This window comes from Tritonibacter sp. SIMBA_163, from assembly GCF_046535935.1.
Classification (GTDB): Bacteria; Pseudomonadota; Alphaproteobacteria; order Rhodobacterales; family Rhodobacteraceae; genus Epibacterium; species Epibacterium scottomollicae.
This window is the reverse complement of sequence record NZ_JAWJBP010000004.1, coordinates 1-53,983: the sequence shown is the minus strand read 5'-3', so window position 1 is coordinate 53,983 and position 53,983 is coordinate 1. Positions and strand designations below refer to the sequence as shown.

Genomic DNA, 53,983 nt, shown 5'->3' with positions numbered 1-53,983 from the left:
TAGAAGTCCTATCCGAAAGAGTGGTTAACGCTCGAAAGGCGACCCTCAAAATGCTGCAGTGCAAAAAAATGCGTGCACCAAGCGCGATCGCTCGGTACAACATCGCCAGCCCGCCTTCCCAAACGGCCTGCCGTGGCGGCAAAAGCCGGGAGTTCTCGGCTTCAATTTCGCATTTCGGCACGCCCACCTGCCGGAATTCAAGAAAAGGGGCGCAAGTGAGCGCAATCATGCCGCAGACACCCAGAGGACCAAATGGTCCGCGTGTCATACAGCCTTCACCACTTGCCCAACCCATAAAGACCTCGGGGGAAAGATGACTGAGTTCAACAAAATCCTGATTGCCAACCGTGGTGAGATCGCCATCCGTGTGATGCGCGCCGCCAACGAAATGGGCAAACGCACCGTCGCCGTCTATGCGGAGGAGGACAAACTGGGCCTGCACCGCTTCAAGGCGGATGAAGCCTATCGCATCGGCGAGGGCCTCGGCCCTGTCGCGGCCTATCTCTCCATCGACGAGATCATTCGCGTCGCCAAGGAATGCGGCGCGGATGCGATCCACCCGGGCTATGGCCTCTTGTCGGAAAACCCCGATTTCGTGGACGCCTGCGCACGCAATGGCATCACCTTCATCGGCCCCAAGGCCGAAACCATGCGCGCCTTGGGCGACAAGGCCAGCGCCCGTCGCGTGGCCGTAGAGGCCGGTGTGCCGGTCATTCCCGCCACCGAGGTGCTGGGCACCGACATGGACGCGATCCGCAAGGAAGCGGGTGAGGTCGGCTATCCCCTGATGCTGAAGGCCTCCTGGGGTGGCGGCGGACGCGGCATGCGTCCGATCCACTCCGAGGACGAGCTGGAAGAGAAGGTTCTGGAAGGTCGCCGCGAGGCCGAAGCCGCATTCGGCAATGGCGAGGGCTATCTGGAGAAAATGATCACCCGCGCCCGTCACGTCGAGGTGCAGATCCTCGGTGGCAAGCACGGTGAGATCTACCACCTGTTTGAGCGCGACTGCTCCGTGCAGCGCCGCAACCAGAAGGTCGTGGAACGCGCGCCCGCGCCCTATCTGACGGATGCGCAACGGACCGAGATCTGCGATCTGGGCCGCAAGATCTGCCAACATGTGAACTATGAATGCGCCGGCACCGTCGAATTCCTGATGGATATGGAGACGGAGAAGTTCTACTTTATCGAGGTGAACCCGCGGGTGCAGGTGGAACACACCGTCACCGAAGAAGTCACCGGCATCGACATCGTGCAAGCCCAGATCCTGATTGCCGAGGGCAAGACGCTTGCAGAGGCCACCGGCAAGGCCAGCCAGGACGAGATCACCCTCAACGGTCACGCGCTGCAGACACGCGTCACCACCGAGGATCCGCTCAACAACTTCATCCCCGACTATGGCCGCATCACCGCCTATCGCTCGGCGACAGGCATGGGCATCCGTCTGGATGGCGGCACCGCCTATGCGGGCGGGGTGATCACGCGGTACTATGACAGCCTGCTGACCAAGGTGACGGCCAAGGCGCCAACGCCGGAAAAAGCGATCGCCCGTATGGACCGCGCGCTGCGCGAATTCCGGGTGCGCGGTGTCAGCACCAACATCGCCTTTGTCGAGAACCTGCTGAAGCATCCGACCTTCCTGTCGAATGAATACACCACCAAGTTCATCGACGAGACGCCGGAGCTGTTCCACTTTGCCAAGCGCCGCGACCGCGGAACCAAGGTGCTGACCTATATCGCGGATATCTCCGTCAACGGTCACCCGGAAACCGAGGGCCGCGCCGCGCCGCACCCAGACCTGAAGGAGCCGCGCGCGCCCAAGGTCGACAAGGGCAACACCCCCTATGGTGCCCGCAACCTGCTGGAGCAGAAGGGCGCCAAGGCCGTCGCGGACTGGATGACGGCACAGCGGCAGTTGCTGCTCACGGACACCACCATGCGCGACGGCCACCAGTCCCTGCTGGCCACCCGCATGCGCAGCCATGACATGATCAAGGTGGCGCCTGCCTATGCGCAAAACCTCAGCCAGCTGTTCTCGGTCGAGTGCTGGGGCGGGGCCACGTTCGATGTGGCCTATCGCTTCTTGCAGGAATGCCCGTGGCAGCGTCTGCGCGACCTGCGCGAGGCGATGCCGAACCTGATGACGCAGATGCTGCTGCGCGCCTCCAACGGGGTGGGTTACACCAACTATCCTGACAATGTGGTGCAGTTCTTCGTGAAAGAAGCCGCCAAAGGTATCGACGTCTTCCGCGTCTTTGACAGCCTCAATTGGGTCGAGAACATGCGCGTCGCCATGGATGCGGTGGTGGAGAGCGGCAAGATCTGCGAAGGCACCATCTGTTATACCGGCGACATCCTTGATCCCGAGCGCGCCAAATACGACGTGAAATACTACGTCGGCATGGCCAAGGAGCTGGAAGCGGCGGGCGCCCATGTGCTGGGCCTGAAGGACATGGCGGGGCTGTTGAAACCGGCCTCTGCCAAGCTGCTCATCAAGGCGCTGAAGGAAGAGGTCGGCCTGCCGATCCACTTCCACACCCATGACACCTCCGGCATTGCAGGCGCGACCATTCTGGCTGCCGCCGACGCAGGCGTCGATGCGGTGGATGCGGCAATGGATGCCTTCTCTGGCGGCACCTCGCAGCCCTGTCTGGGGTCCATCGTGGAGGCGCTGAAGAACACCGACCGCGACACCGGTCTGGACATCGGCAACATCCGCGAAATCTCGGAATACTGGGAAAACGTGCGCGCGCAATATGCAGCGTTTGAGAGCGGCCTGATGGCGCCGGCCTCCGAGGTCTATCTGCATGAGATGCCCGGCGGCCAGTTCACCAACCTCAAGGCACAGGCGCGCAGCCTTGGCCTGGAGGAGCGCTGGCACGAGGTCGCCCAGACCTATGCCGATGTGAACCAGATGTTCGGTGACATCGTGAAAGTGACGCCTTCGTCCAAGGTGGTGGGTGACATGGCGCTGATGATGGTCTCTCAGGGCCTGACCCGCAGCCAGGTCGAAGACCCGAAATCCGACGTCTCCTTCCCCGACTCGGTGGTGGACATGATGCGCGGCAACCTCGGCCAACCTCCGGGCGGGTTCCCCGAAGGCATCGTCAAGAAGGTGCTGAAGGGCGAGGCCCCGAACACCGAACGCCCCGGCGCGCATCTGGAGCCGGTGGATATCGAAAGCACCCGCGCGGATCTGTCGAAGGAGCTGGAAGGCCTCACCGTCGATGACGAGGATCTCAATGGCTATCTGATGTATCCCAAGGTCTTCCTGGATTACATGGGCCGCCACCGCCAATACGGTCCGGTCCGTGCCCTGCCGACGCAGACCTTCTTTTACGGCATGGAGCCCGGCGACGAGATCACCGCCGAGATCGATCCGGGCAAGAAGCTGGAAATTCGCCTGCAGGCCATCGGCGAGACCGATGAACAGGGTGAAGTGAAGGTGTTCTTTGAACTGAACGGCCAGCCCCGCGTCATTCGCGTGCCGAACCGTCTGGTGAAGTCCTCAACCGCCGCCCGCCCCAAGGCCGAGGTTGGCAACGCGGATCACATCGGCGCGCCGATGCCGGGGGTTGTAGCCTCCATCGGGGTGCAACCAGGCCAGAAGGTGAAAGACGGCGACCTGTTGCTGACCATCGAGGCGATGAAGATGGAAACCGGCCTGCATGCCGAGCGCGACGCGGTGGTGAAGGCCGTGCACGTCCAGCCCGGTGGCCAGATCGACGCCAAGGACCTACTGGTCGAGCTGGAGTAAGGCCGCGCGTCAGCGTTCAGACGCCAAACACAGATCCAGAATGCAAAGAGGGGCGGTCAGAGACCGCCCCTCTTCTTTTATGCCACGACGCATACCGATCCACACCGGATCGGTGCTGCGGTCGATCAGAACCGGTAGGAGGCACGCAACTGCACCTTGTCGGTGTCGAGTTCGCCCGCCGGAATATCGCTGAAGTCGCTCTTGGTGTACTCAAGACCGACGCTGAACCGCTCGCTGACGAGGTATTCCGCACCCACACCATAGGTGAACGCGTTCTCGGAAATATCGGCACCGCCCGAGGCGAGCGACAGATGCGACACGCCTGCGGTCACATATGGCATGAACCGTCCGAGATCCATGCCGGCGCGGGCACGCAGCGAGGTCATATCGCCGTCGCCGCCATTGTCGCCGCTGATGTCGTCATACATCAGCTCACCGCCGACCACATAGCGGCCGAAGTCGTGGTTATAACCGCCGTGAACACCAAAGGCGTCAAAATCTTCGGATGCAGAGGCGCCGCCCTGCGACAGGTCCGCTTCGCCCTGTCCGTATTGCAGACCGCCGTAGAAGCCGGTCCAATCGGTGTCCGGCGCAGCCGTGACCACAGGGGCCGGGGCGGCTGGTGCAGGCTCGACAACCGGCTCGTCCAGATTGCCAGCCACCGCTGCGGAGGCCGAGATCGACAGGGTAGATGCGAGGATGATGCGCTTCATGATGTTGTCTCCATTTATTGCAGCCTTTCGCTGTTTGGAGAACATGGGCTCCATGAATGTCACCACAACCTCTGTGCCCCAACTGCGTGCGAGCGACCATAAAGCCGGTAAAAAACTGCCGTTTTCCCAGCCTCCCCTCTGCATAATCCCGCCACTCGCGCGCGGCCCTGCAAATCTGCATGGAACCTTTTTGCTGCGGTCAAAATCCCGGCCCTTAAAGACGGGAGGCGGCGAAATAGTCCCTCCTCGCATTTTCTGCTTGCAGCCCCTGCCGAGATTTCTTAAATCCCGCTCACCGAATAGGTAAGCGGGCGTAGCTCAGGGGTAGAGCATAACCTTGCCAAGGTTAGGGTCGGGCGTTCGAATCGCCTCGCCCGCTCCATTCGGAACCGAAAAGGCCGCATCTTCGGATGCGGCCTTTCGCTTTTGTCGTCTGGCAGCATCCTGCGCTCAGCGCCAAGATCCAGAGCCTTGCCAACAAATTCACCCAATTCGCATTTTTCCCTTGCAGCCTACGGCAGGATTGCCTAAATCACGCCTCACCGAATGGTAGCGCGGGCGTAGCTCAGGGGTAGAGCATAACCTTGCCAAGGTTAGGGTCGGGCGTTCGAATCGCCTCGCCCGCTCCATTCGAAATCGAAAAGGCCGCATCTTCGGATGTGGCCTTTCGCTTTTCTGGCTCATCCCCCCATCCTCCGCCCCTGACGAGACACAGAAGTTTTTGCTGTGATGCGCAAATTTTCCACTTGCAGGCTCTGGCGGGATTGCCTAAACCCCGGCTCACCAAATGGCAGCGCGGGCGTAGCTCAGGGGTAGAGCATAACCTTGCCAAGGTTAGGGTCGGGCGTTCGAATCGCCTCGCCCGCTCCATTTGGAACCGAAAAGGCCGCATCATCAGATGCGGCTTTTCGCTTTTCAGAACAGGCGCTTGTGATTTTTGATCAAAATCCTTTGACTGACTCTCAAATGCGCGCCAATCCTTGTCCCAACCTGTGACAGCAAAGGATTGGCCAGATGGCGAGCGTGATCTACCCGACGACGAATTTCACCGCGACGGAGCAGCTCTGCATCACCCATGGTGAGGGGATCTACGTCTATGACGACAGCGGCAAGGAATACATCGAAGGGCTCGCGGGCCTGTGGTGTACCTCGCTGGGCTATTCCAACACCGAGGTGGTGGAGGCGATCACCGACCAGCTGAACCGCCTGCCCTTCCAGCACACATTCGGCGGCAAGACCCACGCGCCGGTGATGCAGCTGGCCGAGACGCTCAAGGCAATGGTGCCGGTGGAGGATGCCTATGTCTTCTTTGGCAACTCTGGCTCGGATGCAAATGACAGCCACTACAAGATGCTGCGCTATTACTTCAACGCCATCGGCAAGCCGGAAAAGCGCAAGATCATCACCCGCGAGCGCGGCTACCATGGAGTGACGGTGGCGGCGGGATCGCTGACCTCCCTGCCCGCCAACCTCGCCCATTTCGACGCCCCGCTGGAGGCGCTGTCGATCCTGCGCGCCGATGCGCCGCATTACTACACCGGCCGTCAGGGCAACGAGACCGAGGCGCAGTTTGTCGAACGCATCCTGCAGAATCTCGAAGACCAGATCCTCGCCGAAGACCCCGACACCATCGCCGCGATGATCGTGGAGCCGATCACCGGAGCCTCCGGCGTGATCGTCCCCCCCGAAGGCTACTACGAGGGGCTGCAGGCGCTCCTGCGCAAACATGACATCCTGATCTGGGCGGATGAGGTCATCTGTGGCTTTGGCCGCACAGGCGCGGATTTCGGCTGCACCACCATGGGGATCAAACCCGATCTGATGACCTTCGCCAAACAGCTGTCCTCGGCCTATTTCCCGATCTCCGCCTCCGTCATTCCCGGCTGGATGTATAAGGCGATGGTGGATCAAACCAATGAGGTCGGCGTCTTTGGCCACGGCTATACCTACTCCGGCCACCCCGCCGCCTGTGCCGCGGCCCTGAAAACGCTGGAAATCTACGAGCGCGACAAGATCTTTGACCATGCCGCCGAAGTGGGCGCCTATATGCAAGAGCAGCTGCGCGAGATCTTCACCGATCACCCGCTGGTGGGTGAGGTGCGCGGCAAAGGCCTGATCGCGGCGCTCGAACTGGTCTCCAACAAGACCACCGGCGCAACAATTGCTGGCGGCAAAGGCGGTGCTTTGGCAGTCAAAGCCTGCCAGGACGCAGGCCTGATCCTGCGCGCCGTGGCCGGAAACGCGCTGGCCTTCTGCCCGCCGCTGATCATCACCAAGGCGCAAGTCGACGAGATGATCAAACGCGCCAAGGCTGGTGTCGACACCGCCTATGAAACCTTAAGATCCGAAGGCCTCCTGGACAGCTGACCTAAAACAAAAGGCGCTCCAGAAACCGGGGCGCCTTTTCAACTTTTCACAAATATCTCGGAGCGCGAGGCAGAGCCTCGCATCGGGCTTTTCCCACAAGGAAAAGCGCAACCTGCGCGCCGCAAGGCGCTCCTTTTGGAAACCCTCAGAAGACCTTGAACGTCATTGTCGTCAGCGACCGCTCGATATTGGGGATCTGCAACAGGTGGTCATTGATATATTTACCCACATCCTCGCCCGAGGGGATGTAGAGCTTCATCAGCAGGTCATATTCCCCGCTGGTGGAATAAAGCTCCGAGTGGATCTCATGCAGCGCAATATCCTCGGCCACCTTATAGGTGGTGCCGGGTTTGCAGCGGATCTGGATAAAGACGCAGGTGGACATATCTCGCCTCAGCTTCTGTCAGGTCTGGTTGCCCGGCAACCTCGCACGCAGCGCGGCAAAGGGCAATCCCGGCAAACGCAGCCTCGCTGGCCAAGCATTTACTGCAACAGCTCTTGAGCCCTCACCACCGCACCCCCTATAAGCCATGGCAACAGATTGAGGATTTCTCCATGCGCACAGCCCAGGTTTCCCGCTCCACCGCCGAGACGGCGATCTCCGTTTCCGTCAACCTCGACGGCAGCGGCACATATGACAATCAGACCGGCGTTGGCTTTTTTGACCACATGCTGGACCAGCTGTCGCGCCACTCGCTGATCGACATGACCATCCGCGCCAAGGGCGACTACCATATCGACGATCACCACACCGTCGAGGACACCGGCATCGCGCTGGGTCAGACGCTGGTGCAGGCGCTTGGCGACAAAAAAGGCATCAACCGCTACGGCGAGTGCCACTTGCCGATGGATGACGCACAGGTGCGTGCCGCGCTGGATCTCTCGGCCCGGCCCTTCCTCGTGTGGAATGTGGATCTGCCGACCCAGAAGATCGGCAATTTCGACACCGAACTGGTGCGCGAGTTCTTTCAGGCGCTTGCGACTCATGGCGGCATCACGCTGCACATCGACCAGATCCACGGGGTGAACAGCCACCACATCGCCGAGGCCGCATTCAAGGCGGTGGCCCGTGCGCTTCGCACCGCGGTTGAGGTCGACCCGCGCAAAGCAGATGCGGTTCCCTCCACCAAAGGCGCGCTCTAAGCGCTCACAGTGTGTTTTCTGATGCGAAGGCCCGGCACAGCCCGGGCCTTTTCGGTTTGATTACTTGCGTTGGTGTACCGTTCACCCCGCAGGCACGGCGTCGTGCACCTCCCGGCGCAGCAGCCACTCTGCCGCCAAGAGATTTGGCACCCAGCAGATCCATGCGATCACAGGGTAACTGGCCTCAAACCCCACAGTCGTCATGCCGATGGGCAGATAAAGCCGCAATGTCACCGCTGCCAGCGTGAGGGCCGCAGAGCGGATCATCCAGGCCCTGTGCAGGGCAAACCTCCGTTGCAGGGCGGCGATCACCGCCATCGCCGTAGTTGCCAGCCAGACCACCGCCAGCAGCGCAAAACCAAGCCCAGCCACCACGCCTTCGGCAGTGTTATACGCCAGCCACAGGCTGGCAAACCCGGACATCAGAACGCATAGTGCATAGAGCCGCCCGCCCCATCGGTGCAGGCCCGGACGTCTGCCACGCAATCGGTGCGAAAACTGCACCGGCAACAGCCCCAAAGCCACTGGCGCCAGCCCGATATGCAGGTACAGCACCACCGGACGCGCCAGCAGGTGATGCACCATCGCCGGCATCACCAGTGAAATCTCCGCCACGAGGAACCGCAGCGATCCCAGCGCAATCAGAACAGACAGCACCCAGAGTGTGCCGAGCCCCCATGCGAGGCGGCGCCCGGTCCAGAAGTGACGTGTCATGCTTTGACTCCTTACGGTCAACTTGACACTGTAAAGTAATGATCAAACTTGACACCGTCAAGGTCCTCGTCGATCCTGCCTTCATGACGGCCTCATCCCCCTCTTCCCGCTCCCAGCCGAAAAACCTGCGCAACACCTTGGTGCGCGCCGGGATCGACCTCTTGGAAGAGGGCGGGATAGAGGCGCTGACCTTGCGCAAATGCGCTGCGCGGGCGGGTGTTTCCCATGCCGCTCCGGCGCATCATTTCGACGGGCTTGCGGGGCTGAAGGCGGCGATTGCGGCTGAAGGATTTCAGATCTTTTCCAACTACATGCGCGAGGCACGCGTGCAGGGTGACCAAAGCGCGCGCGGGCAACTCAAGTCGATTTGCCGGGGATATCTGCAGTTTGGCGTCGATCATGGCGGCATCCTGCGGGTGATCTTTGGCGACCGGGGGTTGGCGGGGCTGGTGCCCGGCGGCACGCGCGAAGACGCAGACGCCTATCAGATCCTGCGCGAGGTCTGCGCGCCCTTTGTTCCCGAGGGCACCTCTGCCCGGGTGATCGAGCTGCAGGTCTGGTCGCTGATCCATGGCTTCACCATGCTGAGCCTGGCGGGCGAATTCGGCGCGCCGGGTGGGCCGCTGGAGGACGGGCTGTTTGACCAGATCCTCGGCTTGTTGAATGCGCTGGGAACATCGGGCACCACGTGATCCCCTGCGCCTCTTGACCCTCGCGCGGTTTCCCGCCACTTCAGGGGCGCATGACAATGAGGACGTCTTCCTATGCTGACCGCCATCATCGACTATGAATCCGGTAACCTGCACTCCGCCGAAAAAGCGTTTCAGCGCATGGCGGCCGAGGTCGGCGCCGGCGAGGTGGTGGTGACGTCCGATGCCGACGTGGTGGCGCGCGCCGACCGGCTGGTGCTGCCGGGAGACGGTGCCTTTCCCGCCTGCGCGACGGAGCTGCGCGGCCACAAAGGCATTTATGACGCGATGGTCGAAGCCGTAGAGGTGAAGGGCCGCCCGTTTCTCGGGATCTGTGTCGGCATGCAGTTGATGGCCACGACGGGTCACGAATATTCCGAGACGCCGGGCCTGGGCTGGGTCGGCGGCGACGTGGTTAAGATCACGCCAGAGGACGCGCGCCTGAAGGTGCCGCATATGGGCTGGAACGATCTGGTGATCGACCACCCCCACCCGGTATTTGATGGCATCTCCACGGGCGATCACTGTTATTTCGTGCACAGCTATCATTTCCGCGTCGCCAATCCCGCTGAACGTCTGGCGCATGTCGATTATGCGGGCGATGTCACGGCGGTGATCGGGCGCGACACCATGCTCGGCATGCAGTTTCACCCGGAGAAGAGCCAGCATGTGGGCCTCAGGATGATCGGCAACTTCCTCACCTGGACCCCCTGACACCCCGCTCTGATCTGGACGCCTGCCGCCCGTAAGGGCGGCGCGCGCATGGGGCCCCTGGCCGCATGCGCGCCACCGGCAGGCCCGCGCGCCCGCCCCATCGAGGGGCGGGCGCGCGGCGTTTGGCCATCACGTCACACACAGACGTGGACCGCCACACGCCAGCCCCTGTTTTGCACAACGCGCCGCAGGAGGGCCAAACGCATCCCTCCCCTCAGGCGGCGCTATGCCTGAGGGAGACTGGCGCAACGCCGTAGGCCTTGCGAAAAGCGCGTGTGAACCCCTCAGGCGATTCATAGGCATAGCGCCTCGCCACCGCCTCCACCCGATCACCGCGGATCAAATCCTGCCGGGCGAGGGTCAACCGCCAGCGGCGCAGATACCCCATCGGGGTTTCTCCGACCTGGGCCGCGAACAATTCGGAAAATCGGGACACTGACAGCCCGGCTTCGGTTGCCAGATCCTGTGTCGTCCACAGGCGCCCCGGATGGTCGTGCATCGACACAATGGCCCGCGCGAGGCGCAGGTCCGACAGTCCGGCCAAAAGCCCAGGCTCCGCCGTGCCCGCCTCGATCAGATGGCGCAGCAGACGCACCATGAACGCCTGACCAAGACTGCTCAACACGGATTCTGCGCCGCATCTGTGGCACTCAACTTCCTGACGCATCAACGTCAGAAGCGCGGCGAGCTGCGGAGTCTGCGCCAATCTGACCTCCACCCGGGCGGGAAGCGCGGAAATCAGCGGATTATGTGACCCGGCCCATTCCACACGCAGCGCGAGGCACACACCGTCCCGCGGCGGGAGCAACGGTGCCTGTGCGCAGAACAGCACCGTCTCCGCCGCCCCTTCGGGTGATGCCAGCACCAGGAGATTCGCCTCAGACGGAGAGGCGATATTCACCCGCATACGAAATCGAGAGATGAGGCTGGAAAGCCGGTCCATGGCATCCTCTACAAGACTATTTGGCAAGACTTCGGCAAATGTGTCAGGTTTTTCGGAATTATCAAGCCTCAACTTCGGCGATATAGGTTTCAGCCTTTCGACGGCCTCCATCACCTCACTTACACATAGGACTGCCTCATGTTGATCCCCCGCCAGAAGACCCCTGCCCTGTCCCTGCCCCTGTTGGGCGGCGGTCACTTCGACCTCTCGACCGAAACCTCAGAGCGCGGCACCGTCATCTGTTTTTATCGCGGCCTGCACTGCCCGATCTGCGCCAATTACCTGAAAGAGTTCGAAAAGCGCGCGGCCGATTTTACCGAGCGTGGTGTCAACTGCATTGCCATCAGCTCTGACGGCGAAGAACGCACGCGGCTGATGGCGGAAAAGATCGAGGCCAAAAACCTGCGCTTTGCCTATGATCTACCGCTGAATGTGGCCAAGGACTGGGGGCTCTATATCTCCACTTCGCGTGGCATGACCTCCATCGGCCTGGAAGAGCCCGCCCTGTTCTCCGAGCCGGGCCTGTTCATGGTGTCACCGGAACAAACGCTCTACTATGGCTCGGTTCAGACGATGCCGTTTGTCCGGCCTCATTTCTCCGAACTGGTGTCGGCACTGGATTTTGCCATCGCCAACAACTACCCGGCGCGCGGCGAGTATACCGGCGCCGTTTGATCGCCCCCGCATCCGTCCTGCATCCTCGGTCCCCGACAGCCACGTGAGCAATGGACATAGGCATAGCAACAAGGCATACGGGCCTGACCACCTTCAACGGTCAGGCCCGTTTTACGTTGTACTTGCGCTTTGAAAAATTCAGCCACCGGGACGGGCAGCACCGCTATCTGGTGCTGAGCCTGACACAGACGCTATTCGGCGACTGGTGTGTGGTGCAGGCCTCAGGTCCGATCGGTCAGCCCGGCGGACAGGAGCGGCGCAACTATTGCAGCTCCCTGAATGAGGCCCAGGATCTCTTTGAGAATACGCGGGACCGGCAGGTGAAGCGGGGCTTCGTGCCGATCCCGGTGCAGATGGGGCTGTTCTGAATGCGCCACCCGAGGGGTCTTACTTCACCCGTGTCCAGGTCTGCTTGGAGCAGATCAACCCGCCCGCGACGCAGCCTCGCAGGCGCAGGCTGTCGCCGTTCAGATCCATTTTGCCGATGTAGATCTTGTTGTTAGACGGCCGCCAGACCTGCCCTTCATAAGCGCCGCCGCCCTGGGGCACCATGTCGATCACCAGCGTCTTGCCGAGATTGGGCGATTTATACTCGCCGCTGTCATTGAACGTCCGCGCAATCGTGCCGCAGACGGCGCTGCCGCAGGGGGTTATTGCCACATGCGCGTAGGATCCATCATCCGGCTGGGTCTTCCACGTCCCCTCCGCCGGATCAGCGGCAAGCGCGGCACCGGCCAGGCCAAGTGAAACCGCAAGGGTTGCAATCATCTGTTTCATGGTTGTGTCCTCCCTATTCTGGCAGAAGTCTGACCGACAGCGCCGCATTCAGGCAAGACTGACCTTGGGTCGCCCTATCCGGGTGCCGTCGCACGCCCGGCCCACGCAGGCGCGTTGCAATTCACCGTGAGCTTGGGCAAAAGGGCAGCCGACGCATTCAAGCATGACCAAAAGGGCGCAGCCGATGATCCTCTACCCTGCAATCGACCTCAAGGACGGCCAGGCCGTGCGGCTTCTGCACGGTGACATGGACAAGACCACCGTGTTCAACGACAACCCCGCCGCGCAGGCGCTGGAGTTCGTGGCGGCGGGCTGTGAATGGCTGCATCTGGTCGATCTGAACGGCGCCTTTGCAGGCGAACCTGTCAACGCCGCGCCGGTCGAAGAAATCCTGAAACAGACACAGGTGCCCGCACAGCTGGGCGGCGGCATCCGCGACATGGCCACCATCGAGCGTTGGCTGGACAAGGGGCTGGCGCGGGTGATCCTGGGCACCGTTGCGGTGGAAAACCCGGATCTGGTCCGCGAGGCGGCGCGCGCCTTCCCCGGCAAGGTTGCGGTCGGCATAGATGCCCGCAATGGCAAGGTCGCGACCAAAGGCTGGGCGGAGGAAACCGACGTTGAGGTCACCGATCTGGCACGGTCCTTTGAGGATGCAGGCGTTGCGGCCATCATCTACACCGACATCATGCGGGACGGGGCGATGAAAGGCCCCAACATCGATGCAACGGCAGCGCTGGCCAACGCGGTCTCGATCCCGGTGATCGCCTCGGGCGGGGTGTCATCGCTCGACGATCTGCGCGCGCTCAAGTCCTGTGGTGCGCCGTTGAACGGTGCCATCTCCGGTCGCGCGCTTTACGACGGCGCCATTGATCTTGCCGAGGCGCTGGCGGTTATGAAGGGCTGAGCCCCCTGCCACCACAATCGGCCCCGCGATTTCGTCTGAAAAGCTGTTGCCCTTGGCGTCTGCGCCGGGGCGCTTCTGCTCTTCAACTCGTGATCTGCGGCATCACGCCCTCTGGCTTGCGGCGCATTTAGCTGAGACGCTGCAACCAGAGGAGACCAACCTTATGTCAAAAATCGAAAAGCGCCCCCTGCCCCGTGCTTCCGCCCTGTGGCAGAGCGTGCAGCCTGAAGACTTTATCGATGGCTACGCTGTGCAGAGCAGCCTGTCAGCGCGAGACGCAGCCGATATTGGCCTGAGCATGCCCAAATGGGCTGGCACCCTGCTTGCCCTGCGCAATCGTATCGTGCGGCCCCTCGGCTTGAAGACCGAGGTCAGCAACACGGGTGAAGGGGCGATCTTTCCGATCACCCATGAGGACGCGCAGGAGCTGATCCTTGGCACCGACGACAGCCACCTGAATTTCCGCATTTGCGTGCGGCGCGAGGATGGGCGCATCCACATGGCCACATGGGTGCATCGCAACAATTGGATCGGACGGGTCTACCTGATGGTGGTGATGCCGTTTCATATCCTGATCGTGCGCGATGCCATGCGCCGGATCGCACGCGCGGGGACGTCGACCATGGCCTCTGCAAGCAACGGATAGAGACGCCGTCCGCGCCGTAAATCGCGGCACCCATCGAACCCTGTGTCATCGGGCACGATGGGCACTGCCCTCACTGCTCTATTGCGTCGCAGCGGTGGAGAGTTTCTGCAGCGCGCCGGTCATCACCGCGATGAACTCAGCGCTCGGTTTGATATCCAGACCCTTGAACATCATCACCGGATCCTCATAGGTAAGCCAGACCTTGCCCTCCGCATCCTCATAGGCCAGCGCCTTGAGCGGCAGGAACAGGCCCGCACGCATGTCAGCCTGCATCGCCGGGGTGCCGATCTTCGGATTGCCGAAAATCAGGATCTGCGAGTCGGGCAGCTCCGCACCAATGTCAGACGCGCCCTTGGCGTGATCCACACGGGCAAACACTGTCGCACCGGCCTCATCCAAAGCGGTCTCCAAGGCATTGATCGTCGCATCGACCGAATGGCGGCTCTCAACCTTAACAAGGCCTGCCAGAGCCGGCAGCGCCGTCATCACGCAGAGCGCGGCGGCGGTCAAAATGGTTTTCATCGAAATCTCCTGCTTCACGAGTATGGTTCAGATCGGCACAGATCTTGCCTCGCCCTGCCGGCACACACCAGCCACAAGGCCGTCAATCGCCAAAATCGGCAAGGACCAGCCCTGCGCGCCGCATTGCCCTCTTTTCCCGCTGCCCGTTCCGGTCCATAAGACCCGCATGCTGAAGACCCGTCTCATTCCCTGTCTCGATGTCGCCGATGGCCGTGTGGTCAAGGGCGTGAACTTTGTCGGCCTGCGCGATGCCGGTGATCCGGTGGAGGCTGCGCGCGCCTATGATGCCGCCGGCGCTGACGAGATCTGCTTTCTCGACATCCACGCCACCCATGAAAACCGCGGCACCATGTTCGACATGGTGCGCCGCACCGCCGAACAATGCTTCGTGCCGCTGACGGTGGGGGGCGGTGTGCGCACCAAGGACGACGTGCGCGCGCTGCTGCTGGCCGGGGCCGACAAGGTGTCGTTCAACTCTGCCGCCGTCGCCAACCCGGATGTGATCCGCGAGGCCGCCGACCAGTTCGGCAGCCAGTGCATCGTCTGCGCCATCGACGCCAAATCTGTCGCCCCCGGAAAATGGGAAATCTTCACCCATGGCGGACGCCGCGAAACCGGCATCGACGCGGTGGAGTTTGCCCGCCTTGTGACCGCCAAGGGCGCGGGCGAGATCCTGCTGACCTCAATGGATCGCGACGGCACCAAATCGGGTTTCAACCTCGAGATGACCCGCGCGATTTCCGATGCGGTGGATGTGCCGGTGATCGCCTCTGGCGGTGTCGGCACTCTGGATCACCTCGTTGACGGTGTGACCAAAGGGGGCGCCAGCGCGGTGCTGGCCGCGTCGATCTTCCATTTCGGCGAATATTCTGTGCAGGAAGCCAAGCAACACATGATCGCCAATGGCATCCCGATGAGGCTTCAATGACCCTGCTGCATGACCTCGAACAGACCATTCTCTCCCGCAAGGGCAGCGATCCAGACACCAGCTGGACCGCAAAACTCCTGTCCAAAGGGCCGGAGAAATGTGCGGAGAAATTCGGCGAAGAAGCCATCGAGGCCATCATCGAGGCGGTGAAGGACGACAAGACAGGGCTCGCCTCCGAAGGGGCCGATGTGCTCTATCATTTCCTGGTGATGCTGGCGGCGCGCGATGTGGCGCTGGACGACGTGCTGCAGGTGCTGGCCGACCGGCAGGGCCTGAGCGGCGTCGCCGAGAAGGCAGCCCGCCCCAGAACCTGAGCCGCGACCGCGCACCTCGATACATACCGCCCCGGGCACAATCCCGGGTCAAGGGCCGCTGAAGCGGCCGCGCGGCACGCGCGGTTCACCCTTGAGGCGGGCTTGTGCCCAGTAGAATTGCACAGGCGCTTCAGGGCAGACCTGCCACTGAAGCGCCTCCCCAGCACCTTCCTCCCCGTCTGTAACAGACCCGGTGCACCTGCCAGCGCGCGCTCACACCTGCGGCACAGACCCCGCGCCTTGCCGTCAGGCAAGGCGCCCGGCCCAACCGGCGCAGCGCATGTCTCATGCGCGCCCGACAGGCGGGAGCCCCACCTTGCTGCCGATGCGTCGGCGCTGCGACGGTACTGCCCACTGCTCTGCGCGAGACTTCAGAGTTTGGAGGAAATGATGCCGGTGGCAAAGCCGCCCTGGCGTAGCTCGCCGAACAGGCGCTGGTATTCGATCTTGGGGCAGCGGTTCTGGATCACCGTCACCCCCCGCGCCTCTGCCTGCGCTGCCGCCTCGGCATGCTCCACGCCGATCTGCATCCAGATGGTCTGCAGGTCCGCAAACACCGTCAAGGCCTCCTCCACGATGGCCGGCACCGCCTCGGGACGGCGGAAGATATCGACCATGTCGACCTCCCCTTCGATGTCCGACAGCGAGGCCTGAACGGTCTCGCCAAACAGCATCTTGCCCGCGTGACCTGGGTTCACCGGGATCACACGATAGCCCTTGAGCGACAGGTAGCGCGCCACATAGTAGCTGGGGCGGACCGGATTGAGAGACACGCCGACCACGGCAATCACCTTGGTGCGGGTCAGAATGTCCTTGAGAAGTGCATCGGTATACATGGGCTGACTTTGCGCAAGCCGCGCGCCCTATGCAAGCCCGAAGCCCGACCCTGCTGAAGCTGCATGAAAAAAGCGCCCGAAGAATCTTCGGGCGCGAGGTGTGGAACGAGGGACAGTGAAAAAGATCTGCGACGGTTCCAAGGCCGCAGTCTGCCATTCAAACTGGTGCTGTTGCGCCGAAATAAAAGAGGCAATCTCAATTTTGTGAATATGACACAGGCTTGATGACTGCAGATTATACGATTCAGGACGCCTGCAGGCCTCTAATCCGTATCCAACACGTCCGGCCAGGCCTGATGTGCGGTCTGGATCATGTGGGTCCGCTCCGCCATCCACAACGCTTCGACTCGCGGCGTGTGAAAGAGATACAGATGCCCATCGACAATTTCCCATGTCATCGGATTGCCGTCGAAGACCCGACCGCGCGCGATACCATAGGCGCAGTGCCCGCCGAACTTCGGCGCATAGGCGCGTGGGTTGGCCTCGAACCGGGATTGGTTATGCGCGGTGTGAAACAGCCAGACCGCACCTTTCCACATAAGCGCGTGATCCTGCGCTCCCTTTTTCGGCTGATCCGCTGTGTGAAACGAGACAGGATCATACCCGCCGATGGCGATCCCATCCTGCATCGAGATATAGATCGTATCCGCCTGCGCCCGCGACGCGAGAGAAAGGGCCAAGGCCGTCCCAACAAAGATCGCAAAACCGAACCCGGTGAGGGCGTGTTTCAGGCGCAGGTGCAGCAAGTCAGATCTCCGTCCAGATACCGGTCAGCGGCAGAATGCCCGCACCGGCGCGAGCAGAAAAGGTGCGAAACGGGAAATTGAACATCTCGTGACGAGAGTTGAGCACAAGTGCAGCCCGGAGGTCACAGACCATTTTGAATGCGTCAGTCAAAGATGTCCTCGATCACATCAAAGACCTTTTTCCACGACGATTTCTTTTTCTTCTTCTTTCGCTTTTTCATCAGCTTGGCGGTCGCAAGCTCTGCCGCCATCACCGTCCAATCGCCGGATTTCGACTTTTTGGACGACTTGGCCTTATGCGGTTTGGCGACCTTTGGCAGCTTTGCGCCCTTATGATCGGCCAGTGGACGTTGCTTCTGGGCGGAGAGCGGCGCGCCACAGGTGCCGCAGACCAGCGCGTGCAAGGTTTTGTCCGGCACAAAGGCCGACTGCACGCCGCAATAGCAACAGCTGATGATCTTTCCGCCGGGGACGCTTTTATGTGCGATGCCGGTTCTCCTTTGGGTTTATCCCTTCAGGGAGGCATATAGGGAGAGCGCCGCCGCATTTGAAACATTGAGCGAGCCAAAACCGCCAGCTGCGTCGATCTTGACCAGCTTGTCGACGGTTTCCTTGGTCTTTTGACGCAGGCCCGGCCCCTCAGCGCCCAGCACCAGGGCGATCGGGTCGGAGGTGCGGCCGGCAACCGCGTCTTCGATGGTTTCCTCGGCCTCACCATCGAGGCCCAGCACCAGATAGCCCATTTGCTGCAGCGCGACGATACTGTCGGAGAGGTTGCGCATGCGCAGGTAGGGCTGGCGTTCCAACGCGCCCGAGGCGGTTTTGGCCAGCGCGCCGGTCTCCGGTGCGGAATGATGGCGGGTGCCGATCACCGCCGAGGCGCCCAGCACTTCGGCCGAGCGCAAGATGGCGCCGACATTATGGGGATCGGTCACCCGGTCCAGGAGCAGCACCCGGGGGATTTCAGCACCGATGCAATTGTCCTCAAGCCCGCCCCAGTTCAGTGGCTTCACTTCCAGTGCTGCGCCCTGATGCACCGAGCCGGGATCGATCGGCACCGAGAATTTGCGCGGCTCGACCACTTCGGGTGTAATGCCGGAGGCGGCGATGGCCTCTTCCAGCTTATTCTGGGCGTTCAGGGTCACCACAAGCTGCAGCTTTTCACGTTTTGGGTTCAGCAGTGCGTCGCGCACGGCGTGCAGACCAAACAGCCAGACAGTTTCTGCCGAGGCGGCTTTCTTGGCCTTTTCCTTGTCCACCACCCATGCGGGTTTCTTGCTGGGTTTCTTGTTCATGGCTTGCTCCGGAAAACAAATTTCGAGGCGGCGGAAAAAAGTTGCGCTTTTCCGGTTGACGCCCGTTTGGTGCGCTAGTAATCACGCCTCCACGTTAGGTGCAACATGCTTCTAACAGTGGGCGACAGGCCGCAAGGTGTGGCAGGGGACTGTAACTCCCTCGCGGAGACGCACGCCTGGTTCGATTCCAGGGTCGCCCACCATTTCTCCTCTTTCAAACATGATATCAATGTGTTGCGAGGATGAATGGTGGCTCGCCGTTTGTACATTCGGCCCCAATTCTCGATCAGCACAGATGATATTCGCGCGCCCTACGGGCGGTGCGTTGCCCGTCCGCGGGCCCGGTTTTTTTTCGCGGCGGGGCGGTCGCCGGGGCGCTGCCCCGGACCCCGAGATATTTATAAAAAGATGAAGGCAATACCCCCTGACAGGCGGGTTCATAAGCTGGGCACTTCAGGCGGGTTCCGACACTGCCGCCTCGACCCAGGCGACCAGCGCGTCGAGGTCCGGTTCCGCTTCTATTGCCGTGCCTTCGGCAAAGCCTTCGAAGGCTGCGACATTCATCCGGTTGACGCCGGAGACGACAGGCAGCCCCATGGCCAGCGCTTCGCCGATGATGGGGCGCATACCGCGCCCGTCCGCCTCATGCTTGCCGAATTTATTGACGATCAGAACCTGCGGTGCAGGCGTGCTGTCAAGCGCCGCCGTCACCAGGCCGACAGCCCGCTCCAGCGCGTCCGGGTTGAGACGGCAGCCGCGCGCGCCCTCGCCCAGAGATTGCGAAATGCGGATGGTCTCGCCCTCCGGCAGGACACGCACATCCATGTCACAGAGTTTGTTGTCGTAGCATTCGGTGTTGGTTTGCACGATGCCGGCGGTGCGGATGCCCTTTTCCGCCAGCCGTTCCGCAAGTGCGGTCAGCAGGCGGTCGGTGGCGCCGCGTTCGGCGGTCATTACATAGGCAAGCTGCATGGGATCGTCCTTTGCATATCGTCTGCGCGACACGCAGGATAGCGCGGAAACGCCCGCCCCGCCAGTGGCCGTGGGGCGGGGCTGATGTCGCAGCCGCCCATCACAGCCCCCCCTAACGCGTGCCGTGACTTCCCGCAGCCATCGCGCGCAAACCCAGCCGGTCAAACAGCGCCTCGTCCGCGTCTTCCTCGGGGTTGTCGGCAGTCAGGAGCGTGTCGCCCATGAAGATCGAGTTGGCCCCGGCAAAGATGCACATCGCCTGCAGCTCATCGCTCATCTCGGTGCGCCCCGCGGAGAGCCGCACATGCGCGCGGGGCATCAGGATGCGGGCCAGCGCAATGGCGCGGACAAATTCGATCGGATCGAGCGGGGGTGTGTCTGCCAGTGGCGTATCCGCCATCGGAATCAGCATGTTGATCGGCACCGATTGGGGATGTTCCGGCAGGGTCGCAAGGCTCAGCAGCATGTCGATCCGGTCGCCGCGTTCTTCGCCCATGCCGAGGATGCCACCGGAGCAGACGTTGATCCCCGCCTCGCGCACCCGGGCCAGGGTTTCCAGTCGATCCGCAAAGCTGCGGGTGGTGATCACCTCTGGGTAGTAGCGCTCCGAAGTGTCGATGTTGTGATTGTAGTAATCCAGACCCGCATCCCGCAGGCGCAGCACCTGATCCTGTTCCAGCATTCCGAGCGTCATGCAGGTCTCCATCCCCAGCGCCTTGACGCCTTCGATCATCGCCTCCAGCTGCGCCATGTCGCGGGTCTTGGGCCCGCGCCAGGCCGCACCCATGCAGTAGCGGGTGGCGCCGGCATCGCGGGCCTTCCTGGCCTCGGCAATCACCCGCTGCACCTCGATCAGTTTTGAAGCTGGCAGCTGCGCGCCATTGCGGGCGGATTGCGAGCAATAGGCGCAATCCTCGGCGCAGCCGCCGGTCTTGATCGACAGCAGGCGCGATTTCTGCACCGCGTTGGGATCAAACATCTGCCGGTGCAGGTTCTGGGCCTGAAACAGCAGATCCATGAAGGGCTGGGCGTAGATCTCCTCTGCCTCTTCCCGGGTCCAGTTGGTACGGATAGGCGGCGTATCGAGCATGGAAAAACCTCGCTGGAATAGGTGGAACGGCACACGCCGTGGGTGAACCTTTATTTTATAGATAATATATGAAATGAGTCGCAAGCGCACAGGCATTTGAATTTCAGCGCAATTTTCCACCGCTCAGCTTTGATGAAAGCACGTTTTGCGCGACAGGTGCGCCTGTGATGGATGCCACCCCCGGCGGCGAGAAACTCCTTGACGACACGCTGTGCCCTCCCCTACCCCTAGGGCTACGCAGGGGAGTCCCGCCGAGGGGACTGAGAGGCAGACGGGGAGAAATCCCGGTGACGCGACCCTTAGAACCTGACCCAGTTGATACTGGCGTAGGAAGCTAGGACAGTCGCGCCCCGCCCGGTACAGGTGGGAGCCTCTGCTCTGACACGGCAGGATCTGTACCCCCTGCCCCGTTTTCCTCCGGCCCGGCTCAATTGGTGTCTTTTTGAGAATGGACTCGAGGAGCACCAAGATGAACGTCCCCACCCCCAAGATCACCCCAAAGGTCACGACGGGCGCATTGCCTGCGTCGCGCAAGATCTATGTGGCAGGCGAGATGCATGCAGACATCCGCGTGCCGATGCGCGAAATTGCCACCCACCCGACCGCAGGCGAGGCGCCGCTGCCGGTCTATGACAGTTCCGGGGCCTATACGGACCCCGAAATCCTCACCGATATTCGCAATGGTCTCGCGCCGGTGCGCGCCGCGTGGATCAAGGCCCGGGGCGACGTGGAAGACTATCAGGGCCGCGATGTTACCCCTGCGGACAACGGCTTTGTCGCGGGTGATCGGCTGGTGCCGGAGTTCCCGGTGCGGCCCGCGCCCCTGCGGGGCAAGGGCGATGCCGCCCCGACGCAGCTGGCCTATGCGCGGGCCGGTCTTATCACGCCGGAGATGGAGTATATCGCCATCCGCGAGAACCAGCTGCGTGAGCTATCGCCCTGCCATGGCAGCCGCGATGGGGAGGATTTCGGGGCCAATATCCCAGACTATGTGACGCCGGAATTCGTGCGTGCAGAGATCGCTGCCGGGCGCGCCATCATCCCCGCCAACATCAACCACCCGGAGCTGGAGCCGATGATCATCGGCCGCAATTTCAAGGTGAAGATCAACGCCAATATGGGCACCTCCGCCGTCACCTCCTCGATGGAGGAAGAGGTGGACAAGCTGGTCTGGGCGATCCGCTGGGGCGCGGATACAGTGATGGATCTGTCCACGGGCCGCAATATTCACAACACCCGCGAATGGATCATCCGCAACAGCCCCGTGCCCATCGGCACCGTGCCAATCTATCAGGCGCTGGAGAAGGTCAATGGCATTGCCGAAGATCTGACCTGGGAGGTGTTCCGCGACACGCTGATCGAACAGGCCGAACAGGGAGTCGATTACTTCACCATCCACGCGGGCGTGCGGCTGCATATGGTGCCGATGACCGTGGAACGCGTCACCGGGATCGTATCGCGCGGTGGGTCGATCATGGCGAAGTGGTGCCTGCATCATCACAAGGAGAGCTTCCTCTACGAGCATTTCGAGGAGATCTGCGATATCTGCCGCCGCTATGATGTGTCGTTTTCCTTGGGCGATGGGCTGCGCCCGGGTTCGATCGCGGACGCCAATGACGAGGCGCAATTTGCCGAGCTGGAAACGCTGGGCGAGCTGACCAAGGTCGCCTGGGCCAAGGATTGCCAGGTGATGATCGAAGGGCCGGGCCATGTGGCCATGCACAAGATCAAGGAGAACATGGACAAGCAGCTGGAGTGCTGCCACGAGGCGCCGTTTTACACGCTGGGGCCGCTCACGACGGATATCGCGCCGGGCTACGACCACATCACGTCTGGGATTGGCGCGGCGATGATCGGCTGGTTTGGCTGCGCGATGCTCTGCTATGTGACGCCCAAGGAACATCTGGGCCTGCCGGACCGCGATGATGTGAAAACCGGCGTCATCACCTACAAGATTGCCGCCCATGCCGCCGATCTGGCCAAGGGTCTGCCCGGCGCGCAGCGGCGTGATGATGCGCTGTCCCGCGCGCGGTTCGAATTCCGTTGGGAGGATCAGTTCAACCTGTCGCTGGACCCGGAAACCGCACAGAGCTTCCACGATGAGACCCTGCCGAAAGAGGCGCATAAGGTGGCGCATTTCTGTTCGATGTGCGGGCCGAAGTTCTGCTCCATGCGGATCAGCCATGACATCCGCGCCGAGGCCCAGAAAGAGGGCTTCGAGGCAATGGCGGCGAAGTTCCGCGAGGGCGGCGCGCTTTATGTGCCGGTGGCGGACGCGACATCAGAACCGAGTGAGGCCGAGACATGACCCGCGCGGTTCAGGCACGGCACTTCCGCGGCCTTAATGCCCAGAGCGGGCTTTGCGGAGAGCGCAGGATAGAAGGGCTCTATCTGATTGTCGGGCATGTGGGCCGGGTGGAGTTGCTGGTGCCGCAGGGTGCGGATCTGGTGCAGCTGAGGATCGAGGGACAACCAGAGGCCGAAGTTCGCCGCCAGATCGCCCGCGCACGGGATTTCTGCGCTGTTCACGACGCGCAGCTGGTGATCCACAGGCATTGGCAGGCGGCACTCGATCTGAACTGTGACTTTGTACATCTGACGCAACAGGATCTGGCGGAGGCTGATACGGACGCCCTTCATCGCGCAGGAGTGCGTTATGGGGTGGACGTCGGCGATGACACGGAACTGAAGCACGCCCTGACGCTGTCCCCGGCTTATGTGGCGCTGGATCTGCGCGCGCTCTCGCGGGAATTCGAGGGAAATCAGGCGCTTGAACAACTGAAACGCTGGAAACAGACCTCTGGCGATGTGCCGCTTGTTGTCTCCGGCGGGCTGGTGATCGAGCGCTTGCACGCAGTGTTTGCAGCAGGTGCTGACTGCGTCGCCGTGTCCACCGACATTCAGAGCGCCGAAGACCCCGAGGCCAGAACCCGCGCCTGGGTCACGGCCTGCGGGGCCTGAACACACAGACCACGCGGTTCATTCGCGTGGTCTGACCCGGTATCCTGTTGGTTGGCTATCGGATGGAAAGCGGCAGGCCGCGGCACCTTTGCCGGCTGCATAATTGTACAATGGATCGCGAGATCCCAAAGGGTCAGAGCGGCGCTCCGGCAAAACTGCGCAAGGTGATCCCTGCCTCTTCCAGTCTGCTGCGCACGCTGCGGGCAATGTCCAGCGCCTCGGGCGTGTCGCCATGCAGGCAAATCGTGTCGATCCGCGCTGGTATGCGGCTGCCGTCCTCAGCGTGGATCGCACCATCCTTGACCATCCGCGTGATCCGCTGCCCTGCCAGGTCCGCGTCGTGGATCACCGCACCGGGCTGCGAGCGGTCAACCAGGGTGGCATCTGCATTATAGGCGCGATCCGCAAATATCTCGCAGGCCACATTGCAGCCCAGCGCCTCGGCTGCTGCCTGCTGCTGGGTGCCCGCCATCACCATGATGATGATGTCCGGCGCGACCGCCAGCGCCGCCTCGTAGCACGCCAGTGCCATGTCCCGATCGGCCGATGCCATATTTGCCATCGCACCATGCAGTTTCAGGTGCCGCACCTCAGTGCCCGCGGCCCGCGCCATCGCTTGCGCTGCGCCCACCTGATATTGCACCAGATGCGCCAGGCTGGCGTGTGGCAAATGCATCTTGCGGCGGCCAAAGCCCTGAAGGTCGGGAAAGCCCGGATGCGCGCCAATACCAACGCCGCGCGCCGCTGCCGCCGCCATGGTTTGAGCCATCACATCCCAGTCCCCGGCGTGCACACCGCAGGCCACATTGGCGGAGGTGACCACATCGAGCACCTCTGCATCGCGCCCCATCACCCAGGGGCCGAAGCTCTCTCCCATGTCGGCGTTCAGATCGACGGTCAGTGTCATCGGGCATGGCCCTCCTTGGCAGTTTCAGTGTCTGTGCGCATCTTCGCTGTCAGAGCGCATCGTCGAGGTCGCGGCCCGCTGTCGCGCCACTGACCAGTTGATAAGACAACAGGTCGCGCATGCTGGCCGGGTCGCGCAGCAAGGGGTGCAGCCGTGCAGGCAGGCGTTTCAGATCCTCGGCCGCGCGGCGTTCCAGCTCAACCGCCTCCTCCAGCGACACAAGTGTGAAGCTGAAGCGCGCACCGGCCTGGGCCTGCGCCACGCGCGGCAGATCCGACGGCAGCACGGAGCCGATGCGTGGATAGCCACCGGTGGTCTGACACTCGCTCATCAGGACATAAGGCGTGCCGTCACCGGTGACTTGAATATCACCGGGAGCGATCACCTCCGACAACACGCTGAGACCGCCGTCGAGGGCAAAACCGTCTCCGTCAGGCAGGAGCCGCACCCCCATGCGATTGGCGCGGGTGTCGCGGGTGAACGTCACATCCTGAAACCGCGCCAGCTCTGTCGCGCCAAAAAGATCCGTCTGCAGGCTGGGAACCATACGCAGGGTGCCGCCGTCCAGACGCGGCTCCGGCTCAAGTGCGAGGTTAACCGCACTGTCCCTGTCCTGACCGATCGGGAGGGTCTCGCCATCCTGCAATCGCGCACCAAGACCGGAGGCCATATGGGTGCTGCGCGCGCCAAGGCGGCACTCGGTCGCGATACCGCCGCCGAGGTGCAGATAGCCATAGGATCCGGCCTGCACCGCGCCGATGGTCAGCTGCGCCCCGGCGGGAAGCAAGTGGCTTGCGTTCCAGCGCAGGGATGTCCCGTCATCAAGCGCGGCGCGCATCGGGGCGCCGGTCAGGGCAATGCGGGTGTCTTGTGAAACCTCAAAGACGCCGCCCATGCCCGCCATCTCGATCGCGGCCAGATCCGGGGCCTGTCCCAGCAATGCCCCCCCTTCGAACACGGCCAACCTGTCGGCCGCCCCGCCCTGAGACAGCCCGAAGGCCAAGTAGCCACTGCGTCCAAGGTCCTGCAGGCTCAACCCCGGCCCGGCGCGATGAAGTGTCAGCGTACGGGTCATGACAGCACCTCGCAGGTCGCGCCGCCATCAGGGCCGTCACGCTCAAGCGCTGCGTATGTCTCTGGCGAGATCGGCTCAAACCGCACCTCGTCCCCGGGTCGGAGCACGAAGGGTTCGGGGGCATCCGGGCGGAACAGCCGGAACCGGGTCTGCCCAATATGGCGCCACCCCGTCGGCGTGGTGACAGAAAACAGCACGATCTGGCGGATCGCCACCACAACCGCCCCCTCTGGCACCTGCGGTGTCAAGTCGGTCTGGCGCGGGATATCAAAGGCCGGGGGCAATTCGCCCAGATAGGGCTGCCCGGGCGCAAAGCCGATGGTTTGCACCCGCAGCTGTGTTTCGGCGATCTGTCGCACGGCTTCCTCGACCGTGAGCCCCGCCCGTTCCGCGGCCTCCGCCAGCTGCGGAGCCAGATCGGTTCCGAACACGGTCGGCACGCGCCACAGCTTGCGCCCCTCGGGCAGCGCGGCATCGTACCAGTCGCGCGACGCCAACAGGGTTTTGACCTGCTGCATCATCTCGGCGTGGGCGGTGCCGAGCGGGTCAAACCGCAGATAGGTGGACACCAGCGAGGTCGAGGTTTCCTGCACCGCTGACCAACCTGCGCGTTCGACCGCGACGCGAAAGGCCAGCGCCGCGCGGTTGGCAGGTTCGCTGAGGGTGTCGGCAAACCGCACGACAAGACCGTCGAAACCGGCAGTGGCCACCTGTGGCCAATCCGATGTCTGCCCCTGTGGCGGCGATGTGGGCTGCACGTTTGTCATGCCGTATGACTGCCAGCGGTCAAGCCGAAACACCAGACCCAAATGTCGGATGTGACTGGCCATTTGTCGGGAAGCCCACTCGTCAAGCCTCGCATGAACGCCCATACTCGCGTGACTTTCATTCAAGCTACGAGCGCCGCCCATGTCTCGCCGCCACTATGACTTGCCGCCGCTGACAACGCTCACCGCCTTTGAGGCGGCGGCGCGAAATCTGAGTTTCAAGAAGGCCGCAGAAGAGCTTTCGGTCACACCGGGCGCGGTCAGCCATCAGGTCAAGGCGCTGGAAGGCGAACTGGGCGTGACCCTGTTCAAGCGCAAGCATCGCGGGGTGGAGCTGACGCCACCGGGACAGACGCTTTATGATACGCTGGCGGCCTCCTTCACCCGCATGTCCCAATGCCTGCAGGCCATCCGCGATCACGGATCCTCCGGCGTGGTAACCGTCGGTTCGACCACCGCGATGGCCTCGCTGTGGTTGTCGCCCGCTGTCATCCGCTTCTGGCGCGACCACCCCGAGATCAACATCAACCAGGTGGTGCGGGATCGGGCCTTTACCACCTCGGCGGATATGGATCTCTACATCTGGTATGGGCGGGAACGGGATCCGAGGCTTGACCAATATCCCCTCTACCGCGACCGGTTGCTGCCAGTGACCTCTCCGGAGCGGGCCGAGGAGCTGGCTGATGCGGATCTGGAGGTTCTGGCACGCCAGCGGCTGATCCATCTCGAAGGCGATGACATCAGCTGGACCAAATGGCACGACTGGTTCCGCCAGCTGGGCTACAAGGGTCCGGTGGCCTCGGGCATCCGCGTCAACAATTACTCCATTGCGCTGCAGGCGGCCCAGGACGGCGCCGGCCTGACACTGGGGTGGGAACAGCTGATCTCCCCCCTGCTGAACCGGGGAGACCTGCGTATAGTGACGCCGCATGTGCTGTCGGCCCCGCAGAAATTTTATCTGATCTGCAAACCGGAAGAGGAGCTGACGCCCAATGCGCTGATGCTGCGCGACTGGATCATTGCGACAGCCCGAGAGATCACGGATGAACCCAGCTAACCTGTGAGTGAGGTTTTCCGATATTGAGCGAATTTGACCTCGGCCACATGCTCTCTCAACTTCAGTCTGCAGGAGAGTGTGATGAACAAGCCAAGTTCGCTCGAGTCCGTGATGACCTCGGTCAACCGGGCCAACGGTCTGCCCAACGCCCATTATATCGACCCGGTGGTCTTTGCCGAGGAACGCCAGTCGGTGCTGTTTGCCAATTGGTCCGGTATCGGCTTTGGCAAGGACATCCCCGAGGCCGGCGACGCCAAACCGGTGGATTTCCTCGGCGTGCCGCTCTTGCTGGTGCGCGATCAGGACGGGGCCGTGCATGTCTATCAGAACACCTGCCGCCACCGGGGCATGGTCCTGGTGGACGAACCCAAGAACATCCGCGGCACCATCCGCTGCCCCTATCACAGCTGGTGCTACAGCCTGAAGGGCAAGCTGCGGGCGGCCCCGCATGTGGGCGGCGTGGGTCAGAACACCCATGAAGACGTCAAGATGGACGAGCTGGGCCTGATCACCTTCCGCAGCCATGTCTGGCAGGACGTGATCTTCGTCAATATCGACGGCAACGTCGCTCCCTTCGAGGAGGTCCACGCCGATCTGATCGAACGCTGGCAGGAATTCGACAAGCCGCTCTATCACGGCGGCATCGACAGCTCATTCCAGCTTGAGGTGAAGACAAACTGGAAACTGGCGGTGGAGAACTACTGCGAAAGCTACCACCTGCCCTGGGTGCATCCGGGGCTCAACAGCTATTCCCGGCTGGAGGATCACTACAACATCGAGTCCCGCGGCAAGTATTCCGGTCAGGGCACGCTGGTCTATCGCCAGATGCAGGGCGCCGAGGGCGAGGTGTTTCCGGATTTCGACGACCTGAGCGACAAATGGGACACCGGCGGCGAATATGTGGCGGTCTATCCCAACGTGCTCTTGGGCGTGCAGCGGGACCATACATTCGCCATCGTGCTGGAGCCGAAGGATTGCGAAAACACGGTGGAGCATATCGAGATCTACTACGCCAAATCCGGCGAGCAGACCGCCGGTCTCGACCATATGCGCCACCAGAACGCGCAGCTGTGGAAGACGGTGTTCGAGGAAGACATCTTTGTCGTCGAGGGCATGCAGAAGGGCCGTCACGGGCCGATGTTCGACGGCGGGCGCTTCTCGCCTGCAATGGACGGGCCGACGCATAACTTCCACCATTGGGTTGCCACGCAGATCGAGACGGGCCGCGCCACATGACGCAGGAGTGGACATCCGAAATCTGGGCCACGATCCGCCCCGAGGAGGCCGCAGCCCTGCATGCGGCCATCCTCGCCGCCCATGCGCAGCATGATCTTGAACGGCTCGTCGACCTCTACGCCATCGCCGCCGACAGCAAGGAGGTGGAGGGCGATGTGGACGCGACCTGTTTCTTCCTGACGCAGGCCTTCGTCTTTGCGCTCGAAGCCGGAGTGGCGCGCGCCCATGAATTGAACCGCAGGCTGGTGGCCTATGGCCGCGCCTGGCCGCTGGAGTGATACGGTCCCTCCACCCGAGTTTTGGAGCCTCCCCGATGACCATCACCTTTCTCTGCCTGCCCGGTTTTCCGCTGGCGCCGCTGTCGCTGGCGATCGATGCGCTGCGGGTGGCCGAAGACATCAACGGCACCGCGGCCCTGGACTGGCAAACCGTCAGCGAGGATGGCGGCGCGGTGGTGTCCAGCAGCGGGTTGAGCCTGACCCCGGCGGGCGCATTGGCAACCGTGTCGCGCAGCGATGTGCTGCTGACCTTTGCGGCGGCCGACGGCGGTTTTGCCCAGCCCGCCGCCAGCAACGCCACCTTGCGCCGCCTGCTACGGCAGGGCGGCAAGGTCGGCGCGGTGAATGGCGCCATCTTTGCACTGGCGCGCTCCGGCCTGTTCGACGGTGTGCGCTGCAGCGTCCATTTCACCTATGCCGACGCGGTGCGCGAAGGCTTTCCCCGGCTGAAGGTCTGCCCCACCCTGTTCTGCGAGGACCGGGGCCGCATCAGCATCAGCGGCGCGGCGGCGGTGTTTGAATACATGCTGGCGCTGATCGCCCAGCACACCAGCACCGAGATCGCCGTGGAGGTCGCCTGCCGGTTCCAGCATGCCACCCAGCGCAGCGAGGGGGCGCCGCAATTGCTGCCCGGCCATTCGCGCAACCAGACAAGGGACATGCTGCCGCGCCCGATCCGCGAGGCGGTGCAGTTCTTTGCCGACCATCTGGAGGACCGGGTGCTGATCCAGGACGCTGCCGATCTGGTGGGCCTGTCGCTGCGGCAGTTCGAACGGATCTTCAAGCAGGAGATGGCCACCACGCCGGGCGCATACTACCGCCAGCTGCGGCTCGATGCGGCGCGCCAGAAGGTACTGCACACAGAGACCCCGCTGTCGGAGGTCGCCTTTTCGGTCGGCTACGAGACCGCCAGCGCCTTCAACGCGATCTACCGGCGCACCTATGGGCGCAGCCCCTCGGCCGACCGCGCCAACCCGCAACGCAGCCGCGCCAATGCGGCCCTGCGCGACCATGCCTTGCCGCAGAGGCCGGCCCTCACTCTGGCGGCGGAATGACCGCGCGCCTTCGGTTTACTTCACCTCATGCGGGGATGAGAATTTTCGACGTTGCCCCACAGCCAACCGCAGTGGAACACTGATCCGCAAGTCAACCTTCACCACCAGCACAGTGAAAGCACCAATATCATGCGTACAGAAGCCAAAGCCGTCGTGATCGGCGGCGGGGTCATCGGATGCTCCATCCTCTACCACCTGACCAAGCTCGGCTGGTCCGACGTGGTCCTTCTGGAGCGGGACGAGCTGACCTCCGGCTCCACCTGGCACGCGGCGGCCAATATCCACGGGCTGCACGACAGCACCAATATTTCCCGCATTCAGCACTACACCATGACGCTGTATAAAGAGCTGGAAGCGGAAACCGGCCAGGGCTGTGGTGTGTTCCAGCCCGGCTCGCTCTACCTGGCGCAGACCGAAGCGCGCGAGCACCAGCTGCGTCTGCAGGCCGCCAAGGCCAAGCTCTACGGCATGAACTTCTACGAAATCTCCATCGCCGAGGCGCAGGAGCTCAATCCGCTGGTGAATTACGACGGCATCCGCTGCGTGATGTATGAACCCGATGGCGGCAACGTGGATCCGTCGGGCGTGACACAGGCCTATGCCACCGGCGCCCGCCAACGCGGCGCAGAAATCCATCGCTTCACCCCCGTCACCGCCACTGAACAGCAGGAAGACGGCAGCTGGATCGTGAAGACCCCCAAGGGCGACATTCGCACCGACTGGGTGGTGAATGCCGCCGGCCTCTGGGGGCGCGAAGTTGCCAAACTGGCCGGTCTGGACCTGCCCTTGCAGCCCACCGAGCACCAGTATTTTGTCACCGAGACCATCAAGGAAGTGGCGGACATGGACCGACGCCTGCCCTCGGTGTCGGATCGCGACGGCGAATACTACCTGCGCCAGGAAGGCAACGGGCTGCTGGTCGGTGCCTATGAGAAGAACATGAAGTTCTGGGCCGAAGAAGGCACGCCGCTCGATTTTGCCCATGACCTGTTCCCGGATGATCTGGAGCGCATCGAGGAAAACATGATGAACGCCATCGAGCGCCTGCCTCTGGTGGGCGAAGCAGGCATCAAGCGCGTCATCAACGGGCCGATGATCTGGTCGCCGGATTCAAACGTTCTGTTCGGCCCGGTGCCGGAAATGCAGGGCTATTTCTGCTGCAACGGCATCATTCCCGGCTTCTCGCAGTCCGGCGGCATGGGCCTGATGGCGGCGCAATGGATGATCGAGGGCGAGACCCAATACGACATGTTCGCCTGGGACGTGGCGCGGTTTGACGACTGGGCCACCAAGGAGTTCACCAAGGCCCGCGTGCAGGATCAGTATGCGCACCGGTTTGCCATCCATTTCCCGAATGAGGAACGCAGCGCTGGCCGCCCGGCCCGCACCCGCCCGATCTACGAGATGCAGCGCGAGATGGGCGCGGTCTTTGGCCTCAACGCCGGTTGGGAGCACCCCTTGTGGTTTGCCGATCAGCCCGGCACCGAGGACACCAATGGCTTCACCCGGCAGAACTGGTGGGCGCCGGTGGGCGCGGAATGCAAGATGCTGCGCGAGCGCGCGGGCATCATCGACATCTCGAACTTTGCCAAATACACCTGCAAGGGCCCCGGTGCCGAAGACTGGCTGAACGCGGTCTTTGCCAACACCATGCCAAAATCCGTTGGTCGCTCCTGCCTGACGCCGCTGATTTCAAAACGCGGCGGCATTGCCGGGGATTTCACCGTCACCCGCACCGCCGAAGACGAGTTCTGGATCATCGGCTCCGGCATGGCGGAACGCTATCACAAGCGGTTCTTCGGCGCGGTCCCCCTGCCCGCGGGCACATCGTTTGAGAGCCGGACCCAGGAGGTCTGCGGCTTCAACGTGGCCGGGCCACGCTCGCGCGAGATGCTCCAGCGCATGACGAACGAGTCGCTGGCCACCGAGGATTTCCCCTTCATGCGCAGCAAGCGGCTGATGCTGGACGGGATCAATGTGTTGGCGCTGCGGGTGTCTTTCACCGGGGACCTCGGCTGGGAGTTGCACTGCGCCACAGAAGACCAGCAAAAGCTTTACATGACGTTGATCGAGGCCGGGCGCGACGTCGGCGCAGGCCCCGTCGGTGGCCGGGCCCTGATGTCGATGCGCATCGAGAAGGGCTATGGCTCCTGGAGCCGGGAATACAGCCCCGAATACTTCCCGCAGGAGGTCGGCCTGGACCGGCTGTGCAAGATGCAGAAGGACTTCCTCAACAAAGCCGCCGCCGAGGCCGCTCTGGCCACGCCCGCGCGCGAGGAACTGGTACTGCTGCATCTGAATGAGGCGGATGTCAGCGCCTCCAACGCCGATGCCACAGGTGGTGAGCCGATCTTCAAGGACGGTGTCGGCATCGGCCGGGTGACCTCCGGCACCTATGGCTACACCGTCGGCATGTCGCTGGCGCTTGGCTATGTAAAGGGTGCAAAAGCGGGCGACGAGGTCGAGGTGATGGTGCTGGGCCGCCCACACAAGGCGGTGATCCTTGCGGAGCCCCCGTTTGACCCGAAGGGCGACCGCCTGCGCGCCTGATCAGAGGTTACATCCTGGCGCCATCACGACAAAACAGCCGGGCGGTTTTCTGGCAGGAGTGCCGCAACTGCCGCCCGGTCACCGCCTTCGATCAGATTGGCAAGATGACGTGCTGTGGTGGGGCCAAGCGTAAAACCTTGATGTCCGTGGCCAAAATGAAACCAGAGATGGTCATGCCGGGGGGCGGCACCAATCATCGGCAGCATATCCGGCAAAAAGGGGCGTGTGCCACGCCAGATCGGCCCCGGCTCTGCCGCGCCGAAGTCCATGTAGGCGGGCAGTCCCTCCGCCGCGCGATCAAGCTGGCGCACATCCGGCACCCGGCCCGAGGCCTCCAGCGCCACGCCGCACGTCATCCGCAAGCCGCCCTTCATGCTGCAGAGCACAACCCCGTGGCGGGCATCAAAGACCGGGCGGCGCAGCGTTGGAGTCCCGGCATACATGCGGTGCGCGCCATGTTTCATGATCATCCGCACCCGGTAGCCCAGCTCAGCCAACAGCGGCGGTGTCCACGGCCCGAGCGCAATGACGGCGTGTTCGCCGGTGATCCGCTCCGCATCTGCCTGCACCTGCCATGCGTGGCCGACGCGGCGTAACGTGCTGGCATCGCCGACCCGGATCTGTCCGCCCTGCCTCTGGAACAGCTCCGCGTAGCGGGTGACCAACTCGCCCGGGGCGGCGCAGCTCCAGACCTCTTTCCAGTGGATGGCCCCAGCGGGCGGCGTGCGAAACACCGGCTCGGCCTCGCACACCTGCGAGCCGCTGAGGGTGGCGGTGTCGATATCATAGGCCTGCCGCAGCCGGTCGAGGTCGCGGGCCATGGCCTCGAACTCTGCTGCCTCCTGAAACACCGACAGGTAGCCATCCTGCGCCATCAGATCCTGCGCGCCTGCCAGTTTGATCCAGCGGTCGTGATCAGCGCAGGCGCTGCGGATGAGCTGCGCATTGGGCTGCGACAGCACCTGATGCCGCCGGGGATGCGAAGAGCGATAGTACTGCCAAAGCGCGGGCAGCTGGCTCAGCACGCCGCGCGGCGACCACACCACATCGTTGCTGCGCCCCAAAAGGATATCAAGGATCTCTGGCAGCGCGCGGGGCATGGCGTAGGGTTCTGCCGCCTCGGCCTGAATAAGGCCCGCATTGCCATAGCTTGTCTCCTGCCCCGGCGGTTTGCGGTCGACAACCGTGACCGCGTGGCCGCGGGCCTGCAACTCCAGCGCGGTTGCAATGCCCACCATTCCGCCACCAAGAACCAGAATTTCGGACATGAGAGAGGGCTCCTGCAGGCAAAGAATTCCACGCAGGCCCGCCATGTTCAGCGGGCCTACGCATTGGTGTCGTGGGTCGGGCAACGTACCCGCAGCGATCAGCCTTTGGCGGCGATGATCAGGATCTCGACGGTGAACTCGGGCGTGGCGAGTTTGGATTCACCGCAGGCACGCGCAGGCGCACGGCCCTCGGGCACCCAAGCGTCCCACACGGCGTTCATCTCGGCAAAATCGCCCATGTCGGCGAGCCAGATGGTGGCTTGCAGGACGCGTTCCTTGGAAGACCCGGCCTCCGCCAGCAGCGCGTCGACCTTGTCGAGGCAGTCCTGCGTCTGCTGGGTGACGCTGGCCCCGGCGGTGCCGACTTGACCGGCGAGGTAGATGGTGTCGCCATGGGTGACGATCTGGCTCATGCGTTGGGTGGTGTGGGCGTAGGTGATATCGCTCATGAAAGCTCTCTATAGTTTGAGGATTAAAAGGAAATTTGTCAGCGCGCGGCAGATGTAAATCCGCCAAGCACACGGGTGAGGTTATGGCCGAGACTGTCGGAAATGTAACCGCCCTCCTGCACAAAAAGCGTCGGAAGCCCGGCGCGGGCGATCGCCTCGCCAATGCGAGAGAACCCGTCGCCGGTGACCTGAAAGCCCTGAAACGGATCGTCCTTGGAGGCATCAAGGCCCAGCGCAATGACCAGCACATCCGCACCAAAGGCCTGCACCCGGTCAAGGCAGGTTTGCAGCGCGGCCAGGAACGGCGCATCATCGGTGCCACGCGGCAGCGGCAGGTTGAGGTTATAGCCCCGCCCCCGGCCCTCGCCGCGTTCAGAGCTGTGGCCCCAGAAGAACGGATAGAAGTCTGCCGGGTCGGCGTGGATCGAGAGCGTCAGCACATCGTCGCGATCATAAAACAGTCCCTGCGTGCCATTGCCATGATGCACGTCCACATCCAAAATCGCCGGTCTGAGGCCCCGATCCTGCAACAGCTGCGCCGCGATGCCGGAGTTGTTGAGGAAACAAAAGCCCCCCGCCATATCGCCAAAGGCATGATGCCCCGGCGGGCGGCACAGCGCGTAGGCCGCGTGTTCGCCATTCGCGACCAGATCGGCGGCGGTGATCGCGGTCTGCGCCGACCAATAGGCAGAGCCCCATGTCGCGGCATTGATCGGACAGGAGGTATCAGCCTGATGATAGCCCGCCTGCCCCAGCGCAGAACGCGGATAGCTGTCGCGGCGATCACCGGGCTTGATGTGGGAAATCACCTCCGGACCTGCGCCCTCAATCTCGGACCAGCGGGCATGGATCGTTTGTAGAAACGTCAGGTATTCCGGCGAATGCAGTGCAGCGATGGGGCCAAGGCCTGCGTCATTTGGGGCGGCAAATGCACAGCCTGCCGCTTCCGCGCCCGAGCGCAGGATCTCGGTGCGTTCGGGCTGTTCCGGGTTTGGCTTCATCACCCCATAGGCCATGAACTGGCTGGGATTATGGGCGCGCTGGCGGGGATCATAGATCGCTTTCATGTCGGTCTCCTCAGGCCTCAGCCAAAGACAAAATTGGGCAACCACAGCGCCACTTGCGGCACAAAAGTGGTGATCAGCAGTGTCGGCAACCATGCAAATGCGATCATGATGAAGGTGGGCTTCAGCATCTCACTGACCGGCGTGTCGGTGACCTTGGCGCCCAAATACAACAGCGGCGCGGTGGGCGGCGTGATATTGGCCATGCCGAGATTGACGCCAAGGACGGCGGCAAAATGCACCGGGTCCATGCCGGCACTCTGCACGATGGGCAGCAAGAGCGGCGCCGACAGCAAAAGCCCCGAGATATCATCCATCAGCATGCCGATGAGGATCATCACCAGATTGACCATCAGCAGGATCACGATCGGGTTGTCCGAGATCGAGAAGATCAGATCCTTGGCCATGCCGGGGATGTCCTCGAACACCAGGAACCGGCTGACGATCACCACCACAAAGACCATCAGCATCACCACGCCAATCGTGGTGCCCGCATAGCGCAGGGTCGGCCAGATGTTCTGGGGCGTGAGGCCGCGATAGATGAACAGGCCGACGGGAATGGCATAGATCACCGCCACGCCTGCGGCCTCGGTCGGGGTCATGATGCCGCCGTAGATACCGCCAAGGATGATGATCGGCATCAACAGCGCCGGGAAGGCGCGCCCCCCGCGCCGCACAAACTCCTGCGGGTAGCTTGCGGGGCGTTCCAGCAGTTTCAGGTCTGCCTTGCGCATCAGCACATAGTTCACGATGCACAAAAGCGTAATGAGGATCAGCCCCGGCACAACGGTCGACAGGAAACATTTGAGCACCGATTGCTGCGCGACCCAAGCGTATAGGATCTGCGACGAGGATGGCGGGATCAGCAGCCCCAGTGGACAGGCCGCCACAATGAGCGCCGCTGCCGGGCCACGCGGGTAGTTTGCCGCCTTCAGATGCGGCATCATGATCGACCCGATGCAAGTGAGCGTTGCCGCCGCCGAGCCGGAGATCGACCCGAAGATGCCGCTGGCAAAGACCGCCGCCGCACTCAGCCCACCGTGAAGACGTCCCACCAAAAGCTCCGCAACGGAGACCAGCGGTGCGGCGATACGCCCCCGCTCCATGATGGCACCGGCCAGGATGAACAGCGGGATCGCGAGCAGAACGATGGAGTTCATCTTCCAATGCCCGGTCGGCATGAACCCGGTCACGTCATGACCGCCAAAGACGCCGATAAAGACCAGCACGCCGCCGAAGGACAAAGGCACGCTGACCCCGATCAGAAGTAACACGCAGAGAATGAACAGACTGCCGAGGATAATCATGGGCTCAGGCTCCGGGTGCGCTATCACTGTCGGCGGGCACGGCGAAGCGCGCAGCCGGAAGTTTCAGGAAAACAAAAAGCCGCAGCGCGCTGTAGAACCCCATCAGACCAAAGCCGACAAAGATCGCCGCACGCGGCACAAAGAACGGGATCTGCAAGGCGATCGTGGTCTGATAGCGCGGATAATCCCCGATCTCCTCGATCATCATGACCGTGGCCCAGTAAAACAGCACCAAGGTCACCAAAAGTTCGATCCCGGTGATCAGGATTGCGCGGGCGCGGCGTTTTGCGGGGTCAACGATCACGAAATCCAGAAGGTCGGCGTTCACATGCGCGCCCTCCCAAGTGCCCATGGCGGCGGCGATAAAATAGAGCCAAAAGCAGATGATGAGCAGCCATTCCTCATAGGCGAACAGATCGGCGTTCAAGCCATATCGGAACACCACCACGAGGAAAAAGGTCAGCGCCATGGCGATACAGCCAAAGCAGATGTAGATGGTTTGAAGCCGCAGCAGAGTGCGGACCAGCTTGGCCAGCCCCGGCGGCAAATCCTGGCTCAGGTCTTTCATGGCGCGCTCACCGTCAAGAGATCATAGGGACACACAGGCCCCGCATTCCGGGGCCTGCTGACAGCAGTTTGACGTTTAGGAGATCAGTTCGTGGGAGCCATCAACCGGTCGATCACATCCTGACCGACGATCTCTGCGATACCCGGCCAGACGTCCTTGCGCACGGTTTCGGCAATAGCGCTGCGCTCGGCGTCAGAGACCTCAACCACCTCGTAGCCGGTTTCCTTGAGCTTATCGATGTAGCCCGCTTCATTGGCCTTGGCCTCGGCAAAATAGCTCTGTGCGGCCTTGTCGAACGCCGTCTGCACGGCGGCGCGCTGTTCGTCGTTCATCTCTTCCCATGTCTCCATGGAGGCGTAGTAGGTGGTGTTCTCGACCACTGCGCCATAGGGGATGAAATACTTGCCCACATCAGAGGTCGCAAAGGCGCTATAGGCCAGTTGCGCGGTGCAGCAGATCGCGCCATCCACAACGCCGGACTGGATCGCCGGGAAAACCTCTCCCCAGTTCATCGTGGTGGCGTTAAAGCCCATCGCTTCCACGGTGTTCTTGATCACCTGACTGGACCAAACGCGGATGTTGACGCCCTTGTCGCCCACGGTGGTTGCGTTTTCGGGCAGGCTTTCCGCAACCACGCCGATAAACCCTTCGGGTGCGTTGGCCAGCAGCTTCAGCCCCAACCCTTCAAGCCGTTCGCCGAAGATCTCGTTAAAGGCGCTGTCCTTGTTGAGGTAGATGTTCTCCATCTCGTCAAAGCTCGACACCAGATAGGGCAAGGAATTGATCTCCAACACCGGGTCGCGGTGGGCATAGATCACCGAATGCACCAGATCGACATTGCCGCGCGCAGCATCCTCGAACAGCTCCTCGCCGGAGCCAAGCTGCCCCGCCTCAAACAACGTGACTGAAAGGCCCACATCGGCGCCTTCGATATCGGCTTCGATCTGTTTCAGGATGTCATTGCCGAAGTGTTCAACCGGGACAACACCCGCGAGTTTGAGCCGCATGTCGGCAGCCTCCGCCGCGCCCAGCGACAGGGTGAAAGCAGCCGCCGTGGCTGCGGTGGTCATAAGTGACTTACGCATGAGAAAAACTCCATTCCCTGTTGTTGTGGCGAAAAGGATCCCGCGAATGGCCCATCTGTCGGCTGAAGCCGCTTCTGACGATGCGCCGGGGATCCCCGCCGATTGACAGGAAAGGTGCGGAGACTGGCCGAATAGATCAAATAGATAATTGATAAACTAGACATAGTTTCAATCTATGCCATGGTGAGAGGAAAGATGCCCTGATGCACACAGCACGGACAAGATCCATTTATACTGTTGATTTTAAATCAACTTCCCTCCCGCCACGAGGTCATCCATGATAGCGCGCGCTCCACATATTGATCCTGAACGCCTCGCACGGGAAATGAACTGGAACCTTCTGCGCACATTTGTTGTGCTGGCCGAAAGCGGTTCCATCACCGAAGCGGCAGAGCGCCTGCGCCTGAAACAGCCCAGCGTCTCGGTTGCGCTTAAAAAACTGGAAGACCGTCTTGGGCAACGGTTGATTGACCGCTCCCCCGGTCGCTTTGCGCTGACCGAGGCCGGTCAGCTGCTCTATGGCGAGGCGGTGAACATCAACGGCTCCATCCTGCGGTTGGCCACCTTGATGCGCGACGTCACACCGGACATCAGCGGCCATGTGCGGATTGCGGTCGCCAGCCACGTGATCTGCCCGCTGTTTGACGAGGTGATCGGCGATTTCTATGCCGCTCACCCACAGGCCAGCCTGTCGATTGATGTGATCACCAGCATGGATGCCATTGCCGCCGTGGCCGCAAAACGGGTGAGTTTTGCCCTTGCGTTGGTCCGCAACCAGGACCCGAACCTGCGCTATATTCCGATGTATCGCGAGGTCTTCGGCCTGTTTTGCGGCCCGCGCCATCCGCTGTTCGGGCGTGAGGATCTGACGCTGGATGACCTCAAGGGCCACGGGGCGGTGGTATTTGACAACGACCGCCTGCAGGATGCGCTGCAGGACGTCACCCTGCTGCGCGCGCGGGCCGCTCTTGCGCCGCAAGTGACCGGCGTGTCGGAAAACCTGGAAGAAGTGCGCCGGATGATCATGTCCGGCCTGGGCATCGGTCCCCTGCCCAAACATGTGGTGGCACGAGATCTGCGCGACGGGCTGCTGTGGCAGGTGCCGCCCCTCGAAGATCTGCCCGAGGTCGATGTCTACCTGATCTGGAACCCTGCCACGGTACGCAACCGCGCCGAGGACAAACTGCTGCAGAGCCTGATTGAACGCCTGGAAACAACGCCCTTCTCAGATCGCACCTACGCCTGAAACTGCGGGCGGGCGATCAGCCGGGCCGGATCGGCAGCCTGTTCGACGACTTCATCTCTCGCAGCGACAGGTTTGAGCGAATGCTCGTCACACCCGGTAGGCGGCGCAGCGTCGTGTCGACAAACACGCTGTAATCGTCGAGGTCGCGCGCCACCACGATCAGCAGGAAATCATCGGCTCCGGTGGTATTGTGACAGGCCAGAATGCTGGGAGTGTTTTCGATGATGCGCTGGAATTCCGCCGTGGCGTCCGGGTCGTGCTCCGAGCAGCTCAATTGCACAAAGGCCATCACCCCGAGCCCCAGCTTCCGCCGATTGAGATTGGCCTGATAGCCCTCGATGATACCGCTTTCCTCAAGACGCTTGAGACGTCGCCAGCAAGGGGTTTCGCTCATCGACAGATGCTCGGCCAGTTTGGCGTTGCTCATGCGGCCATCGGTTTGAAGCAGATCCAGTAGATCTGCATTCACATTGTCAATTCGATCCATTGAGCAGAATCCCCTCTCAACCGCTGAAATCAGGGCAGATTACCCCATGAATCCCGCCACATCGATCAAGAAAAGCAAGGCCATTTCTTAACTTTGAGGTAGATTGGCCTAAGCGCATCTACTCAAGAAGGATCCCTGCGATGAAAGCCGTCCTGTTCGAGAAATTCAGGCAAGCCCCCAAAGTCGCAACGGTGGCGGACCCGACGCCCGCGCGCCATGGCGTCGTCATCAAGGTTGAGGCCACCGGGGTATGCCGCAGCGATTGGCATGGCTGGATGGGGCATGACAGCGACATCGACCTGCCGCATGTGCCCGGACACGAGCTGGCCGGGGTGATCGAGGCGGTCGGCAAGGACGTCACCAACTGGCAGGTCGGAGACCGCGTCACGGTTCCCTTCATCTCCGGTTGCGGATCCTGTTCCGAGTGTCATGCGGGCCATCAACAGGTGTGCCACAATCAGGAACAACCGGGGTTCACCCATTGGGGGTCCTTTGCCCAATATGTCGGCATCCATCAGGCGGACCTGAACCTTGTCGCGCTGCCCGAAAGCATGGATTTCGCCACCGCGGCCAGCCTTGGCTGCCGGTTTGCAACCGCGTTTCGGGCCGTGGTCGATCAGGGCAAGGCCGGGGCCGGGCAATGGGTTGCGGTGCACGGATGCGGCGGGGTCGGGCTGTCGGCGGTGATGATCGCCAATGCGGTGGGCGCAAATGTGATCGCCATCGACATAGACGACCAAAAGCTGGCGCTGGCCCGGTCACTTGGGGCCGTGGCAACCGTCAACGGGACCACCTCTGCCAATGTGGCTGACGCAGTGATCGACATGACGCGCGGCGGGGCACATGTGTCGATGGATGCGCTGGGGCACCCGGTGACCTGCTTCAACTCGATCCAGAACCTGCGCCCAAGAGGCAAGCATATCCAGGTGGGCCTGATGTTGGGTGATCATACCGCGCCGCAGGTGCCCATGGCCAAGGTCATTGGCAAGGAACTGGAAATCCTCGGCTCGCACGGCATGCAGGCGCATCGCTATGGCGCGATGCTGGACATGATCCAGTCCGGCAAGCTCGCGCCTGAGCGGCTGATCGGCGATCAGATCAGCCTCGATGAAGCGCCCGCCGCCCTGGTGAACATGGATAAATTTCAATCGATCGGCGCGACGGTCATCACCCGTTTCTGACGCCAGCCGCCCCGGTGGGACCGCAGCATCGCGGTTCGATACTGAGAGCCGGCTGACGGTGCTGCCCCTGCCGGCTCTCGCTGCCCCTTTCGTCAGAACATGGTGTTGTCGTTGGCCGCTTCGCTTGGAACGGTCTGGATCACGTCCCAATGCTCCACAATCATGCCGTCTTCGACCCGAAAGATGTCGACAACCGCCTCGCCGGGATCCGCGTCGCCATTGGTCGACTGCACATGCAGCCAGACCAGATCGCCATCGGTTGCGCTGCGCACGATGCGGGCCTGCGATTCCGGGTTTTCAGCGAAGTACCCGGTAAAGAATGACACAAAGGGTTCTTTGCCATCCGGCACGCCGGGATTGTGCTGAATGTAATCCTCGGCGACGACCGTCGCTGCCTCTTCTGTCTCATGCGCATTGAAGAACTGGTCATAGAACGTGACCACCAGCTTGCGGTTGGCCTCTTCCGCTGCCAGATCCCGCGCTGCATCCTGTGCCATTGCGGAGGCAGGGACGGTGGCAATGGCGAGGGCCATCAGAGTGGATTTGAAGGTATGGATCTGCATGTGGTGCTCCATCATTGTTATTATGCAATAGCGCTACGGCCCGATGCGGCTCTGTGTCCGGGCATCGGCGTAGAGGTCGCGTTTTTCAGGGGAAGGCACGGTCGAAAGCTGGGGTATCAGCCTTTGGGGTGTTCACTATTGGGTTCTCCCACGCGCCGACGACCGGTATGTAGGACAGACCAATTCTCGCCTACACAGCGGTAGCTAGGAGCGCCGGGCGGGCCGCACAAGAAGTCACCATATGGTGACCAGGTCACTGCTCAGTGACCTCCCCCAGCTTTCACAGGACCGATCACATGAGCACTGAGCCCTTTACCTTTGACCAACCCTGCCCCATCCGGGATGTCCTTGACCGGATCGGCGATCAATGGAGCCTGCTGGTGCTGGAAGCACTGGCGGAAAAGACGCTGCGGTTCAACGAGCTGATGCGCGAGATCGGGGATGTGTCAAAGCAGATGCTGTCAAAGACACTCAAACGGCTGGAGCAGGATGGGCTCGTGCTGCGCACGCTCTATCCGGAGGTGCCGCCACGGGTTGAATATGCGCTGACTGATCTGGGACGTTCGATCATGGAGCCCTTGGCTGTCCTGATCGCATGGGCGGATACAAATCACCGCGCAATTGTAGAATCGAGACGCCGGGTGAGCCCTCCACATCCCTGATACCAAAAGTAAAAGACCCCGCACCTTTGCTCAAGATGCGGGGGCACGTCTGTCATTTTTCGCGCGCCGTTTGCCCGGCGGGCATCATCGCAAAAGGGTCAGTGAACCGCTACGGGCGCATAGTCGTGCTGGCGCGCCAGCACAAAGGCCATCTTGCGGTCGGCCACCAGGGCCAGCTGTTCGCCGGCCTCATCATGGACCGCATAAAGCTGTTTGCGTCCGGGCACAGAGGCCTGAACATCCTTGGGCAGATCAGTAACGGCGACCGTCTTCACGTAAACGGTGCGTCCGCCCGTCTCAGCCATCTCTACAGGTGTCTGCATGATTTACCCCTTTTTGATATTGATCGTTTGTACAACTGTCTCGGGTCGTGATCGGGTCAAGTCCACATGAAGCAGGCCGTTTTCCATCACGGCCTCGCCCACCTCTACACCATCGGCCAGCACGAACATGCGCTGGAACTGGCGGGCGGCGATGCCCCGGTGCAAGAAGATCCGCCCATCGGAATCATCACTCTGACGCCCTCGAATCACCAACTGCCGATCCTCGACCGTGATCGCCAGATCAGCTTCGGCGAAACCGGCTACCGCCAAGGTGATACGGTAGGAGTCGTCCGAAGTTTGTTCGATATTATAAGGGGGATAGCCTTCATTGCCGGATTTGGCAGAACGCTCCAGCAGGCGTTCCAGCTGCTCGAAGCCCAGCATATGCGGGTATGAACCCAAGGTAAGTTTCGACACTGTATTTTCGTCCTTAATTCGAAAGCGACGTTTTCTTCCGGTCCCAATATGGCAACCGATATGTTATAGGATATGGGATGTATCTGCCGTTTCACAAGTCCCAGGTTCGTCTTTCCATGCGCAGTCGCCCCTAGCACTGCGATCACAGAGAGCCTAATGTGGTTATTGTTTCACTGTCCTTAACAAGAGTCGCAAATGAACGAGCGGTCCAATCTGTCGATGGCAACCGAAGACGTCCTCCGGGTGGAGCTTGAAGTCTTTCGTAGGGAGCACAGAGACCTCGATGAGGCCATTCAGGCGCTCGAGGAGAAACCAACGGCTGATCCGCTGACCATCCGCCGCCTCAAGAAGCAGAAGCTTGTGCTGAAGGACAAGATCTCGCTGATCGAAGACCGTCTTCTGCCGGATATCATCGCCTGAGGCTAGGTCCCGACGCCTGGTCCCGGCGCACCACAGGCCTTGTCACTGACAGAACTGCCCGGCGGCTTATCCCGAATGACCTGCCGATAGCGCGCGCCTATTCCACGCTCGCACCAAACACCATGATCGCTATGCCCAGCGCCGACAACGCAGCGAACAGGGCCGCCCGCCGCCCATCGTTCGCCGCATAGGCGCGGCGGGCTGCCAGCACCGACTGCAGCGCGTAGTAGAAGGCAAAGGCCCGCGAGGCGTATGTGATGATTTCAAACACGCTCATGCCCCATGTCATCGTCAACCCTGCCCCGGCCAGCAGCGCATAGACCGCGCGGGCTGGAACCCGACCGCCGCTGACTTCTGCAACCAATCCGCCCGCCCCCCCGGTATCAGCCACGGCAGCAGAGAACTGCGCGCTCAGGGCCGCCGCGATCAACAGAATCGGCAAGATCGGGGCCACCAGCGCGGTAAAGGCAATGATCGATGTCTCGCTCAGCTCGCCCTGCCCCGGCAGATAGAGAAAGGTCAGAAACAGGATATAGAGCATGTAGATCGCCGATGAGAGCCATTGGGCGTAGCGCATCGACCGGATACGCGTGCCCGCGTCATACTCCGCGCCCATGTAGCGCGAGATCTCGAACCCCTGCACCGTGACCAGCAGGCCAAAGACCAGCGTGACCGCCTGCCATCCCACGATGTCGGGCATGTGCAGGACCAACGCACCTGTCGTAGCCTGCGTGACGAAACGCCAGCCCAGCGCGAACAGAAGCCCGGCGATAATGGCCAGCTTCACGCCAACCGAGACCTCCTCCAGACGCTCCAGCGCACCGAAGCCCCGCGTCCAGCCCACAAGGAGGATCAGCAGGAACACGCCAGAGGTGACCACCCGGCCCTGCTCCGGCCCCAGATCCGTGAGGCTGACGGCAAATGCGCCGAGAAGGTTCAGGTAATAGGCGACCGAGACGAAGTAGGCAAAAGCCAGCGCCAGCGAGCCGAGCTGTTCCAGCCGCAGATCCAGCTGGTCGCGTATTCCCGTCCCGTCGAGCCATGCGATATTGTAGCGCACGGCAGCGCCATAGGCATAAGCCACCCCGCAAAGTGCGGCCATGACGGCCGGAGCCCAGATTCCGAAGTGCGTGTCGAGGATCGGTCCCAGTACCAGGAACCCGCTGCCGATGATCGACGCCAGCGGGGTCACCGTCGCCCGCCAGATCCGCGCCCCTGCGACCCTGGGCAGCATCAGCACAGCCCCGACAAGCGCGCTGACCAACACAATGGCGGCATTGAGGATCATGGCTGGGTCCCTTCGTCTTCGGCGCGGCATGCCCCGCAAGCGACGGCTTACGCCCATACTTGCTGCAAGATCAACATACCGCGATCTCTGCTTCACATCAGGTTGGCACCCGCAGATTTCATGCATCAGGTCAGCGCGCACCACTCAAGGCTGCCGGCTGCGGTTCGATGCAAGGATGCCTCCTCTCAGTGCCCGCCCCGGCGCCCCTGCGACGCCCATCTTGCAGATGCAGCAAATCAGCTGCCGCAGCGCATTGCCATTTCAGGTGATTTCGCTAAGGTGCGCGCTCCTTCCACTGTAGAGGCGAGACATGGCCGACATCAAAGTAGGGATCATCATGGGGAGCCAGTCCGACTGGCCCACGATGAAGGAAGCAGCCAACATCCTGGACGAGCTGGGCGTGGCCTATGAGACACGCATCGTCTCCGCGCACCGCACGCCGGACCGGCTGTGGGACTACGGCAAGACCGCCGCTGACCGCGGGCTGCATGTGATCATCGCCGGCGCCGGCGGTGCTGCGCATTTGCCGGGCATGATGGCCTCCAAGACCCGTGTGCCGGTGGTTGGCGTGCCAGTGCAGACGCGCGCGCTCTCTGGCGTCGACAGCCTCTATTCCATTGTGCAGATGCCCAAGGGCTTTCCAGTGGCAACCATGGCGATCGGCGCTGCCGGGGCCGCCAATGCGGGCCTGATGGCCGCCGGAATACTCGCCACCGGCGATGCCGCCCTTGCCGCCCGGCTCGATGCCTGGCGCGACGCCCTTGCCGCTTCCATTCCCGAGGAGCCTACCGATGACTGATCTCGACCAAATCCTCGAACCCGGCGCCGTAATCGGCATTCTCGGCGGCGGCCAGCTGGGCCGCATGCTGTCGGTTGCGGCCTCCCGCCTTGGCTTCACCACCCATATCTTTGAGCCCTCTGCCAATCCGCCCGCAGGCCATGTGGCGGGCAAGGTGACCACCGCCGGCTACGAGGACGAGGCCGCCCTGCGCGCCTTTGCCGAGACCGTCGATGTGATCACCTACGAGTTTGAGAACATCCCCACCTCTGCCCTCGACATCCTTGAGGCGCTGAAACCCATCCGACCGAACCGCGAGGCGCTGCGAGTCTCGCAGGACCGGCTGACGGAAAAGACCTTCCTGCAGGATCTCGGGCTGGCCACCGCGCCCTTTGCCGAAGTGAATGATGCCGCCGATTTGGAGGTTGCTCTGGAGCAGGTCGGCACGCCGTCGATCCTGAAGACCCGCCGCTTCGGCTATGATGGCAAGGGCCAGATGCGCATCATCGACCTGAGCGAAGCCCCTGCGGCGCTGGCTGCCATGCAGGGTGCCCCGGCGGTGCTGGAAGGGTTCGTGCCGTTCAGCCATGAGGTCTCAGTGATCGCCGCGCGCAGCCTCAATGGCAAGGTGGCCTGTTATGACCCGGGCGAGAATGTGCATCTGGAAGGCGTTCTGAGCACCACCACGGTGCCTGCAAACCTCAACACCAACCAGAGCATGGATGCGGTGTTGATGGCGGGCACGATCCTGAACGCACTGGATTATGTCGGCGTGCTGGGGGTGGAGATTTTTGTGACAGGTCACGGGCTGGTGGTGAATGAAATCGCACCGCGGGTGCATAACTCCGGCCACTGGACCCAGGAAGGCTGCACGATAGACCAGTTCGAGCAGCACATCCGCGCCATCACCGGCTGGACCATCGGCAATGGCGCGCGCTATGCGGATGTCGTGATGGAGAACCTGATCGGTGAGGATGTGGAGCGCATCGCCGACCTCGCCCGGGATCCAGATTGCGCGCTCCACCTCTATGGCAAGGCCGAGGTCAAGCCGGGTCGAAAGATGGGTCATTTCAATCGCGTCAACCACACCGAAGGTCGCGAAGGTTACTGACACCCGCGACACATGTGTCATTCGGGCCCAAGGCCCGGATGACCGCGCCGCAAGGAGGGCCCATCGGGCCTGACGCGCGGCGCTCCCCCGCCCGCCGCAGGCGAAAGCGGTGTGGCAGGAATGGGGGCTCTGCCCCCAAACCCCCGAGGTATTTCAGAAAAGATGAAGCAAACCCCGGCTCACCTCAGCCGAGGAAATGGGCCGCGATAGCGCCGCTCATATAGCTGACACGACCGCCAGACAGGGTGGCCGCGACCTGATCGGCCTCATCCAGGATCACGAGGTCCGCACGCTTTCCAGCCGAGAGCACGCCGCGATCCGAAAGACCCAGCACATGGGCAGGTCCGCTTGCCAGCAACGCCCATGCCTGTTCCAGCGCCAACACACCGGTTTTTGCGAGCATCAACGCCGCACGCCGCGGGCTGGGATAGTGGTAGTCGGAGGCCAGCGCGTCACAGAGCCCCATGGCGATCAACTCGATCGCCGACGCATTGCCCTTGTGGCTGCCACCGCGCACCACATTTGGCGCGCCGAGAATGATGTGATCGCCTACGGTGCGCGCGGCCTCGGCCGCTTCTGCCGTTTCGGGAAACTCCGAGATCCTTGCGCCACGCGCCCGCCAGCAAGCGCGATCTGCCTCTGTCTGATCGTCATGACTGCCGAGGCGCACCCCCTGCGCACGCAGAGTGTCACAGAGCGCATCCAGCGCAGCGGGCACCTCGGCGCGGCGGGCGTGCAGCTCCAACAGCATTTCAAAGTGTTTTTCCGGGTTTCGCCCGGCTTTCAGCGCCTGCCCGGTCAGCCGTGGCGGTTTCTTGCCCTCGGCCAGTCGATCATGCGGCAGGTGATCGTTGAACACCACGTAAGGCACACCCCAGTCGGCGATGCGCGCCGGAAGGTCGGAGTAGGCATCGAGTTGGTGTATTTCAAATCGCAGCTGCGGGATCAGGTCGGTGACCAGCTGATCGGCCACCTCGGCGAGGCCGGCAAAAACCTGCGCGGCAAAGTCCGGGCCACGCAGCCCGCCCTCCCAGGAGAAAAACTGCGCCAGCACGCCGGTGGTGATGCCATTGGCTGCCAGTTCCGCTTCGGTGGCGCGGATCCCCTCGCCCATCTGCTTCATCGCGCCCCGGCGCGGGGCGACATGGCGCTCGAACCCGTCGCCGTGCAGATCGATGATGCCGGGCAGAATGCGATAGCCTGTGAGATCGACCTCGCGCGCGTCCGATGCATCCTGCACCAGCCCCTCGGCGAGGCTCAAGACACCGCGACGCTCCAGCCCGGCGTCATGCAACACATCAGCGCCCACCAGCCGCAGCGCCACCGTTCCATCCGTCCCCATGTCCTAGTCCACTCCGTTCAGACCACCATCCCAGTCCCGGCCCAATACCCCATCAAGCCACCCAAGCGAAGGCTCAAAGCGACCGGTCTCCAGGAACTGCACCACCTGCGCGATCACACGCGGATTGTTCATCATGTAGGTATGCGTCACCGGCAGGATCAACTGGGACGCCATTCCCTGCACCCGCGTACTGGCGACAGACACCTTGCCATCGTCATCGCCCGGAAGAATGCTGGAGAACACCGGGTTCAGGGACTGATTGCCGGCAATCACACCCACCGGGTAGTCGACTGGTGGCAGACGTCTGGGCAGGCTGTCAGGCCCGGTGCCGAGTTCCTGCCCCGCCGGTCCGTGCAGCAGATCAAAAACCGCCCAATCTCCCATTTCGTCTACCAGTTCGCTGCCCTGGTTTGGCGGCGCGAGCATGACCACGCGCCCCAATGTGACGGGGCGCGTGTGCGACAGCCAGTGGCGCACAAGAATGCCGCCCATGGAGTGGGTCACAAGATGTACGGGGGTCTGGGTGCAGGCGTCAAAGGCGCGCGGCAATAGCGCATCCGCCAGCCGCTCCACCGTGTGCTCGGTCGAGGGGTAGCCTGGGCGCACCACCTCATAGCCACGCTGGCTCAGCGCTTCCTCCATAAGCAAAAAGGAGGTTTCCGTGCGCGCCAGACCATGCAGGAGGATGACGCAGCCCTTTTGCGTCTCCGCCTCCTGCGCGCGGGCAGAGAGTGCCGAGAGGATCAAGATCAGGATGAGAGATATACGAAGCATAGATCAGCACATAAGCCCTGCACCGGCTTCGTGGAAGCCCCCAGTCTGTTCAGCGCAGGCGGCTCTTGCGCGGAGCACAGAGGATCACCACCGCGATGCCGCCCAGAACGACAAGCGCGCCAAGGGTCAACCGCGCGCCTATGGGCTCTCCCAGAATTACCGCGCCTGCCAGAATGGCGATGACCGGCACGCTCAGCTGGACCGTGGCGGCCACCGGACCCGGAATCTGGGGCAGCACCCGGTACCATAGCGCATAGCCCATCCCGGAGGTCACCGCACCTGAGATCACCGCCAGAAGGCATCCGAATGCCGTGACCACAGTGCCGCCGCCGAGAAACCACAGGGCTGGCAGGATCATTCCCGTCGCCAGCAGGAAATTCACCGCACTGGCTGCCAATGGCGACGATGCACCCCGGCCCAGCAGGCTGTAGATCCCCCAGCCAAGCCCCCCGGCCCCCATGCAGACAACCGCCCAGAGCGGCGCCCGCACGTCACCGCCGGGCCAGACCACATAGGCCAGCCCCGCAAGTGCGATCACGGCGCCGATGATCTGCAGGCCCGCCACAGGCTGGCGTCGCGCAATCCCCCAACCGAACATCGACACCTGCACCACGCCGAACAGGATCAGCGCCCCAAGCCCTGCATCCAAGGCTGCATATGCCACGGAAAAGCCAACCATATAGAGTGTAAGGGCTGCGCCGCCCGCAATCGAGCGCCAGCGATCCTCGGCCGGGCGCTGGCCTTGCACCGCGCACATCAGCCACAGCGCCGCCGCCCCGGATGCCAGACGCAGCAATCCGAACCCGGTTGCATCCATATACCCCGACCCGATCGCCCAGCGACCCAGGATGGAATTTGCGGCAAAGGCAATCATGACAAGGCATGTGAGGGCAAACAGCCGCATCTGCGGGATCCTTTCGATGTCCCAAACGGACAGGGCCAGACAACAGCCTTGCCCCATGACGTCAAGGTAAAGACGCATGCGGCGGGGTCACTATCTCTGCACCAGATTGTGTCCCCTGCTAGACACCGTGATGCCCGGCAGGGGTGCGCTCAGTAGAGAGGGGGTGGATACCAGTGCGGCGGCTCGACGCGCTCATATCCACTGGGTAAGCCGATATCGTTGCGGATATGGTCGCTCAGGCCCGCCCCCAGCGTACCGGCAGGCGGCGCGCGACGCAGCGCGACCAGCCGCAAGGCCAACCCCATCCGGCGCATCAGGCTGAGCGACCGGAAATGCTCCTCCACAACGAGGCGGGCAAGCGCCGGGCTGGCACTTGGGTTCGGGGACATCAAGTCAGGTCCAATCGGTGTCATGTTGCATTCCACCCAATACGGGCGGTCCTTTGATCAATAAGTTGATGGTTCGACAGACCCCGTCCCCGAATGCGCCGAAACACAGCGGATACGGCCAGGCCATCGCAATCAAAGGCGCGAAACCACGACCATGGTTGCAGGAGAATGGGCATCAAACACGGCCAAGTTGGCGTGAGACATGCGGTCTGTCATGAAGTGGAAATTGCGTTCAGCTCAAGCAAGCCGAATATCGAACAGCACCTGCGTTAGCAGAGTGTCTGTGGGCCCCGCACGAGGGCGCCAGCAAATGAGCCAGCGATCCGTCCGGCGATGAGGCGCAACTGTATGCGTACAATGGTCATGTCGTGCCTCCTTCTACCTTGGCTTGAACACATTGCCTTGCTAGCATGCGGGTTCAGCGCGCGCGTAGCCCTAAATTGTCCCAACACAATCAGATGTGGCGAATGAGACACATTGAGCCCCCTGCAAAGCCGCGCGAGTGGAACCCTGCATACGGCCGCAAATCTGTTAGTAATCATTCAGCCTGATACCGCCGTTTCAGCAGGTTTGATACCGGAAGAGGCCGGTCTATCTCGGTAGTTCTCGGATGGGATTATCGGCGCGTATTGTGAAACCAGTCATGAATCGCGCTCTTTCCGACTTGTCGGCCTGGGGGGGGGGGGACCTGTCGGCAATCGCTTCCGCCAGTTGCTCGAAGGTCATGACGTCGATCCGATTTAGGACAAAGGCTCTCAGTTCAGGGTCGGCGTCAATACGGCGCGGACGACTAGGGCGGTGAAGGCGGCGATGTAACTCCGCCTTGAATGGGCCTTGCAATGGGTCTTCAACATGAGCTTCAGGGGCCGCTTCGAGAGCGTTGGCGAGATCCGAGAGCGCGACATGTACCATGGCTTCGATGGCCTTCACGCTATCGAGAGCTTGAGCCAATCTAAGCCGCTCTTCGTCTTCCAGTGATGGGGCAGAAGGTTCAGACGTTGAATTAGCGGCGCACATTTCTATACTCACTCTCGCAGGTGTGACACGGTGATATTCTCGCGGCCGTAGCACGATCTCCGGATCGGAGCGCTATGTGGGGTTTCCGGCTCGACCGGACTGCGAGGCCCCACCGCCTGCGCCCTAGAACGCCCTCAGATGTTTCATCACATGTTGTACTGATTGAGATACAAGCGGACTGTTCTGTCCGTCCGGCGGATCGTCCTGGCGATCTCATTGACGGGCATCCCCTACCAGTGGAGAAAGGCGAAGATCCAAGCGTTTGCCAGTGGCACACGACGTTGCAACAGATGCGCTACATTCGCCAATGCCCGCACATTGTCAGTGCCAACCAGTTTCTCGACCCTCGACCGCCCTTTCGGATTCTGCGGGATAAACAGTTCGGAGCCACCGAACTGAAGAAGAAATTGGACCGTCAGTTCTGACCCCAAGGCATCAAAATAGGGCTGCACCTGTGCGGTAGGCTTTGGAAGTGGAAGTGTAGGCAATGTCATGGGCCTGCTGGTCCTCAAAATGGTCTGTTGCCCCCCAATTGGCGTCCGGCAAGCTGCGAAAAGGGGGCAGATCCACGCCAGACCACGGTGAGGTCAAGCGCATGCTCGGATTGGGGATATGGGAACCGGCGCACCTCAGTCATTGAGCGCGTCGGGTGACAATCCCAGTTGGGCGCAGATCGCAGCCGCTTCCTGTGAACTGGATGTGGATTGCCCAATGTCGTTGTCGGGATAGCTGGGCAACGGCGTTGAGTTGATCAGGTAGGCGCATGCCCCCGGTATCGAATTGGAAACGTAGGTATCAAATGCCGCCTCGTCTTTATGACAGAGCGCAGTGGCCCATTCTTTCATGCGGGGCAGGATGATGCCGTTCGAGACCGCGTCCGAGACCTTGCCTGCAATCCGGCTTTCCGCTTGGGTCGAAAGCTGTTGGTTTCGGTCCTGCATCAATTCCTGAACGGCCTCGATGGGAACGAAGCGCGCGGGGTCATGAAACTGGGCGGCAGTTTCAGCGCGGGCCTCCCCTTTGAGCGTCGCAATTGCCTCAAAAACCGCTTGGGGTTCAGCTTCGGCTGGCAGGTACAGAGCTTGGGCCAGTTGCTGCATGAAATTTTGACTGTCGGGCATGGCGGTGTCCTGGCTTGCAAGGGCACGAAGTTGAAGATTGGGATTGTGAACCAGCCCAGCACCTTTGAGCTTGGTGATGGCTTTGCTGCCCGGCTCGAAGAAGACGGAGGGGCTGAGGTAGCGATACGCCTTGGTCGCAATCAATTCGCGCGACTGAGCGGTCCATTCCACGCGCCCCCACAGACCCGCTGCGTCCGCTTTCAACTCCTTGATCCATCCAGCGGCGGGAACCGGGCCGACATGCCCATCAGGCTTGCGGTCATTCTGGTGTTTGTAGTCAATCGGCAGATCGACGCCGGACTGTTGGAATGCCTGTATGACCGATTTCGGATCGGACAGGGCGAACCGTCGCCCATCCCGACCAACCATCTGCCCAGACGGGAACAAATGGACCCAATCCGGAGCCTTACCGGATAGCTCACATGTTGCGCTTGCTTCGTTCAGCATCAGGTCACTCGCTGATAAATGGCGTGACGATCAACTTCGCGGTGCCTTTCCACTGGTTTGTTTCACCACCTGAGCCAAGCTCCGAGTTCAGCAGCTTGAGAGCATCGCTCTCAAGGGAAGGTGGCACGACCAATGTGGTCGGCTGGATGCCTAATATCCGGCCACCATCAGCCCGGAAGTTCATCATCGCGGAACGCGCTGCGGCATAATTTTCCGAGGTCAGAGCGCCCTTGCTGCCATAGCCGAGTTGCCACAGGCCAAAACCCGCGTTGACCCGTGCCCGAACGCCGTAGATGTATTCGTCGTTCATGAACACATGGGGGTTTGCCGGATCACTCATCGCAGTGAACTGGTAGTCCTCGCGCTCATGCCAGATCAGCGGCTTCACGGCGCGGGAAGTATCCAGCAGGAACCACGGGGTATCCGCTCCTGCCTGAACATTGCTGACGTGGACTTCGTTTCCCTCGCGATCAAATTGCGGATGATCGGCATCGAAGAAGTTTTGCCCATCATAGCAAAGGCTGGAAAAACCCGAAGCCAGCAGGCCGAAAATCAGTTCTTCGGGGTGGTGCCGGGCAAGGTGGCCCATCTCGGCAAAACTGGGCTTAAATAGGCCAAGCCTGTCATCGCTCATGTCGTCGCGCTGGATCGCTACCGTGCTCTCAAACTTGCGATTCTTGATCGTGAACCCGTGGGCGGTCAGATTGTGAACGTGGCGAGGGCCTATCCATTCGCGGAGCTGTGGAAACTGTCCTAACCATCCATAGGTTTCGTCACGTCCCGTACTCGGGACCGTCATCGCGATTTGATCCTTGTGGGACGGAGCGGCGTCAAAGGCGTCGGAGTAGATGGTCTTGGACCCACGGAAGGCGAGATCAAGGGTTTGGGAGTTGATGAGCATCGGAAACCTTCCAAAAGGGAGTTTCCGGAAATCGTAGGAAAGTGCCGGATGGCAAATAACCCCTAGGATGTGCGGGGCAGTTCGCTTAGATAGTTCAGCGCATATAAGTCATGGCGCACCGTTGCGCGCTGTTATTGTACCGATAATACTCGGTGCCTGACGGGACTCTGTTGCACAAATCCACTGATAGACAGAGTTCCCCTTTCCCTAGACGGACTTATCCCACGGCCTCGGTAGTGG

The 53,983-nt window shown here is 62.0% G+C and carries 58 protein-coding genes, 4 tRNA genes and 1 riboswitch; of the genes, 28 read left to right on the top strand and 34 right to left on the bottom strand.

Features of this window, described 5'->3' with window-relative positions; translation table 11 throughout:
• Positions 1-313 precede the first annotated feature (313 nt).
• Positions 314-3,754, top strand: a complete 3,441-nt coding sequence (locus R0J92_RS09140) for a pyruvate carboxylase (RefSeq protein WP_411051454.1) — start codon at positions 314-316, stop codon at positions 3,752-3,754.
• Positions 3,755-3,879: 125 nt separating this feature from the next.
• Here R0J92_RS09140 and R0J92_RS09135 read toward each other — a convergent pair whose 3' ends face one another.
• The gene (locus R0J92_RS09135; protein ID WP_411051453.1) at positions 3,880-4,467 is read right to left on the bottom strand and encodes an outer membrane protein; all 588 of its coding nucleotides are present in this window, start codon (positions 4,465-4,467) and stop codon (positions 3,880-3,882) included.
• Positions 4,468-4,774: 307 nt separating this feature from the next.
• Here R0J92_RS09135 and R0J92_RS09130 point away from each other — a divergent pair.
• The 4 genes from R0J92_RS09130 to R0J92_RS09115 all read left to right on the top strand — a co-directional run bounded on the left by R0J92_RS09130 (position 4,775) and on the right by R0J92_RS09115 (position 6,834).
• Positions 4,775-4,849: transfer RNA gene (locus R0J92_RS09130), tRNA-Gly, on the top strand.
• A gap of 172 nt (positions 4,850-5,021) precedes the next feature.
• Positions 5,022-5,096: transfer RNA gene (locus R0J92_RS09125), tRNA-Gly, on the top strand.
• A 166-nt stretch (positions 5,097-5,262) separates the two neighbouring features.
• A tRNA-Gly gene (locus tag R0J92_RS09120) sits at positions 5,263-5,337 on the top strand.
• 144 nt (positions 5,338-5,481) lie between these two features.
• Positions 5,482-6,834 carry an aminotransferase gene (locus tag R0J92_RS09115; RefSeq protein ID WP_411051452.1) on the top strand — a complete coding sequence of 451 codons (1,353 nt, stop codon included), beginning with the start codon at positions 5,482-5,484 and terminating at the stop codon, positions 6,832-6,834.
• A 145-nt stretch (positions 6,835-6,979) separates the two neighbouring features.
• Here R0J92_RS09115 and R0J92_RS09110 read toward each other — a convergent pair whose 3' ends face one another.
• Positions 6,980-7,219 (bottom strand): Lrp/AsnC family transcriptional regulator, encoded by a 240-nt coding sequence (locus tag R0J92_RS09110; RefSeq protein WP_005652398.1) that lies wholly within the window; start codon positions 7,217-7,219, stop codon positions 6,980-6,982.
• A gap of 170 nt (positions 7,220-7,389) precedes the next feature.
• Between R0J92_RS09110 and hisB the strand changes: the two genes are divergently transcribed.
• Entirely contained in the window at positions 7,390-7,977 is a 588-nt protein-coding gene (gene hisB, locus R0J92_RS09105; protein ID WP_411051451.1) for an imidazoleglycerol-phosphate dehydratase HisB, read from the top strand.
• A gap of 81 nt (positions 7,978-8,058) precedes the next feature.
• On the opposite strand, the gene R0J92_RS09100 is transcribed toward hisB, so the two are convergent.
• Complete coding sequence (locus tag R0J92_RS09100) at positions 8,059-8,691, bottom strand: DUF2306 domain-containing protein (protein ID WP_411051450.1); 633 nt, start codon at positions 8,689-8,691, stop codon at positions 8,059-8,061.
• A gap of 38 nt (positions 8,692-8,729) precedes the next feature.
• Between R0J92_RS09100 and R0J92_RS09095 the strand changes: the two genes are divergently transcribed.
• Complete coding sequence (locus tag R0J92_RS09095) at positions 8,730-9,383, top strand: TetR/AcrR family transcriptional regulator (protein ID WP_411051449.1); 654 nt, start codon at positions 8,730-8,732, stop codon at positions 9,381-9,383.
• Positions 9,384-9,455: 72 nt separating this feature from the next.
• Complete coding sequence (gene hisH / locus R0J92_RS09090; protein ID WP_106163240.1) at positions 9,456-10,094, top strand: imidazole glycerol phosphate synthase subunit HisH; 639 nt, start codon at positions 9,456-9,458, stop codon at positions 10,092-10,094.
• A gap of 214 nt (positions 10,095-10,308) precedes the next feature.
• Here hisH and R0J92_RS09085 read toward each other — a convergent pair whose 3' ends face one another.
• Positions 10,309-11,037 (bottom strand): AraC family transcriptional regulator, encoded by a 729-nt coding sequence (locus R0J92_RS09085; RefSeq protein WP_317385699.1) that lies wholly within the window; start codon positions 11,035-11,037, stop codon positions 10,309-10,311.
• 138 nt (positions 11,038-11,175) lie between these two features.
• On the opposite strand from R0J92_RS09085, the gene R0J92_RS09080 reads away from it, so the two are divergent.
• Together R0J92_RS09080 and R0J92_RS09075 are read left to right on the top strand one after the other, a co-directional pair.
• The gene (locus R0J92_RS09080; RefSeq protein WP_411051448.1) at positions 11,176-11,712 is read left to right on the top strand and encodes a peroxiredoxin-like family protein; all 537 of its coding nucleotides are present in this window, start codon (positions 11,176-11,178) and stop codon (positions 11,710-11,712) included.
• A gap of 50 nt (positions 11,713-11,762) precedes the next feature.
• Complete coding sequence (locus R0J92_RS09075; protein WP_317385698.1) at positions 11,763-12,080, top strand: WGR domain-containing protein; 318 nt, start codon at positions 11,763-11,765, stop codon at positions 12,078-12,080.
• A 19-nt stretch (positions 12,081-12,099) separates the two neighbouring features.
• Here R0J92_RS09075 and R0J92_RS09070 read toward each other — a convergent pair whose 3' ends face one another.
• The gene (locus R0J92_RS09070; RefSeq protein ID WP_411051447.1) at positions 12,100-12,489 is read right to left on the bottom strand and encodes a DUF2147 domain-containing protein; all 390 of its coding nucleotides are present in this window, start codon (positions 12,487-12,489) and stop codon (positions 12,100-12,102) included.
• A 184-nt stretch (positions 12,490-12,673) separates the two neighbouring features.
• Between R0J92_RS09070 and hisA the strand changes: the two genes are divergently transcribed.
• Both hisA and R0J92_RS09060 read left to right on the top strand, forming a co-directional pair.
• Positions 12,674-13,396, top strand: a complete 723-nt coding sequence (gene hisA, locus R0J92_RS09065; protein ID WP_317386927.1) for a 1-(5-phosphoribosyl)-5-[(5-phosphoribosylamino)methylideneamino]imidazole-4-carboxamide isomerase — start codon at positions 12,674-12,676, stop codon at positions 13,394-13,396.
• 163 nt (positions 13,397-13,559) lie between these two features.
• Complete coding sequence (locus R0J92_RS09060) at positions 13,560-14,042, top strand: DUF2867 domain-containing protein (RefSeq protein ID WP_411051446.1); 483 nt, start codon at positions 13,560-13,562, stop codon at positions 14,040-14,042.
• A 78-nt stretch (positions 14,043-14,120) separates the two neighbouring features.
• Here the strand turns inward: R0J92_RS09060 and R0J92_RS09055 are convergent, their stop codons facing one another.
• Positions 14,121-14,564 carry a DUF302 domain-containing protein gene (locus R0J92_RS09055; RefSeq protein ID WP_317385696.1) on the bottom strand — a complete coding sequence of 148 codons (444 nt, stop codon included), beginning with the start codon at positions 14,562-14,564 and terminating at the stop codon, positions 14,121-14,123.
• A gap of 166 nt (positions 14,565-14,730) precedes the next feature.
• On the opposite strand from R0J92_RS09055, the gene hisF reads away from it, so the two are divergent.
• Positions 14,731-15,492, top strand: a complete 762-nt coding sequence (gene hisF / locus R0J92_RS09050) for an imidazole glycerol phosphate synthase subunit HisF (RefSeq protein WP_411051445.1) — start codon at positions 14,731-14,733, stop codon at positions 15,490-15,492.
• Positions 15,489-15,806 (top strand): phosphoribosyl-ATP diphosphatase, encoded by a 318-nt coding sequence (locus R0J92_RS09045; protein ID WP_411051444.1) that lies wholly within the window; start codon positions 15,489-15,491, stop codon positions 15,804-15,806. The genes hisF and R0J92_RS09045 overlap by 4 nt, the downstream gene beginning before the upstream one ends.
• 371 nt (positions 15,807-16,177) lie before the next feature.
• Here the strand turns inward: R0J92_RS09045 and R0J92_RS09040 are convergent, their stop codons facing one another.
• The 5 genes from R0J92_RS09040 to rlmB form a co-directional block, all read right to left on the bottom strand.
• Complete coding sequence (locus R0J92_RS09040) at positions 16,178-16,642, bottom strand: CoA-binding protein (protein WP_411051443.1); 465 nt, start codon at positions 16,640-16,642, stop codon at positions 16,178-16,180.
• A 263-nt stretch (positions 16,643-16,905) separates the two neighbouring features.
• A complete protein-coding gene (locus R0J92_RS09035; protein WP_411051442.1) occupies positions 16,906-17,388 on the bottom strand; it encodes a YHS domain-containing (seleno)protein in 483 nt (160 codons plus the stop codon).
• Position 17,389: 1 nt separating this feature from the next.
• On the bottom strand, positions 17,390-17,539 hold the full coding sequence (locus R0J92_RS09030; protein WP_411051441.1) for a hypothetical protein: 150 nt from the start codon (positions 17,537-17,539) through the stop codon (positions 17,390-17,392).
• Positions 17,532-17,822, bottom strand: a complete 291-nt coding sequence (locus R0J92_RS09025) for a hypothetical protein (RefSeq protein ID WP_411051440.1) — start codon at positions 17,820-17,822, stop codon at positions 17,532-17,534. The genes R0J92_RS09030 and R0J92_RS09025 overlap by 8 nt, the downstream gene beginning before the upstream one ends.
• Before the next feature lie 72 nt (positions 17,823-17,894).
• Positions 17,895-18,683: a 23S rRNA (guanosine(2251)-2'-O)-methyltransferase RlmB gene (gene rlmB / locus R0J92_RS09020; protein ID WP_106163229.1), complete on the bottom strand. Its 789-nt coding sequence runs from the start codon at positions 18,681-18,683 to the stop codon at positions 17,895-17,897.
• Positions 18,684-18,802: 119 nt separating this feature from the next.
• Between rlmB and R0J92_RS09015 the strand changes: the two genes are divergently transcribed.
• Positions 18,803-18,886 (top strand) — tRNA-Tyr (locus R0J92_RS09015).
• Between the two features lie 250 nt (positions 18,887-19,136).
• On the opposite strand, the gene R0J92_RS09010 is transcribed toward R0J92_RS09015, so the two are convergent.
• Entirely contained in the window at positions 19,137-19,655 is a 519-nt protein-coding gene (locus R0J92_RS09010; RefSeq protein WP_411051439.1) for a DUF2478 domain-containing protein, read from the bottom strand.
• A 112-nt stretch (positions 19,656-19,767) separates the two neighbouring features.
• Positions 19,768-20,745 (bottom strand): biotin synthase BioB, encoded by a 978-nt coding sequence (bioB, locus tag R0J92_RS09005; protein WP_411051438.1) that lies wholly within the window; start codon positions 20,743-20,745, stop codon positions 19,768-19,770.
• A 229-nt stretch (positions 20,746-20,974) separates the two neighbouring features.
• A riboswitch (TPP riboswitch) is annotated at positions 20,975-21,095 on the top strand.
• Positions 21,096-21,214: 119 nt separating this feature from the next.
• Between bioB and thiC the strand changes: the two genes are divergently transcribed.
• Together thiC and R0J92_RS08995 are read left to right on the top strand one after the other, a co-directional pair.
• Positions 21,215-23,053: a phosphomethylpyrimidine synthase ThiC gene (gene thiC, locus R0J92_RS09000; protein WP_411051437.1), complete on the top strand. Its 1,839-nt coding sequence runs from the start codon at positions 21,215-21,217 to the stop codon at positions 23,051-23,053.
• Between the two features lie 68 nt (positions 23,054-23,121).
• Positions 23,122-23,706, top strand: coding sequence for a thiamine phosphate synthase (locus R0J92_RS08995; protein WP_411051593.1), 585 nt, complete (start codon positions 23,122-23,124; stop codon positions 23,704-23,706).
• A gap of 133 nt (positions 23,707-23,839) precedes the next feature.
• On the opposite strand, the gene R0J92_RS08990 is transcribed toward R0J92_RS08995, so the two are convergent.
• The 3 genes from R0J92_RS08990 to R0J92_RS08980 are packed head-to-tail and all read right to left on the bottom strand — an operon-like array spanning position 23,840 to position 26,455.
• Positions 23,840-24,613, bottom strand: a complete 774-nt coding sequence (locus R0J92_RS08990) for a LamB/YcsF family protein (protein ID WP_106163225.1) — start codon at positions 24,611-24,613, stop codon at positions 23,840-23,842.
• A 49-nt stretch (positions 24,614-24,662) separates the two neighbouring features.
• Positions 24,663-25,688: a biotin-dependent carboxyltransferase family protein gene (locus R0J92_RS08985; protein WP_411051436.1), complete on the bottom strand. Its 1,026-nt coding sequence runs from the start codon at positions 25,686-25,688 to the stop codon at positions 24,663-24,665.
• Positions 25,685-26,455 (bottom strand): 5-oxoprolinase subunit B family protein, encoded by a 771-nt coding sequence (locus R0J92_RS08980; protein WP_411051592.1) that lies wholly within the window; start codon positions 26,453-26,455, stop codon positions 25,685-25,687. The genes R0J92_RS08985 and R0J92_RS08980 overlap by 4 nt, the downstream gene beginning before the upstream one ends.
• A 142-nt stretch (positions 26,456-26,597) precedes the next feature.
• Here R0J92_RS08980 and R0J92_RS08975 point away from each other — a divergent pair, with 142 nt between their 5' ends.
• From R0J92_RS08975 to R0J92_RS08955, 5 genes are all read left to right on the top strand, one after another.
• Positions 26,598-27,512: a LysR substrate-binding domain-containing protein gene (locus R0J92_RS08975; protein ID WP_106163223.1), complete on the top strand. Its 915-nt coding sequence runs from the start codon at positions 26,598-26,600 to the stop codon at positions 27,510-27,512.
• A gap of 81 nt (positions 27,513-27,593) precedes the next feature.
• Positions 27,594-28,748 carry an aromatic ring-hydroxylating oxygenase subunit alpha gene (locus R0J92_RS08970; RefSeq protein WP_411051435.1) on the top strand — a complete coding sequence of 385 codons (1,155 nt, stop codon included), beginning with the start codon at positions 27,594-27,596 and terminating at the stop codon, positions 28,746-28,748.
• Positions 28,745-29,026, top strand: a complete 282-nt coding sequence (locus R0J92_RS08965) for a hypothetical protein (RefSeq protein ID WP_106163221.1) — start codon at positions 28,745-28,747, stop codon at positions 29,024-29,026. Before R0J92_RS08970 ends, R0J92_RS08965 begins: the two co-directional genes overlap by 4 nt.
• Positions 29,027-29,061: 35 nt before the next feature.
• On the top strand, positions 29,062-30,081 hold the full coding sequence (locus R0J92_RS08960) for a GlxA family transcriptional regulator (RefSeq protein ID WP_411051434.1): 1,020 nt from the start codon (positions 29,062-29,064) through the stop codon (positions 30,079-30,081).
• Between the two features lie 129 nt (positions 30,082-30,210).
• On the top strand, positions 30,211-32,631 hold the full coding sequence (locus R0J92_RS08955) for a GcvT family protein (RefSeq protein WP_411051433.1): 2,421 nt from the start codon (positions 30,211-30,213) through the stop codon (positions 32,629-32,631).
• A gap of 23 nt (positions 32,632-32,654) precedes the next feature.
• On the opposite strand, the gene R0J92_RS08950 is transcribed toward R0J92_RS08955, so the two are convergent.
• From R0J92_RS08950 to dctP, 6 genes are all read right to left on the bottom strand, one after another.
• Entirely contained in the window at positions 32,655-33,899 is a 1,245-nt protein-coding gene (locus R0J92_RS08950; RefSeq protein ID WP_411051432.1) for an NAD(P)/FAD-dependent oxidoreductase, read from the bottom strand.
• Between the two features lie 98 nt (positions 33,900-33,997).
• Entirely contained in the window at positions 33,998-34,348 is a 351-nt protein-coding gene (locus R0J92_RS08945; protein ID WP_106163217.1) for a RidA family protein, read from the bottom strand.
• A gap of 38 nt (positions 34,349-34,386) precedes the next feature.
• Entirely contained in the window at positions 34,387-35,415 is a 1,029-nt protein-coding gene (locus R0J92_RS08940; RefSeq protein WP_411051431.1) for a histone deacetylase family protein, read from the bottom strand.
• A gap of 17 nt (positions 35,416-35,432) precedes the next feature.
• On the bottom strand, positions 35,433-36,719 hold the full coding sequence (locus tag R0J92_RS08935; protein ID WP_106163215.1) for a TRAP transporter large permease: 1,287 nt from the start codon (positions 36,717-36,719) through the stop codon (positions 35,433-35,435).
• Positions 36,720-36,723: 4 nt separating this feature from the next.
• Entirely contained in the window at positions 36,724-37,287 is a 564-nt protein-coding gene (locus R0J92_RS08930; RefSeq protein WP_411051430.1) for a TRAP transporter small permease, read from the bottom strand.
• An 83-nt stretch (positions 37,288-37,370) separates the two neighbouring features.
• Positions 37,371-38,372 carry a TRAP transporter substrate-binding protein DctP gene (gene dctP / locus R0J92_RS08925; protein WP_411051429.1) on the bottom strand — a complete coding sequence of 334 codons (1,002 nt, stop codon included), beginning with the start codon at positions 38,370-38,372 and terminating at the stop codon, positions 37,371-37,373.
• A 325-nt stretch (positions 38,373-38,697) separates the two neighbouring features.
• On the opposite strand from dctP, the gene R0J92_RS08920 reads away from it, so the two are divergent.
• On the top strand, positions 38,698-39,618 hold the full coding sequence (locus R0J92_RS08920) for a LysR family transcriptional regulator (RefSeq protein WP_411051428.1): 921 nt from the start codon (positions 38,698-38,700) through the stop codon (positions 39,616-39,618).
• Positions 39,619-39,634: 16 nt separating this feature from the next.
• Here R0J92_RS08920 and R0J92_RS08915 read toward each other — a convergent pair whose 3' ends face one another.
• On the bottom strand, positions 39,635-40,105 hold the full coding sequence (locus R0J92_RS08915) for an Lrp/AsnC family transcriptional regulator (protein WP_106163211.1): 471 nt from the start codon (positions 40,103-40,105) through the stop codon (positions 39,635-39,637).
• Between the two features lie 140 nt (positions 40,106-40,245).
• On the opposite strand from R0J92_RS08915, the gene R0J92_RS08910 reads away from it, so the two are divergent.
• Complete coding sequence (locus tag R0J92_RS08910; RefSeq protein ID WP_411051427.1) at positions 40,246-41,286, top strand: zinc-dependent alcohol dehydrogenase family protein; 1,041 nt, start codon at positions 40,246-40,248, stop codon at positions 41,284-41,286.
• Between the two features lie 92 nt (positions 41,287-41,378).
• Here the strand turns inward: R0J92_RS08910 and R0J92_RS08905 are convergent, their stop codons facing one another.
• On the bottom strand, positions 41,379-41,849 hold the full coding sequence (locus R0J92_RS08905) for an ester cyclase (RefSeq protein ID WP_411051426.1): 471 nt from the start codon (positions 41,847-41,849) through the stop codon (positions 41,379-41,381).
• A 296-nt stretch (positions 41,850-42,145) separates the two neighbouring features.
• Here R0J92_RS08905 and R0J92_RS08900 point away from each other — a divergent pair, with 296 nt between their 5' ends.
• Positions 42,146-42,511, top strand: coding sequence for a winged helix-turn-helix transcriptional regulator (locus tag R0J92_RS08900; protein WP_411051425.1), 366 nt, complete (start codon positions 42,146-42,148; stop codon positions 42,509-42,511).
• Between the two features lie 98 nt (positions 42,512-42,609).
• On the opposite strand, the gene R0J92_RS08895 is transcribed toward R0J92_RS08900, so the two are convergent.
• Complete coding sequence (locus tag R0J92_RS08895) at positions 42,610-42,834, bottom strand: DUF1150 family protein (RefSeq protein WP_106163207.1); 225 nt, start codon at positions 42,832-42,834, stop codon at positions 42,610-42,612.
• A 3-nt stretch (positions 42,835-42,837) separates the two neighbouring features.
• Positions 42,838-43,251 carry an Hsp20 family protein gene (locus tag R0J92_RS08890; RefSeq protein ID WP_207796902.1) on the bottom strand — a complete coding sequence of 138 codons (414 nt, stop codon included), beginning with the start codon at positions 43,249-43,251 and terminating at the stop codon, positions 42,838-42,840.
• A gap of 195 nt (positions 43,252-43,446) precedes the next feature.
• Here R0J92_RS08890 and R0J92_RS08885 point away from each other — a divergent pair, with 195 nt between their 5' ends.
• Positions 43,447-43,671 (top strand): YdcH family protein, encoded by a 225-nt coding sequence (locus tag R0J92_RS08885; protein ID WP_106163205.1) that lies wholly within the window; start codon positions 43,447-43,449, stop codon positions 43,669-43,671.
• A gap of 97 nt (positions 43,672-43,768) precedes the next feature.
• Here the strand turns inward: R0J92_RS08885 and R0J92_RS08880 are convergent, their stop codons facing one another.
• The gene (locus tag R0J92_RS08880; RefSeq protein WP_411051424.1) at positions 43,769-44,959 is read right to left on the bottom strand and encodes a hypothetical protein; all 1,191 of its coding nucleotides are present in this window, start codon (positions 44,957-44,959) and stop codon (positions 43,769-43,771) included.
• 310 nt (positions 44,960-45,269) lie between these two features.
• Between R0J92_RS08880 and purE the strand changes: the two genes are divergently transcribed.
• Together purE and R0J92_RS08870 are read left to right on the top strand one after the other, a co-directional pair.
• Positions 45,270-45,758 (top strand): 5-(carboxyamino)imidazole ribonucleotide mutase, encoded by a 489-nt coding sequence (gene purE, locus R0J92_RS08875; RefSeq protein WP_106163204.1) that lies wholly within the window; start codon positions 45,270-45,272, stop codon positions 45,756-45,758.
• Entirely contained in the window at positions 45,751-46,848 is a 1,098-nt protein-coding gene (locus tag R0J92_RS08870; RefSeq protein WP_411051423.1) for a 5-(carboxyamino)imidazole ribonucleotide synthase, read from the top strand. The genes purE and R0J92_RS08870 overlap by 8 nt, the downstream gene beginning before the upstream one ends.
• A gap of 184 nt (positions 46,849-47,032) precedes the next feature.
• On the opposite strand, the gene R0J92_RS08865 is transcribed toward R0J92_RS08870, so the two are convergent.
• The 7 genes from R0J92_RS08865 to R0J92_RS08835 all read right to left on the bottom strand — a co-directional run bounded on the left by R0J92_RS08865 (position 47,033) and on the right by R0J92_RS08835 (position 53,743).
• The gene (locus tag R0J92_RS08865) at positions 47,033-48,190 is read right to left on the bottom strand and encodes an alpha-D-ribose 1-methylphosphonate 5-triphosphate diphosphatase (protein ID WP_411051422.1); all 1,158 of its coding nucleotides are present in this window, start codon (positions 48,188-48,190) and stop codon (positions 47,033-47,035) included.
• Positions 48,191-48,193: 3 nt separating this feature from the next.
• Positions 48,194-48,964, bottom strand: coding sequence for an esterase/lipase family protein (locus R0J92_RS08860; RefSeq protein WP_411051421.1), 771 nt, complete (start codon positions 48,962-48,964; stop codon positions 48,194-48,196).
• Between the two features lie 49 nt (positions 48,965-49,013).
• Positions 49,014-49,868: a DMT family transporter gene (locus tag R0J92_RS08855; RefSeq protein WP_411051591.1), complete on the bottom strand. Its 855-nt coding sequence runs from the start codon at positions 49,866-49,868 to the stop codon at positions 49,014-49,016.
• Between the two features lie 149 nt (positions 49,869-50,017).
• Positions 50,018-50,281: a hypothetical protein gene (locus tag R0J92_RS08850; RefSeq protein WP_317385670.1), complete on the bottom strand. Its 264-nt coding sequence runs from the start codon at positions 50,279-50,281 to the stop codon at positions 50,018-50,020.
• 1,223 nt (positions 50,282-51,504) lie between these two features.
• Positions 51,505-51,768: a hypothetical protein gene (locus R0J92_RS08845; protein ID WP_411051420.1), complete on the bottom strand. Its 264-nt coding sequence runs from the start codon at positions 51,766-51,768 to the stop codon at positions 51,505-51,507.
• 135 nt (positions 51,769-51,903) lie between these two features.
• Positions 51,904-52,842: a phage protease gene (locus R0J92_RS08840; protein ID WP_411051419.1), complete on the bottom strand. Its 939-nt coding sequence runs from the start codon at positions 52,840-52,842 to the stop codon at positions 51,904-51,906.
• A gap of 4 nt (positions 52,843-52,846) precedes the next feature.
• A complete protein-coding gene (locus R0J92_RS08835) occupies positions 52,847-53,743 on the bottom strand; it encodes a Mu-like prophage major head subunit gpT family protein (protein WP_411051418.1) in 897 nt (298 codons plus the stop codon).
• Positions 53,744-53,983 lie beyond the last annotated feature (240 nt).

Excerpts from the sequence above, each read along its gene's own strand:
- R0J92_RS08840 (WP_411051419.1), bottom strand. The coding sequence starts at position 52,842 with ATGCTGAACGAAGCAAGCGCAACATGTGAGCTATCCGGTAAGGCTCCG.
- R0J92_RS08835 (WP_411051418.1), bottom strand. The coding sequence starts at position 53,743 with ATGCTCATCAACTCCCAAACCCTTGATCTCGCCTTCCGTGGGTCCAAG.
- R0J92_RS09100 (WP_411051450.1), bottom strand. The coding sequence starts at position 8,691 with ATGACACGTCACTTCTGGACCGGGCGCCGCCTCGCATGGGGGCTCGGC.
- R0J92_RS08990 (WP_106163225.1), bottom strand. The coding sequence starts at position 24,613 with ATGACACTGACCGTCGATCTGAACGCCGACATGGGAGAGAGCTTCGGC.
- R0J92_RS08915 (WP_106163211.1), bottom strand. The coding sequence starts at position 40,105 with ATGGATCGAATTGACAATGTGAATGCAGATCTACTGGATCTGCTTCAA.
- R0J92_RS08860 (WP_411051421.1), bottom strand. The coding sequence starts at position 48,964 with ATGCTTCGTATATCTCTCATCCTGATCTTGATCCTCTCGGCACTCTCT.
- R0J92_RS08980 (WP_411051592.1), bottom strand. The coding sequence starts at position 26,455 with ATGACAAACGTGCAGCCCACATCGCCGCCACAGGGGCAGACATCGGAT.
- R0J92_RS09115 (WP_411051452.1), top strand. The coding sequence starts at position 5,482 with ATGGCGAGCGTGATCTACCCGACGACGAATTTCACCGCGACGGAGCAG.
- R0J92_RS08950 (WP_411051432.1), bottom strand. The coding sequence starts at position 33,899 with ATGTCCGAAATTCTGGTTCTTGGTGGCGGAATGGTGGGCATTGCAACC.
- hisH (WP_106163240.1), top strand. The coding sequence starts at position 9,456 with ATGCTGACCGCCATCATCGACTATGAATCCGGTAACCTGCACTCCGCC.
- dctP (WP_411051429.1), bottom strand. The coding sequence starts at position 38,372 with ATGCGTAAGTCACTTATGACCACCGCAGCCACGGCGGCTGCTTTCACC.
- purE (WP_106163204.1), top strand. The coding sequence starts at position 45,270 with ATGGCCGACATCAAAGTAGGGATCATCATGGGGAGCCAGTCCGACTGG.
- R0J92_RS08845 (WP_411051420.1), bottom strand. The coding sequence starts at position 51,768 with ATGACATTGCCTACACTTCCACTTCCAAAGCCTACCGCACAGGTGCAG.
- R0J92_RS09075 (WP_317385698.1), top strand. The coding sequence starts at position 11,763 with ATGGACATAGGCATAGCAACAAGGCATACGGGCCTGACCACCTTCAAC.
- R0J92_RS09010 (WP_411051439.1), bottom strand. The coding sequence starts at position 19,655 with ATGCAGCTTGCCTATGTAATGACCGCCGAACGCGGCGCCACCGACCGC.
- R0J92_RS08900 (WP_411051425.1), top strand. The coding sequence starts at position 42,146 with ATGAGCACTGAGCCCTTTACCTTTGACCAACCCTGCCCCATCCGGGAT.
- R0J92_RS08865 (WP_411051422.1), bottom strand. The coding sequence starts at position 48,190 with ATGGGGACGGATGGAACGGTGGCGCTGCGGCTGGTGGGCGCTGATGTG.
- hisF (WP_411051445.1), top strand. The coding sequence starts at position 14,731 with ATGCTGAAGACCCGTCTCATTCCCTGTCTCGATGTCGCCGATGGCCGT.
- R0J92_RS08935 (WP_106163215.1), bottom strand. The coding sequence starts at position 36,719 with ATGATTATCCTCGGCAGTCTGTTCATTCTCTGCGTGTTACTTCTGATC.
- R0J92_RS09095 (WP_411051449.1), top strand. The coding sequence starts at position 8,730 with ATGATCAAACTTGACACCGTCAAGGTCCTCGTCGATCCTGCCTTCATG.
- R0J92_RS08960 (WP_411051434.1), top strand. The coding sequence starts at position 29,062 with ATGACCATCACCTTTCTCTGCCTGCCCGGTTTTCCGCTGGCGCCGCTG.
- thiC (WP_411051437.1), top strand. The coding sequence starts at position 21,215 with ATGAACGTCCCCACCCCCAAGATCACCCCAAAGGTCACGACGGGCGCA.
- R0J92_RS08880 (WP_411051424.1), bottom strand. The coding sequence starts at position 44,959 with ATGATCCTCAATGCCGCCATTGTGTTGGTCAGCGCGCTTGTCGGGGCT.
- R0J92_RS08850 (WP_317385670.1), bottom strand. The coding sequence starts at position 50,281 with ATGACACCGATTGGACCTGACTTGATGTCCCCGAACCCAAGTGCCAGC.
- R0J92_RS08985 (WP_411051436.1), bottom strand. The coding sequence starts at position 25,688 with ATGACCCGTACGCTGACACTTCATCGCGCCGGGCCGGGGTTGAGCCTG.
- hisB (WP_411051451.1), top strand. The coding sequence starts at position 7,390 with ATGCGCACAGCCCAGGTTTCCCGCTCCACCGCCGAGACGGCGATCTCC.
- R0J92_RS09140 (WP_411051454.1), top strand. The coding sequence starts at position 314 with ATGACTGAGTTCAACAAAATCCTGATTGCCAACCGTGGTGAGATCGCC.
- R0J92_RS08910 (WP_411051427.1), top strand. The coding sequence starts at position 40,246 with ATGAAAGCCGTCCTGTTCGAGAAATTCAGGCAAGCCCCCAAAGTCGCA.
- R0J92_RS08905 (WP_411051426.1), bottom strand. The coding sequence starts at position 41,849 with ATGCAGATCCATACCTTCAAATCCACTCTGATGGCCCTCGCCATTGCC.
- R0J92_RS08975 (WP_106163223.1), top strand. The coding sequence starts at position 26,598 with ATGTCTCGCCGCCACTATGACTTGCCGCCGCTGACAACGCTCACCGCC.
- R0J92_RS09040 (WP_411051443.1), bottom strand. The coding sequence starts at position 16,642 with ATGTATACCGATGCACTTCTCAAGGACATTCTGACCCGCACCAAGGTG.
- R0J92_RS08855 (WP_411051591.1), bottom strand. The coding sequence starts at position 49,868 with ATGCGGCTGTTTGCCCTCACATGCCTTGTCATGATTGCCTTTGCCGCA.
- bioB (WP_411051438.1), bottom strand. The coding sequence starts at position 20,745 with ATGCTCGATACGCCGCCTATCCGTACCAACTGGACCCGGGAAGAGGCA.
- rlmB (WP_106163229.1), bottom strand. The coding sequence starts at position 18,683 with ATGAACAAGAAACCCAGCAAGAAACCCGCATGGGTGGTGGACAAGGAA.
- R0J92_RS09110 (WP_005652398.1), bottom strand. The coding sequence starts at position 7,219 with ATGTCCACCTGCGTCTTTATCCAGATCCGCTGCAAACCCGGCACCACC.
- R0J92_RS08940 (WP_411051431.1), bottom strand. The coding sequence starts at position 35,415 with ATGAAAGCGATCTATGATCCCCGCCAGCGCGCCCATAATCCCAGCCAG.
- R0J92_RS08955 (WP_411051433.1), top strand. The coding sequence starts at position 30,211 with ATGCGTACAGAAGCCAAAGCCGTCGTGATCGGCGGCGGGGTCATCGGA.
- R0J92_RS08920 (WP_411051428.1), top strand. The coding sequence starts at position 38,698 with ATGAACTGGAACCTTCTGCGCACATTTGTTGTGCTGGCCGAAAGCGGT.
- R0J92_RS08885 (WP_106163205.1), top strand. The coding sequence starts at position 43,447 with ATGAACGAGCGGTCCAATCTGTCGATGGCAACCGAAGACGTCCTCCGG.
- R0J92_RS09055 (WP_317385696.1), bottom strand. The coding sequence starts at position 14,564 with ATGAAAACCATTTTGACCGCCGCCGCGCTCTGCGTGATGACGGCGCTG.
- R0J92_RS08970 (WP_411051435.1), top strand. The coding sequence starts at position 27,594 with ATGAACAAGCCAAGTTCGCTCGAGTCCGTGATGACCTCGGTCAACCGG.
- R0J92_RS09135 (WP_411051453.1), bottom strand. The coding sequence starts at position 4,467 with ATGAAGCGCATCATCCTCGCATCTACCCTGTCGATCTCGGCCTCCGCA.
- hisA (WP_317386927.1), top strand. The coding sequence starts at position 12,674 with ATGATCCTCTACCCTGCAATCGACCTCAAGGACGGCCAGGCCGTGCGG.
- R0J92_RS08895 (WP_106163207.1), bottom strand. The coding sequence starts at position 42,834 with ATGCAGACACCTGTAGAGATGGCTGAGACGGGCGGACGCACCGTTTAC.
- R0J92_RS09045 (WP_411051444.1), top strand. The coding sequence starts at position 15,489 with ATGACCCTGCTGCATGACCTCGAACAGACCATTCTCTCCCGCAAGGGC.
- R0J92_RS08965 (WP_106163221.1), top strand. The coding sequence starts at position 28,745 with ATGACGCAGGAGTGGACATCCGAAATCTGGGCCACGATCCGCCCCGAG.
- R0J92_RS09060 (WP_411051446.1), top strand. The coding sequence starts at position 13,560 with ATGTCAAAAATCGAAAAGCGCCCCCTGCCCCGTGCTTCCGCCCTGTGG.
- R0J92_RS09085 (WP_317385699.1), bottom strand. The coding sequence starts at position 11,037 with ATGGACCGGCTTTCCAGCCTCATCTCTCGATTTCGTATGCGGGTGAAT.
- R0J92_RS09080 (WP_411051448.1), top strand. The coding sequence starts at position 11,176 with ATGTTGATCCCCCGCCAGAAGACCCCTGCCCTGTCCCTGCCCCTGTTG.
- R0J92_RS08870 (WP_411051423.1), top strand. The coding sequence starts at position 45,751 with ATGACTGATCTCGACCAAATCCTCGAACCCGGCGCCGTAATCGGCATT.
- R0J92_RS08930 (WP_411051430.1), bottom strand. The coding sequence starts at position 37,287 with ATGAAAGACCTGAGCCAGGATTTGCCGCCGGGGCTGGCCAAGCTGGTC.
- R0J92_RS08945 (WP_106163217.1), bottom strand. The coding sequence starts at position 34,348 with ATGAGCGATATCACCTACGCCCACACCACCCAACGCATGAGCCAGATC.
- R0J92_RS09070 (WP_411051447.1), bottom strand. The coding sequence starts at position 12,489 with ATGAAACAGATGATTGCAACCCTTGCGGTTTCACTTGGCCTGGCCGGT.